This is a genomic window from Pantoea sp. UYEF8, assembly GCF_040546285.1.
Classification (GTDB): Bacteria; Pseudomonadota; Gammaproteobacteria; order Enterobacterales; family Enterobacteriaceae; genus Pantoea; species Pantoea brenneri.
On sequence record NZ_JBEPNM010000008.1, the window covers coordinates 1 to 56874 of the forward strand.

Consider the following 56874-nt stretch of genomic DNA (forward strand, 5'->3'; position numbering starts at 1 on the left):
TTTGCTTTTCAGGACGGCGAACCCGGCCTCGAAGGTTCGATGTACTCGCCACTTCCCTGTGGCTCGCCCTGCGGGTCCGCACGCCAGCGTGCGATTCAAAAATGCTCCCGGCATTTTTGTCCGGGTTCGGGCACCATCTTTAAAGAACCCGCCTCTGGCGGGTTTTTGCATTTCAGCCGCCGACTCATCCTTTCACGCGCTCTTTTTTACGCCGGTCTTGACTGAACAGATTTCACGGCGAAACTAATTTGCCGGCTCGCCTCTATGCTGTATAGCCAGGGCCGCACCGCCTGAAATCCTGTCTAGCCTGCAATTCGCCGCGACTAATCGTGTTTTATAAGCCTCTCTTTACACAATCAGCCGGACAGGCACAATAACCTCTTTTACTCCTCTGTTATGGCTATGTCAGAAGAAGCGCTGCGACTACAGATACTGACCCTGAAAAAGCATAATGCGCGACTGAAGCGTATAGCCCATGACGCCCGTAACAAGCTCAGCGCAGCCCTTGATGGTACTGGCCTCTGCCTGTGGCAACTGGATATCCCCAGCGGCAAGCTGGTGATCTTCAACCGACGCTGGGGCGCGATGCTGGGCTTTCAGCCGAAGGAAACCGACGCCAATTTCGAATCCTGGAAAGAGAGCCTGCATCCCGACGATGCCGCTGAAGTATTAAAAGCGTTTAACGATCATCTCGCCGGAAAAGCGCCCTATTATGAAGCGCTGCATCGGATGATCGCTAAAAATGGCAGTATTACCTGGGTGCTGGATCGGGGACGGGTCAGCGAATGGGATGAACAAGGCCGGCCGCTGAAGGTTACCGGCACCCATATCGACATGACCAAAGAGAAGCAGTATGAGGAACAGCTCGCGCTGCTGGCACTGCACGATCCGCTAACCCTGCTCACCAACCGCCATGCGCTGCAAAATCATTTTCGCGAACTTAAAGCTCAGGGTCCGTTATGCGTCGCGTTTATCGACTTAGATAATTTCAAACACGTTAACGATACCTTAGGTCATCGCAGCGGCGATGAAGTGTTAATCCATCTCAGCCAGCGCTTTATCGACGTCTGTCCGCCAGAGGTGATTATTGGCCGTCCGGGCGGGGATGAATTTGTGCTGCTGATACCGTTTTCGCGGGATAACCCGCAGGTCAGCCAGCTGGCGCACGCCTGTCTGGATGCGGTCCTGACGCCGTTTGATATGGCTAATGGCCATGCAATGATTGGTGCATCGATTGGCGTGGCCCAGGTGCTGAGAAAGGATGATTTTGATTCTGCTCTGGCGCGTGCGGATGAAGCGATGTATCGCATTAAGAAAAACGGTAAGCGCGGCGTGGCATTTGACCCGCTTTATCCCGATCCTGCCTGAATTTCCTTTGCTGTTGGTCAACCCCTGCCCGATCGGATCGTGCTATCCCGTCACTCTGCGGGTCGACACCTGACACCATAGTAACGCTTGCTCAAACCTGCCTTCATCCACTCTTTACTCGCCTGTTTAGTGCGCATTCACACAAAAAAACATTTTTAGTACTAATCTGAGAAAAAACGGTCCACCGTTATACAAACCATTTGTCGCGCTTCGCTTATTTAAAACGCCTTTCCGTCCCGCTTTTCTTCACTTTATTATAATATTTTTCGAATAAACCGGGCTATTTGATCATTTATTGATCAATCTGCTCAGGTTTTATCTGGTTTTAATCGTAACTGACGCTTCGCTTATTTTTTACAAAATTAAAAAGCCTTTTAAACCGCTTTCACGCTTCGCTTAGGTAAATTGATCGTTTGTTGATCATCTTCACTAACTGTTTCATATGACGACTTTATCCCACCGCTTCGCTTATATTCTTTTCAATTGGACTTTTTTTGAAAATGATCGATTAATAGAGTTCGCAATGGCTCTGGGAAGGCCTTTGATTTTCCATGGCGCCTTTTTCAGTGGTTATGAAGATTAGTTGCGCAGCTTTATCAGCCAGTAAAGCTAATCGCCATAAATTAACCAAAATCAGGCGGAGTTTTCTATTTTTCCACCTTGATAGACGACATTTTATGGCTACATTTATATTTGCTGAATCGGCCTGATGAAGCATTAACTGTGCTATTTCTATTATTAAATCCAATGAGGAACACAGAATGACTCAATATCGTGGTGGAGCGGGAAATTTTGCTGCGGACAGAGAGCGTGCGGCTGAAGCGGGACGTAAAGGGGGCCAGAAAAGCGGCGGGAACTTTAAGAATGATCCCGAGCGCGCCATTGAGGCGGGTCGGAAAGGAGGCAAGGTAAGTCGCCGGAGCTGAACGTCTTTAACTCTGCTGTAACAGCAGTTACCATCATTTTGCTGGGCAATGTTAAATCTATTTAATTCTCCCGCATGATAATTACTGCCAGCATTATGTCAGCGCTTAATCAATAGCGGTGGCAGAGCGGTCGATTAAACCGGAAGGGGTATTCCCTTCCGGTTTTTTTATTTTTTGTGCTTTTTAACGGTGAGTTTTAATAACGTGCTGTACCGATTAGCCTGCCGGTTAGATTTGTCTGAGGTTTTTTAGCTGAGCAAATTTATACAACTTAATTTTTATTTGTACAGGTTTTCTATCTTAGCGAAGCCGTAATAACAAAAAACATTAGAGCTCTAACGTATTGCTGTAAAAAGGAAAATGCATTTTACATGCCACTTCTGGCGTAAATTCGTACCGATGCGGCGTGCGATATAAAAAATCTCCGCTAGAATTTTTAAGTGGCAACGATACGACTGGCGTTGCGTTATTTCTTACTTACGCAACTTTTCAATCAATGAGGCTATCTTATGACAGTGAAAACGCTAAACGATCTCTTCATCCATGATTTGTCTGATGTGTACAGCGCTGAGAAACAGATAACCCGTGCATTGCCGAAAATGGCGCGCGCTGCCAGTGATGAAAAACTTATCGCTGCGTTTAATCAGCATCTTGAAGAGACACGTGGCCAAATCGAACGGCTGGACCAGTTAGTGGAAGCCACGCCAGAGGTTAAAATCAAACGAATGAAATGCCATGCGCTTGAAGGTCTGGTTGAAGAAGCGCAGGAAATCATTGATTCAGTAGAGAAGGGCGAAGTTCGCGATCAGGGCTTAATTGGTGCGGCACAAAAAGTTGAGCACTATGAAATTGCTACCTACGGCACCCTGCATGCGCTGGCATTGAAACTGGGTTACACCCAGGCGGCGAAACTGCTGGAACAGACCCTGAATGAAGAGAAACAGACGGATGAGAAGCTCACTTCGGTGGCGGAATCCATTACTGTGTCTTAAGGAGTAGCAAATGACTGCAATCGAAAATTATCATGACTGGCTGCGCGATGCGCACGCCATGGAAAAGCAGGCTGAAAGCATGCTGAGCAAAATGTCTGGTCGTCTGGAGCACTATCCGGCGCTGGAACAACGTCTGGCTCAGCATCTTGACGAGACTAAACATCAGCTCTCGCTGCTGGAGCGGCTGCTTGACACCCACGGCATTGACCACTCCGTGATGAAAGACGTGATGGGCAAGATGGCAGCGACCGGCCAGGCGGTAGGCGGCATGTTCAATTCAGACGAAGTAGTGAAAGGCGCAATCAGCGGCTATGTCTTCGAAAATGCGGAGATCGCCAGCTACACCAGCCTGATTGCGGCGGCTGAGCAGGTCGGTGATGCCGAAGGCGTCAGAGTGCTGACTGAAATTCGTGAGCAGGAAGTGGCGATGGCTGAGTGGCTGCTTCAGCATCTGCCTGAAGTGACGCAGCAGTTCCTGCAGCGTGCAGCACAGCCAGGCGTTGAAGCTAAGAAATAATATTCAACGCGAAAAAAAGCCGGGTAATTCCCGGCTTTTTTGTGGCTGATTGTCAGGTAAAGCGGTCAATGTCGGCTGACGCTCAACCATTCCACCCTTGCTGGCTTAATCCGCCATCAGGTGGCCATACATAGTCATCAGACGACGCGTAACGCCGTTGGTCCAGCCAAAACCGTCCTGCAACGGATATTCACCGCCACCACCAGGACGGGCACGATCGCCGCTGATGTCATATTTCTCGACCAGCTTGTGGTGCAGCTGATAGAAATTATTGACCGTATTCAGCCAGTTCACCGCGATCTCACTCGCCAGCGTCTCTTCGCCATAGTTATTCAGGCCGACAATCGCCATCCACTGCATCGGCGCCCAGCCGTTGGGCTTATCCCACTGCTCGCCGCTTTCCACCATAGAGGTCAGCAGACCGCCGTTGCTCAACAGCAGGTGACGCAGCGCAATCGCCTGCAGATGCGCCTGATGCGGCGTGGCTAAGCCGACAAACAGCGGAACCACCGAGGCGGCAGTAAACGCACCGAAGCGCTCACGACGCCAGTCATAGTCACGGAACACACCAGCCGTGCTGTCCCACAGATAGCGGGTAATTGCGCGTTTACGCGCTTCCGCTTTTTTCTGCCAGGCCAGCGCCGTCAGCTCTTCGCCTTTGGCGTGCGACAGCGTCGCAATCATCAGCTCAAGCTTGTAGAGAAACGCGTTAAGGTCGATCGGGATAAACTGGGTTGTCCGGATGCTCGACAGGCGTTTCGGGTTACGCAGCCAGCGTGACGAATAGTCCCAGCCTGATGCCGCACCGGCACGCAGATCGCGATAGACTTCGCTCGCCGGACGTTTAGACTGGCGCGCCGTTTCCACATCCTCGATCCACGACTCATCGCGTGGCGTATCACGGTCATCCCAGTAGCGGTTCAGCAGCGAACCGTTCGGCATCCGCACCACGTGACGATAGGCCTGGTTCGGCATCAGTGAGCCGGCACCGTCCATCCAGAACTGATACTCCTTCATCAGTTGTTCCTGATAACGCTTGGCACCGCGTACGCCATCCTCTTCAAACAGCTCGACCATCAGCGCAAACACCGGCGGCTGAGAACGGCTGAGATAATAGGTGCGGTTGCCGTTTGGCACATGGCCGTAGTTATCAATCAGCCAGGCGAAGTTATCCGCCATATGACGCAGCAGGTCATCACGGCCCGAGTCGGCGAGACCGAGCATGGTGAAGTAGGAGTCCCAGTAATAGGTCTCGCCAAAGCGTCCGCCCGGCACCACGTAAGGTTTCGGCAGCGGCAGCAGAGAAGAGTGCGGCATATGTTGCTGCGGCATTTTGGTCAGAACCGGCCACAGATCATCAATATGCTCGTTCAGCGTTTTATCCGGGTTGGAGACATAAAAGCTTTCATTTACGCCAGGCAGATAAAAGTGATCGGCGACAAAACGCGACAGGTCGAAATCACTGCTGCGTTTCTGACGACGATAGCGCATCAGCACATCCAGCGGATCGTATTTTGGCGAGCAGTCGGGGAAGGTTTTGCTATCCTCGAAAATGCGCGACATCTGAACGTGTTCAAACAGTTCCAGATAACGATCGGCAGGCGTGAGCGCATCCGGAGCCGGTAAGCCTTCAATCAGCTCGGGCTCCGGTTCAGAATCCTGCATGCGATCCAGTTTCAGTTCATGGGGATCGTATTGATACTCAACTTCCGCCCCGGCACGAACCTCTTCAAGTGCATTTAGTTGCTGGCGATAAGTATTAATAGCGGCCTCCTGAGCGGTCGGGGTTGCACAAAGGACAAATTATAGCCCTCTGATGCTGTGGTACAACAATGCAGAATATCTATGAACGTAATAATAATTGTCTATTAATCGGCGTTTTTGCATAAATTCCAGACAATTCAACCAAATATGCGGTTGTTCATAAAAAACGCATTTCAGATGAATCTCTTAGTCAGCAAAAGAAAAAGATTTTGTCTGAAGAAAATCGGCGTTTATTTACAATTTGTAAGAGAAGTGTGGCGCGAAATCAGGTGCAAAAGATGGCATACGCAACGCCAGAATGGCATGAAAACGCGCCTCAGCCGGATGAAAAGGGCGGGCCAAAGTGGCCCGCTCAGGGAATAACGGCTTAGCGCTTCGCCAGTGCCGCGCCAATCACATCCTGATAAGGGGTGGTCGGACGCCCAATCAGCTGGCTCAGCTGGTGGGAGTCATCAAACAGCCCGCCTTGCTCTGCGCCCGCATCTGAGTCTGCCAGCATCTCTGCCAGGCCCTCAGGTAACCCTGCCGCTTTGAGAGCTGCGGCAAACTCCTGCTGGGACAGATTGACGTAATCCACTTTCTCACCGCTCTGAGCGGCAATCTCAGCGGCAAACTGCGCCAGGGTGTAGCTGTCGTCACCGGCCAGTTCATACACTTTGCCCGCCTGATTATCCCGGGTCAGCACTTCAGCTGCCGCATCGGCATAATCCTGCCGTGCCGCCGAGGCGATCCGTCCTTCGCCTGCCGCGCCAATAAAGGCATGATGCGCCAGCGCCGGGGCGATACTGGCGGCATAGTTTTCGCTGTACCAGCCGTTACGCAGCAGGGCGAACGGTATGCCGGAAGCCTGCAGCAGCGCTTCGGTTGCGCGATGCTCAACGCCCAGTCCCAGCGGAGAGCGATCGGCGTGCAGCAGGCTGGTGTAAGCAATGAAACTCACACCGGCGGTGCGGGCCGCCTCAATCACCGCTTTATGCTGGGCTTCACGCTGGCCCACTTCACTGCCGGAAATCAGCAGCAGCTTGTCGACGCCGGCAAAAGCGGCTGCCAGCGTCTCAGGCTGGCCGTAATCGGCCTGACGAACCACGACGCCACGCGCAGCGAAATCGGCCGCTTTGGCTGGCGTACGCACGGCGGCGACGATTTCGCCCGCCGGGACTTTTTTCAGCAATGCATCAATCACTAAACGGCCGAGCTGGCCGGTGGCACCGGTTACTGCAAACATGGTATCGCTCCGATTATTTCGCTGTTGGTAAAATCAATCCTGGGCTATAAACTAACTTTTCGTAAGTACTTACAGATGAGTTAGTATGGGGTTTGCAAAGTAAATGACTGAAAAGCTAAGTGAAAAATTTATTAGGGGTGAATTGCTCAATGTGAATTGCCCCTCGCGCGAGGTGCTCAAACGAGTCACCAGCCGCTGGAGCGTCCTGATTCTGCTGGCATTGCAGGATCAGACGCTGCGCTTCAGCGCGCTACGGCGGGTTGTGGGCGGCGTAAGTGAGCGAATGCTGGCGCAGAACCTGCGTCATCTGGAAGAAGATGGTTTCGTGCAGCGCATCGCCTATGATGTGGTCCCCCCCCACGTGGAATATTCTCTGACGCCGCTTGGCCGTGAAGTGAGTGAGCAGGTGGTCGGACTGGCCGACTGGCTGGAGGTCAATCTGAGCCGGATTCTGGCGCAGCGTGAAAAAGCCCAGGCGGGCGGAGAGTAAGTCCGCGCTCAGCAGGCGCAGCGGCTCTGTTTTCCGCCGCACCTTTGCCGCCGCTGACGCCCGCCAGACGCGTGGGTCAGTGCAGATATTTTTCAAACCAGGCCAGAGTTCTTTGCCATGCCAGCTCTGCCGCCGGTTTATCGTAGCGAGGCGTCGAATCGTTGTGGAAACCGTGATTTACGCCGGGATAGAGGCAGGCCTGATAGATCTTCTGGTGTTGCTTAAGCGCCGCCTCATAGGCGGGCCAGCCAGCGTTGATGTTGTTATCCAGCGCCGCATAGTGCAGCAGCAGCGGAGCCTGTATGCGCGGCACATCTTCCGCTTTCGGCTGCCGGCCATAAAAGGGCACCGCGCAGGCCAGTTCCGGAAAAGCCACCGCCGCCGCATTGGCAACGCCGCCGCCATAACAGAAGCCGGTAATCCCCACTTTTCCGCTCGCCTCCGGATGTTCGATTAAAAACGTCAGCGCGGCAAAAAAATCGTTCATCAGCCGGGTCGGATCGACCTTCGCCTGTAAGGCGCGTCCCTCTTCATCATTACCGGGATAGCCACCGACCGAACTCAGGCCATCGGGTGCCAGCGCGATGTAACCCGCTTTAGCGACCCGGCGCGCCACATCTTCAATGTAGGGATTCAGACCGCGATTCTCATGCACCACGACCACCGCTGGCGGCTTGCCTTTGGGGTTGGCTGGCTTTACCAGATAGCCGCGTACTTCACCGTGCCCCTGCGGCGAAGGGTAGTGGATATACGCTGGTTTGATGTCGGGATCGGTAAATTCAACCTGGGTCGCCAGCGCATAGTTGGGGCTGAGCATACCGAGCAGCGTCGCTCCGGTCATACCGCCAATCGCCAGTTTCCCGGCCATCGCAATAAACTCTCGTTTACTGATGCGGCCATGGGCGTAGTAATCGTAAAGCTCAAGCAGTTCCTGCGGAAAATCCTGTGCGGTCAGACGTGCCATAGCAACTCCTTAACCCGGATAAGAGGATGTGTGCCACCTTAACAAAGCACAGCCTGAGCGCGCAGGCAACCTGCGTACAGCTGCCGATTAAAACGGCGGTAACGAAACGGCAGAGGGAAATAACTCACTCAGCCCGCTCACCCTGATTGCCGCTTATTAAACCGCTTCTGCTGCGGTGGGGAACAGAATAACCGTCGGGGATGCGCTGGCTGTTAATTAGGATTAAGGATCCATTCCAATTTATTAACATATGCGCAGCCGGCAAATTGCCCGATTTATGCGGCTTCGCCTGCAATTATAATTGCGCTAATAGACAATCTCAGGCAAAAAAGCAAACAAAGCGGCAGGCAAAAATATCTGTCATTCTAACCCATTAAAAAGTAAGTCTATTTCCCTGGGTTATTGTCAAATTTGACCTTTCCCGGTACAGGGTTTATAAAATAATAACACCGAAAAACAGCAGCTTGAGGGCTATTTTTGGGTAAGGGGGGCCATAGCTGCCGGCTCATTTTGAACTGACAAATACCATAACATTCATGTCACATAACTACGCTGTAATTAACCTTTGCACCTTATTTTTAAATAAGTAATTCCCATGAAAAACAATGATCATAATCAAAAAAGACTGTTATAGTTTTCATTAACCCGATTGTTTCTGTTTCCTCGCTGCGAATAGTTTTAAATTTGCGGCGGGAATTACATTAAGCGCAACGAAATTAGTGCGTCAGGCTTAAGTTGTTAATTATAAGTAAATATGTGGTGTTCTATGTGGCAAAGAGGTAAGCAATGTTCGGATTAGATGCCTTTCATCTGGCGAGGATTCAGTTTGCATTTACTGTTTCCTTCCATATTATCTTTCCCGCCATCACCATCGGCCTCGCCAGTTTCCTGGCAGTGCTTGAAGGGATGTGGCTGAAAACCCGCGATCATACCTATCGCGATCTCTACCATTTCTGGTCGAAAATCTTCGCCGTTAACTTCGGTATGGGCGTGGTATCGGGTCTGGTAATGGCGTATCAGTTCGGCACCAACTGGAGCGGCTTCTCGCAGTTCGCCGGCAGTATCACCGGCCCGCTGCTGACGTACGAGGTCCTGACCGCTTTCTTCCTTGAAGCGGGCTTCCTTGGCGTCATGCTGTTCGGCTGGAATCGCGTCGGTCCCGGACTGCACTTCTTTGCGACCTGCATGGTGGCGCTGGGCACACTGATCTCTACCTTCTGGATCCTCGCCTCGAACAGCTGGATGCACACACCACAGGGTTACATCATTGAGAACGGTATCGTGGTACCGCAGGACTGGTTTAAGATCGTCTTTAACCCGTCGTTCCCGTACCGGCTGTTCCATATGTCCGTGGCGGCCTTCCTCGCCAGCGCCTTCTTTGTTGGATCGTCAGCAGCCTGGCATTTGCTGAAAGGCAAAAACAACCCGGCAATTCGCAAAATGTTCTCAATGGCGTTGTGGATGGCGCTGATTGTCGCGCCGATTCAGGCGATGATCGGTGATGCGCACGGTCTCAACACCCTGGAACACCAGCCAGCGAAGATTGCGGCGATTGAAGGACACTGGGAAAACCCGCCAGGCGAAGCTACCCCGCTGATTCTGTTTGGTATCCCGGATATGGAGCAGGAGCGCACCAAATATGCGCTGGAAGTGCCTTACCTCGGCAGCCTGATTCTGACCCACAGCCTGGATAAGCAGGTCCCGGCGCTGAAGAGTTTCCCGAAAGAGGACCGGCCGAATTCCACCGTGATCTTCTGGTCATTCCGCGTAATGGTGGCGATGGGGCTGCTGATGATTACTCTCGGCGTGCTTAGTCTGTGGCTGCGTTTCAAAGGGCGTCTGTATGAGTCTCGTCCTTTCCTGTGGTTTGCACTGCTGATGGGTCCTTCAGGTCTGATTGCGATTCTAGCGGGATGGTTTACCACAGAAATCGGCCGTCAGCCGTGGGTGGTGTATGGCGTACAGCGCACCATTGATGCAGTCTCGGCGCATGGCGATCTGCACATGAGCATCAGCCTGCTGGCCTTTATTCTGGTCTACAGCTCGGTGTTCGGCATCGGTTATCACTACATGATGCGTCTGATTAAGCAGGGACCTGAAACCGGCGAAGGACACATTACTGAGCAGGGTGGTCCGGGCCAGAAGAAAACGCCGGCGCGTCCACTTTCGGCTGCCACATTTAAGGATGGAGACCACTAAGATGATCGATTTTTCAATTATCTGGTTCGCGATTATCGTCTTCGCCACCCTGATGTATATCGTGATGGATGGTTTCGATCTCGGCATCGGCCTGCTGTTCCCGTTCAATAAGGACGCGGGTGAACGCGACATGATGGTGAATACCGTCGCGCCCGTCTGGGATGGTAACGAAACCTGGCTGGTGCTGGGTGGGGCAGGGCTGTATGGCGCGTTCCCGCTGGCCTACTCGGTGATTGCCGATGCGCTGTCGATTCCGCTGACGGCGATGCTGATTGGCCTGATTTTCCGTGGCGTCGCCTTTGAGTTCCGTTTCAAAGCGGTAGAAGGGCACCGGGCATTCTGGGACAAGTCGTTCATTGCCGGTTCGATCATCGCGACCTTCAGCCAGGGTGTGGCCGTGGGCGCAATGCTGGACGGTATCCCGGTCGAAGGACGTCACTTTGCCGGTTCCGCGATGGACTGGCTGGCACCTTTCCCGCTGTTCTGCGGCGTCGGTCTGGTGGTGGCGTATGCGCTGCTGGGCTGTACCTGGCTGATCATGAAAACCGAAGATGAACTGCATCGCAAAATGTCAGCGCTGGCGACGCCGCTGGTGATTGCGCTGCTGGTGATTGTCGGCATCATCAGTCTGTGGACACCGTTTGCACACGCAGATATCGCGCAACGCTGGTTCAGCAAGCCTAACCTGTTCTGGTTCCTGCCGGTTCCGGTGCTGGTACTGCTTTGCTCGTGGGGTATCGTGCGGGCGATTAAACGTCAGGCGCACTATTCGCCGTTCCTGCTGACGCTGGCGCTGATTTTCCTCGGCTTCTCCGGCCTCGGGATCAGTATCTGGCCTAACATCATTCCGCCGTCCGTCACCATCTGGGCCGCCGCGTCACCGCCGCAGAGTCAGGCCTTTATGCTGGTCGGTAGCCTGCTGATCATTCCGATGATCCTTGGCTACACCTTCTGGAGCTACTACGTGTTCCGTGGAAAAATCAAAGCAGACGCAGGATATCATTGATATGAAAACCGAGCTCAGCAGCATGAAAGATCACAATGAGTCCAGGGCTCCGTGGTGGAAACGCGTGATGTGGCTGGTGGTTATCTACGCCGCAAGCGTGCTGGCACTGGGCGTTGTCGCTTCACTGTTCCGCATGATGATGACCGCCGCTGGGATGCGCAGTCACTGATTGTTACAGACTGTCGCCATCTTTACGGCGACGGTGCGCAGGTAAGGCTGACTTCGGTCAGCCTTTTTTAATTAGTCACCTAAGCAATTAATGCGAAATCGTCGCCAGGAGACCGCTCCGGTCAGGCCTTTCCTTACAGACGGTCACATTTTTTGTTATCCTTTTGTGACAAATATCACCCTTCAATCCGCGTCGTAAATCGCCATCATGCTCAGTCAGGCCCTTAAGAAACAGCACATTAACGCTCTGGTAGAGTGGATAGAAGCCCATCTGACCGACGACATCAACATCGATCTGATCACCCTCAAATCGGGCTATTCCAAATGGCACATGCAGCGCATGTTCAAGGAGATGACCGGGCAAACGCTGGCCGCTTACACCCGTAAACGACGCCTGACGATGGCGGCGATGGCGCTGCGGTTGACACGAATGCCGCTGATCGACATCGCGGTACGCTTTGGCTTTGATAACCAGCAGAACTTTACCCGGGTGTTTAAAAGCCATTTCTCCCTGACGCCCGGCGCGTTTCGGCGCATTCCTCATCTGCCGGTGAAAAACTTCCATGGCCGGATTCCGGTGCGTTCGCCAATTGAACGCGCAGCGCTGGTTGAGCGGGATGATGATCTGCTTCTGTGTGGCGAGACGCTGGAGTGGGAGTGCCAGTTTGGCGAGTATATTGCCGATCATCAGCATCGGGTGGCCGAGCAGGCGCGGCGGCTGGTGGCGCTGGCCGGCAGTCAGGCCCGGCACGGCTGGCTGGGTTTTCAGTATGGTCCCGGCCACTCATCGGCTGAGCAGCAGAATATCAGCCTGTTTCAGGCGCTGGAGCCGCAGCATGCGGCGCTGCTGGAAGGGCACCGTGAAACCTGGAGCGAGACGCGTGGATTGTATGCGCGGATTGACTGGAGTGGCACGCCCGAGCAACTGACCCGGTTCATTGCGGATATCTACTATCTGCACCTGCCGACGCTGGGCGTGGCGCGTCGCCAGGGCAAAGATCTGCTGCAGCTGGATTTTGCGCTCTGTAAACCCGACTGGCTGAGCGGTGTTTTTTCGATTCCGGTGACTCCAGCCTGAGAGTCAGCACGCTGCGTTAGCCCGATTCGGGCGGCATCAAAGCGACAAATGCATATTCCGTGCGGTAAACCGTGACAAACCGCACGATTTTATAAAATAACTTACCATTCTGGCGTAAAATCCTTCACCGAAACCCTGCTGTGCTCCATTCATCGTGCTTTCCTGGCGGGGCTGAAACAATCATCTGCATTTCTGGCCATTCCTGGCTAAAAACGATAAACGAAGAAAATTATGCGACGCTCAATGTTGTTCCTTATTTCAATGCTTTCGGCATTGCCTATGCTGGCTGCGGCTCAACTGGCAGAACCGTTCTCGCCACCCGCCGGGCTGCACCCGCATTCACAGATCTCTCAGCACGAAATTCTGGGCGACGGCCAGCTGCCGCAGCATAGCCAGAATAATCCTGCCGCATCCGGATTTAACGACACGCTGTAACCGTTCTGCCGGTAATCGAGTGACCGCCCGTTCACAGGCGCGGCGGGCATTACCGGCAGGATAACCCGCCTGTCACCTGCTGTGACGGTGATAGCGCGTCCCGTCGACCTCGCTCCTGTCTATAGCGCCACCAGCCGGTTATCAATTCGGTTTGCTTCTCCTGCCATCGCTGATCTGCACCTGATACTGACTCTCCGCTCTCGCCCGTCATCTGACGGCTGACCAGCCTTTTCGATCCTGACATGGTTGCCTGAAGGCGATTCAGATGCGCAGCCCGGGCGTAAAATATATCTTAATCCCGGTCGATCGCATTTTTCGTCATTGTGTTGAAGATATATCATAGCTAACCTGAGCCACACAGATGAGAATGATTTTGATTCCATAATTTAGCTGATGCCCTGACGTGACGGGCATTCACCCCGTTTCAGGAGAGATCTTTTGCCAAACCCTAACTCTGATCGCCTTCCTCAGCGCGTCCGTAACGAACTGCGCTTTCGTCATATTCAGGTAGCGAGTAAAACCAACATTGCCGGTAACTTCTGGCGCATCGAATTCAGCGGCAGCGATCTGGCGGGCTTTACTTCGCCGGGCTTTGACGACCACATTAAGGTCTTCTTTCCTGCCACCGCCGGTGAAACGCCGGTACTGCCGCAGATTACTGACCAGGGGATTGTCTGGCCAGACGGTTTGCGTCCGGCGGCCCGTGATTACACGCCGCTGGCCTTTGATGGCGTCTCATCGCTGACGCTCGATTTCTATATTCATCAGCATGGCGTCGCCAGCGACTGGGCGAGCCAGGCGCAGATCGGTGACAGTCTGATCGTCGGTGGCCCGCGCGGCTCGCTGATTGTACCGACCGATTACGCGTTCCAGCTCTATGTCTGCGACGAAACCGGCCTGCCTGCTTTTGCGCGTCGTAAGCAGGATGCCCGCGCCCAACAGTTGCACCTGTTTGCCTATGCCGATCAGGCCACCGGCCGTGATTATTTAACCGATACGGCGGGGGTTAATCTGAACTGGCTCGGCAGCGGCCAGATGCAACTGGCGCAGCTCAGCCAGCTGACCGCCAGGCTGGATCAACTGGCGATACCGTCGGAAGATTACTTCATCTGGCTTACCGGCGAAGGCGAATTTGTTAAGGCGCTGAGCGATTACTTCACCACTCAGCGCGGCGTAAACAGCGACTACGTGCGGGCCGTGGCGTACTGGCACCAGAAGTAAGCGGGTCCGCCGCCTGTGTTGAATTTTGCCAGGTGGCGGACTACCATCAATCTCCTTTTCTTCTCTCCGGGCAGGCAATGAAAGACCATTCAGCATCTTCATCTGGCGATCAACCCACGCGCGCAGGCGGTTGCGGCAGCCGGCGTAAGCGGCGGGAAAAAATGCTGGAGGCGAGTGATATTCGTCTGCTGATGCTCCATTTTCTGGCGCAGAATGCCGCGCACGGCTATGAGCTGATCAAGTCGGTAGAGGAGTTGTCGAAAGGGGAGTATACGCCCAGTCCGGGCATCATTTACCCCAATCTGACGCTGCTGGAAGAGATGGAGGCGATTGAGGTGGTGGATGCGCAGGCCACCCGTAAAGCGTACCGGCTGACTGAGGCTGGTGAGGCGCTGCTGGCGGCCAACCGCGACCCTATTGCCAGCCTGATCGCGCGTTTATCGTCGCTGGCCATTCTGGTCAACAACCGCAGCATTCCGGCGGTAGAACAGGCAATTCACGACCTGAAAATGGCGCTCAATACGCGACTGGCGCAGCAGGATATCTCTGAGGCCGCGCTGCAGACGCTGATCGCGGCGCTGCAGGACGCGGCAGAAAAAATCACCCGCAGCTGAACGTTCTCCCTGGCGGGTTGCCAGCGGGCAACTTAGCTCACTTCAGACTTGTGCTTATCAATGTGACCCAGCGTACGATCCGGGAAACAGATGTCACGCACCCGCTGCTTCAGGCTGGTGGCGTCAGGGAAGCCGCCATCCCGTTTACGCTCCCACAGCAGATGTTCATCAAGGGTAATCTCAAAGATGCCGCCGGTGCCCGGCCTGAGCGTCACTTCCGCCAGATCGTCAGCGAAGGTGTGCAGCAGTTCCTGTGCCATCCACGCTGAACGCATCAGCCAGTTGCATTGCATACAGTAGTGGATAACGACCACAGGTTTTTGTGCCATAACTCTATTCCTTTAACGTATTGATAAATTACCGGTTAATTGTAGTTAACAAACTGTGCGCTGCAAGATAGAGTTAAATGTAAATAAGATTGATAATGATTAGCAATTGCATTAAATTCCGGATCATAATTTATAGTCAGAAATAAGTCCGATTTTACGGCTTTTGTGCCAGGCCGTTTTGATGATGCCAGTAAGCAAGTGAGCGAATACTAACAATTAATCAGGTAATTCGCGCCCATGTCACTACTTTTTCAGGGATTGACGCAACAGCGTCTGTTTAAACTGGCATTACTTGCCTCTGCCATCCACGCCACCTGCAGTTATGCCGCGCAGAGTGAATCTGCTCTGCTGGCGCGCACCGATAACAGCCAAAGCCCGTCCGAAACGGTGATGACGGTTACGGCGCCCGAAATTAAAAAACAGGCGGGCAGCAAAACCAGCCTGTCGGCGGCCGATCTGCAACAGCGTGGGGCCACCGATTTTGGCTCAATCATGCGTTATGAGCCGCTGATCAGCGCCACCGGCTCGCAGGGCGGATCGTCTGCCGGCAAGAGCGGCTTTGATCGCGCGGGCTATACCGGCTACAACATTCGCGGACTGGAAAGTAACCGGGTCGGGCTGGATGTGGATGGCATCCCGTTACCCCAGGCTACCGGTCGCAGTTACGTCGGACGTGCCGGGCTGGACAGTTTTGGCATTGGCCGGGACTACATCGACCCTTATCTGTTTGGCCGCATCGACATTGAAAAGGGCGCTACTGCGGTGGATCAGCCCAACACCTCGATTGGCGGCAATGTCTCGTTCCGCAACAAATCCCCCGACGATTACCTGCGTCCCGGCAAATCGACCTATTTTGGCTACCAGAGCGACTACGATTCCGCCAGCCGCAGCTGGCATAACGGCCTTACCGCCGCGGCAGGCGACGATGAGCTGCGCGGTATCTTTGTCTACAGCCGCCGCGACGGCCAGCAAACCCGCAATAACAGCGGCACGCTGGATGCGTATCCTGCTAACTGGCACTCCGACGCCTTTATGAGTTCCGGTATCTGGCAGCCCAACGATGCGCATCAGCTGAGCGCCACCCTCGACTACTACCACAAAACCAATCACAGCCATTACGACAGCTGGGATACCTCAGGCAATACGATCTGGGGTACCGCACAGCAGCAGAGCGATACGCGGCGCTGGGGCATCAGCCTTGCTGATGAATACACCCCTTACAATGAGATCATCGACAGCCTGACCAGCCGTATTTACTGGCAACAAACTGAGGCGCACGACAATACCCTGATGCCGTCGAGCGCCACCGCCTGGCAAAACGTCTATTCCGATTACAACAGTGACACCTACGGAATCGATACCCGGGCGACCAAAACCCTGGGACGTCATGAGCTGAGTGGCGGACTGAATGCGCGGCAGGTGGATACCGAGCGGCCGTTCCGTCAGTCGCCGGCCCCCAGTGTTTATAGTGTCATCATGCAGCCGCAGGCCAACAGTCGCAGCTATACGCTGGGCGGCTACCTGCAGGACAAAATCAATTTTGATGCTGACGGACATAAAGCGGCGCTGATCCCCGGGGTGCGGGTGGCATACCAGAACACCAAACCGCGTGATGTCGGAACGCTGACCACCAACAGCAGCGTACTCGATGCCAGTGAAGTCTCCGCGCTGTACGGTTCGGCCAACACCGATACTCAGGTGTTACCGTCGATCGCCTTCCAGTACGATCTCACGCCTGGCCTGATGACCTATCTGCAATATACCCGCGGGGCGCAGTTCCCCAATGATACCCAGCTGTATGGCTCATGGAACCTCGGCTCCAGCTATGCTGGTACCGCGCAGTACGCGCTGATTGGTAACCCGGATTTAAAAACCGAGACCAGCAATAACTATGAGTGGGGCGTGAAAGGCCAGCTGACCGACGGTATTACGATTAATGCCGCGGCGTTTTATAACGACTACAAAAACTTTATCGCCTTTACCCGCTACAGCCGCGCGGCAAATCCGGGTAAGTTCGTTAATGTCCCCAGCAACATCTACACCACTTACCAGGCGGAGAACCGCGATAAAGCCTATATCTACGGCGCGGAAATCAGCAGCAAAGTGAACTTCGGCAGCTGGTTCCAGCAGGTGGATGGCCTGAGCGCCAGGCTGGCGTTTGGCTACACCCAGGGGGCGGCAAAGTCGAGCTACCTCGGCGACCGCTATATCGACCTGGAGAGTGTGGCCCCGATGAAAGCGATTGTCGGACTGGCCTGGGATGATGATGCGCGCGGCTACGGCGCGGCCGTCACCGCCACCTTCGTCAAAGGCAAACAGGCCAGCGCCACCAACCGTAACAGCTATGCCAATAGCGGCGGCAGCCTGACCGGATCCAGCACCGACTACATGCGGGTACCCGGTTACGGCATGGTGGACATGACGGCTTACTGGCGGATGACGCCACAGGTCAGGCTGAGCGGCGGGCTATATAACATCACCGATCGTAAATACCGGGATTACCTCAGCAGCCGTGAACTGACCAGTGCCACCCAGCAGGAACGCAACGATCAGGCGCTGGCGGTGATGCCGGGCCGTACTTTCCAGTTGGGCGTTAACGTCGATTTCTGATCACTGATGCCCGGTGCTGACGCCGGGCATCATCATGGGAGCACATCATTATGAATTCTGTTTATCAGCACTATCTCGCCCTGAAAGGCGAACAACCGAAAAAATATGCCCGTGACCTGGCGGCGTTGATCGGTATCAGCGAAGCGGCGCTGTGCGAGGCGCGAATCGGGATGGATGCCCGGCGGCTGAAGTGCGACTTTCCGGCACTGCTGAAAGCGCTGGAGTCGGTCGGCCAGACCAAAAGCATTACCCGTAACGCCTATGCCGTCCATGAACAGCTCGGCGAGTACAAAAACCTGCAGCTCGGTGCCCATGCTGGGCTGGTGCTGAACCCGCGTGCACTGGATCAGCGTCTGTTTGTCGCCCAGTGGCGAAGCGCGTTTGCCCTGCAGGAGCAAACCGCACAGGGCGAACGGCACAGTATTCAGATTTTCGATCGCCACGGTGATGCGGTACTGAAGATCTATGCGACCGATCAGACCGACCAGGCGGCGTGGCAGGCGTTGATCGCCACGTTTACCGAAGCCAGTGCGGCACCGCTGCAGGTGGAACCGGTCGCTACCGTCGCTCTTAACCCTGCGATCGATGCCGCTGCCGTCGATCGCGAATGGCGCGCCATGACCGATGTACATCAGTTTTTCAGCCTGCTCAGGCGGCATAACCTGTCGCGCCAGCAGGCGTTCCGCGCCGCCGGTGACGATCTGGCCTGGCAGACCAGCAACGATGCGCTGGCGCGTCTGTTGCAGATGGCGCAGCAGGCAGGTAACGAAATTATGATTTTTGTCGGTAACCGGGGCTGCACCCAGATTTTCACCGGCGCGATCGACAGGCTGGTGCCGATGGAAAACTGGCTCAACGTCTTTAATCCTCACTTCACCCTGCATCTGATGGCGGACCAGATCAGCGAAAGCTGGATCACCCGCAAACCGAGTGGCGATGGTTTTGTCACCAGCCTGGAACTGTTTGCTGCCGACGGCACGCAGATCGCCCAGTTGTACGGGCAGCGTAGTGAAGGCACGCCGGAACAGAAACGCTGGCGCGAGCAGATCGAGGCCCTGCGCGCGGCGGGAGCAATGGCATGAAATGGCTGACTCTGCTGGGCCTGCTGCTGGTGCTGCCTTCGCTGGCGGCGGAGCGGGTAGTATCGATTGGCGGTGACGTTACCCAGATTATCTATGCGCTGGATGCCCAGCCGCAGCTGGTGGCGCGCGACAGCACCAGTCTGCGCCCGGCGCTGGCCACCCGGCTGCCGGATGTCGGCTACATGCGCCAGCTCAATGCCGAAGGGATTCTGGCGCTTAAACCGACGCTGGTGATCGCCAGTGCGCAGGCTAAGCCGTCGCTGGTATTGCAACAGATTGCCCAGGCCGGGGTACGGGTTGTCACGGTCAGCGGCGAGAACAGCCTGCAGGCGATCCCGCAAAAAATTATCACTATCGGCCAGGCTCTCGGCCATCAGACCGAGGCGCAGGCGCTGGCACAGCAGGTAACGCAGCAAATCAGCCAGCTGCCACAGCAGACGCTGCCGGTGAAGGTGCTCTACATTATGGCCAACAGCGGCATGAAATCGATGGCGGCGGGTAAGCAGACCGCTGCTGATAGCGCCATCCGCAGCGCCGGGCTGGAGAATGCGATGGGCAGCGTGCCGCACTATCAGGCGCTGTCGCAGGAAGGGGTGATCGCTGCCGCGCCGGACCTGGTGGTGGTGGGTGAAGAGGGGTTGCAAACCATTGGCGGCGAACAGCGTTTGTGGCAGCTGCCCGGCCTGGCGCTGACGCCAGCCGGTCAGCAGCATCATTTACTGGTGATCGATACCCAGGCGCTGCTGGGCTTTGGTCTGGATACGCCGCGGGCCATCGTCCGGTTACGTCAGGCTGCGGAATCTCTGATGCATGAACGGTAATACGCTGCGCGGGCTGGCGCTGATGACCATTATGCTGCTGGTATCCATGGTGCTGGCGGCCAACCTTGGCGCGATGTCCCTGTCGCTGCGCGCCCTGTGGCAGGCACCGCTCAGCGATATGATCTGGCAAATCTGGCTGAATATCCGCCTGCCGCGCGTACTGCTGGCGGTGCTGATCGGCATGGCGCTGGCGGTGTCGGGCGCAGTGATGCAGGGCGTGTTTCGTAATCCGCTGGCCGATCCGGGTCTGCTCGGCATCAGCAGCGGTGCCGGTCTGGCGGTGGCGGTGGCAATCATTGTCCCGCAGGCCCTGCCGCCGTCGCTGGCGCTGTGGCTGCCGATGATCGCCGCGTTTATCGGCAGCCTGCTGGTGACGCTACTGATCTTCAGTTTCAGCCGGCTGGCGCGCGGCAACCTGTCGCGGCTGCTGCTGGTGGGCATCGCCATTAATGCGCTGTGTGGGGCGGCGGTCGGCGTGCTGTCGTGGCTGAGCAACGATCAGCAACTGCGCCAGCTGTCGCTGTGGGGAATGGGCAGCCTGAGCCAGGCGCAATGGCCGGCGCTGCTGATTTGCGCGGTGCTGATTTTACCGGCGCTGCTGCTGTTACAGACCGGGGCGCGCCAGCTGAATCTGCTGCAGGCGGGGGAAGAAGATGCCCATTACATGGGCGTTGATGTGAAACGCACTCAGCACCAGTTACTGATCCTCAGCGCGCTGCTGGTCGGCACCGCGGTTTCGGTCAGCGGGGTGATCGGCTTTGTCGGCTTAGTGGTGCCACACGTGATGCGTTTTTGTCTTGGCAGCGATCATCGCTGGCTGCTGCCCGGTTCGGCGCTGGCCGGGGCGATCCTGCTGCTGCTGGCCGATACCCTGGCGCGCACGGTGGTGGTGCCGGCGGAGATGCCGGTCGGCCTGCTCACCAGCCTGATTGGCGGGCCGTGGTTTCTCTGGCTGATCCTGCGTCAACAGCGAGGCATCGAATGAACGAGTTACTGCAGGCCACGGATCTCTGTTTATTCCGCGACGGCAAGGCGATTATCGATCGGCTCGACGTGACGCTGACGGCCGGTGAGATGGTGGCGCTGATAGGCCCTAACGGTGCCGGTAAATCGACATTGCTGCGCCTGCTGACAGGCTTTCTGCCGCCCGATCGGGGGGAATGTCGTCTGGGTGCGGCCCGGCTGGCGGACTGGTCACGCCATCAGCTGGCACGCCGCCGGGCAGTGATGCGTCAGCAAACCCAACTGACCTTTTCTCAGTCCGCCGAATCGGTGGTGGCGATGGGACGCGCGCCCTGGCCGGATACCGGCAGTCGACAGATTGTGGCTGAGGTCATGCAGCTGACCGGCTGTGATTCGCTGGCACAGCGCGACTACCGCCAGCTTTCCGGCGGCGAGCAGCAGCGGGTGCAACTGGCGCGGGTGCTGGCACAGCTATGGCAGGATGGCGCGCCGCGCGGCTGGCTGTTTCTGGATGAACCGACCTCGGCGCTGGATCTCTTCTGGCAGCAGCAGACGCTGCGTTTATTGCGACAGCTCACCCGTGGCGGTGAGCTTAGCGTCTGCGCCGTGCTACACGATCTGAACCAGGCGGCGTTATGGGCCGATCGCATCCTGCTGCTGCACGCCGGCAGGCTGGTGGCGCAGGGTACGCCGCAGGCGGTGATGACGGAAGCGACGCTGACCCGCTGGTATCAGGCCGAGTTGCAGGTCACGCAGGGGGCGGGCGGGCAGCCGCATATTCAGCTGCGGGTTTAGGCCGTTTCGCTTTTAAAACATTGTGTTGCGAAGTTATGTCTTGCCAGTTTTGCGCCATACTTGTGTTCCTGGGTGAGTTATTAAGGAGACAATAATGGCGCAATCATTAGACCAAACCGCTAAACAACTGGGTGAAATTTTACTCTCTTCCGGACTTCATCTTGCCACTGCCGAATCCTGTACCGCCGGATTGATCAGCATGACGCTGGCGGCGGTGGAGAACAGCGGCAACTTTTATACCAGTGGCTTTGTCACCTATAGCGAGAATGCCAAAATCCGCCTGCTGGGTGTCCGCCCCTCGACGCTGGAGCAGCACACGGCGGTCAGTGAACAGACGGTGCGGGAGATGGCGCAGGGTGCTTGTGCGCGCTCCGGCGAGCCGGTCGGGCTGTCGATCAGCGGCTATGCCGGGCCTGATGGCGGAGAAGATGGTACGCCGGCGGGCACCATCTGGTTTGGCTGGGTATTGCCGAACGGCCGCGACTACGCCGAGTGCCATCAGTTCAGTGGCGATCCCAAATCGGTGATGGAGCAGGGTGCGCAGTTCGCGCTGGAAGGCCTGATTAAACGGCTTCAGCTGCCGGTGGAATAAAGGCGCAATGCTGCGCCTTATCCGGCAGGGGTAATTGCCTTAGCGACAGTCGACGATCAGACGGCCACGAACTTTGCCATCCAGCAGGTCCTGAGCCCCCTGGCGGGCTTCGCTTAAGGGGATCACCTGCGTCAGCTGGCTCAGCAGATCGCTATCGAGCAATTCCCCGAGCCGTTGCCAGGCTTGCTGGCGCTGCGGGATCGGACACATCACACTGTCCACGCCAGCCAGCGTGACGCCGCGTAAGATAAACGGTGCAACGCTGGTCGGCAGATCCAGTCCCTGCGCCATTCCACAGGCGGCGACCGCACCGTCACGCTGGGTCGCGGCCAGCACGTTGGCCAGGGTGTGGCTGCCGACGCTGTCTACCGCTGCCGCCCAGCGCTCTTTCATTAACGGCTTACCGGGCTGGGAGAGTTCGTTGCGGTCAATAACCGAAGCTGCACCCAGCGTATCAAGCAGATAAGCGTGGTCGCTGGCGCGCCCACTGGAGGCCACCACCTGATAGCCGAGGCGGGCCAGCAGGCTGACGCTAAAGCTACCGACGCCGCCGCTGGCACCGGTCACCAGCACCGGACCGCGATCTGGCGTAATGCCCTGTTTTTCCAGCGCCATCACACACAGCATCGCGGTCAGGCCTGCGGTGCCAATCGCCATGGTTTGCAGCGGGCTGAGCGTGGCGGGCACTTCCACCAGCCAGTCGCCGGTCACACTGGCTTTCTGCGCCAGGCCACCCCACTGTTTTTCGCCCACGCCCCAGCCGGTGAGCAGGGCGACGTCGTCCTGTTGCCAGTCGGGATGGCGGCTGGCGGTAACCCGTCCAACAAAGTCGATACCCGGAACCATCGGAAACTGACGCACGATCGGACCTTTATTGCAGATCGCCAGCGCATCTTTATAGTTCAGGGATGAGTAACTGACGTCGAGAGTGACATCGTGGTCGGGCAGTTGAGATTCGGGAAGATCTTTCAGCAGAGAACGGTAACCCTGTTCGTCATTTTCAATGACCAGTGCCTTGAACATGCAGCCTCCGGCAAAATAGGAAAGAGGGGAATAAGTTTACGCCTGGTGGCGTGATTACGGTAGGGACTGGGTCGCTAACGGCTGGCCGCGCCGCTCTCCCCGCCTGCAACGTCGAACTGATTAGCGAAAGAGGTATGCATAAATCAGCATATAATTCAGTTAATTAGTCGAATATTTCAGGTTTATTATTATTTAAGTCAATTAAAACAGTGGCTTGCGATTTTAATGGTTTGACTAATTAATTGCTTTCTGCGGCTTGTTCGCGCCAAAAAAAGATGACATCATGACCGCCACTTTTTTGCACCCGCTTATCGCTTTCAGAGGACGTTGCCATGTCCGGTTCACCGCGCACTCGCTCTGGTTACCGTTCGTTTTTTCCGGCTTACGCCCGATTATTCTCCGCTCCGCCGATCACGTTCTGCATCACCATGCGGTGAGGCCAGTCTGGCGCTGGCTGCCGGCTATCGGTAAAGATGACGTATTACCGATCACCGGTGGCTGAAAGCGGCCGCATGCCCCTGTTTGACATTATCCGCCGGGGAGATCTCCCCATTGCTGTGCCTCTGGCACTCACGCCCTGACGTTAGGGATTTGCCTTATGACTCCACTGAAAATTGCTGCCAGCGCCGCGGTGGCGCCCAATCTGACTCTTAACACTGCGCGCGACGTAGTGACGCTGGATAACACTGACTTTACCGATGTGGCGGCGGTGGTCGTCTCACTGGCAGATACCCGCAGTGGCGTACTCGCCCTGTTGCGCCACACCGGCTTTAATCTGCCGGTATTTGTGGCTAACGCGTTTGAAGAAGAGGTGATGCATCTGCCTGGCGTCAGCGGTGAACTGAACGGTGAACCGCAGGACTGGATCGCATTGGAAGCCGCCGCGCAGGCGTATGAAGCGGCTCTGCTGCCGCCGTTTTTCGAGACGCTGACCCGCTATGTGGATATGCAGAACAGTACCTTTGCCTGTCCGGGGCATCAGGGCGGGGCATTCTTCAAAAAGCATCCGGCGGGCAAACAGTTCTATGATTTTTATGGCGAGAACCTTTTCCGTTCTGATATGTGCAATGCCGACGTCAAACTGGGCGACCTGCTGATTCACGAAGGATCGGCTAAAGATGCGCAGAAGTTCGCGGCAAAGGTATTTAACGCCGATAAAACCTACTTCGTGCTTAACGGCACCTCCAGCGCCAATAAAGTGGTGACCAACGCGCTGCTGACGCGCGGCGATCTGGTGCTGTTTGACCGCAATAATCACAAATCGAATCATCACGGTGCACTGATTCAGGCGGGTGCTACGCCGGTTTATCTTGAAGCCGCGCGTAATCCTTTCGGCTTTATCGGCGGCATTGACGCGCACTGCTTCGATGAGGCTTATCTACGCGAGCAGATTGGCAAGGTGGCCCCGCAGCGTGCCGCGGAAGCGCGTCCTTTCCGACTGGCGATTATCCAGTTGGGCACCTATGACGGCACGGTTTATAACGCGCGTCAGGTGGTGGATCGCATCGGGCATCTGTGTGATTACATCCTGTTCGATTCCGCCTGGCTCGGCTATGAGCAGTTTATTCCGCTGATGGAAGGGTGTTCGCCGCTGACCCTGACGCTGACTGAAAACGATCCCGGCATTTTTGTCACCCAGTCAGTGCATAAGCAGCTGGCGGGCTTTTCGCAGACGTCGCAAATCCATAAAAAAGATAACCACATCCGCGGTCAGCGACGCTTTTGCCCGCATAAACGCCTGAATAACGCCTTTATGCTGCACGCCTCAACCAGTCCGTTCTATCCGCTGTTCGCCGCGCTGGACATCAACGCCCGCATGCATCAGGGCGAGGCGGGACGGAGGATGTGGGATGAGTGCGTTACGCTGGGGATCGAGGCGCGAAAAGCGATCCTTGAGCGGTGTGAGATGATCCTGCCGTTTGTGCCGGAAACGGTCGATGGGCAACCCTGGCAGGCGGCCCCGACTGAGACGATCGCCCGCGATCTGCGCTATTTCAGCTTTGAACCGCAGGCCAACTGGCACGGTTTTGCGGGTTATGCCCGCGATCAGTATCGCGTTGATCCCTGCAAGCTGCTGCTGACCACGCCGGGCATTGATGCGGCGAGCGGTGACTATGCCGGATTCGGGATCCCCGCCACCATTCTGGCGAACTATCTGCGTGAGAACGGGATCGTGCCGGAGAAGTGCGATCTTAATTCGATTCTGTTCCTGCTGACGCCGGCCGAAAGCCCGGAGAAAATGGCCAATCTGGTGGCGATGCTGGCGCAGTTCGAACAGCACGTTAAAGAGGATGCGCCGCTGGCTGAAGTGCTGCCGACGATTTACCGCAAAAATGCTCAACGTTATGCCGGCTATACCCTGCGTCGGCTGTGTCAGGAGATGCACGATCTTTATGTCAGCCATGATGTGAAGAGCCTGCAACGAATGATGTTCCGCGAAGCGGGTCTGCCGCCGGTGGCGGTGAATCCTCAGGATGCACATCAGGCGTATATTCGTGGCGAGGTTGAACTGGTGCCGATCGCTGAAGCCGAAGGGCGTGTCGCTGCGGAAGGCGCATTGCCTTATCCACCGGGCGTGCTCTGCGTGGTGCCGGGTGAAGTGTGGGGCGGGGCGGTGCAGCGCTACTTCCTGGCGCTGGAAGAGGGCGTTAATTTACTGCCAGGCTTCTCGCCGGAACTGCAGGGCGTTTATACCGAGGAGGACGCCGCGGGGCGCAAGTATCTGGTGGCTAATATGATGGTGGGCCGCTGATCTGAGCGTGGGCAGAGGCGGGTAGCGGCCCGCCGGGCCTTTTGTCCGCTGTGCGAACGGGCTATGAGAGGTTTTCGCCTGGCGGCGGTGTACGCTTTGCAGCGAGCTGACACTTAATGGATTTTCGCCCGCCGGGCCCTGGGTTCGCTGCGCGGGGCTATGAGAGGTTTTCGTTCGCCGGCTGGCTGCGGCAGTTTCAGTTTCGCCGCTGCCGGCGACCGACAAGGGGGCGCCAGTCGCCGCGCCCCCTTGACCCCGGGCTCCGGCCTGCTTCACCGCCGCTTCGCGGTCCCTTCGCCTCTTCCGGATTTCTCACGGACCGGCGGGACGCGCCATCCCTGGCACGAACCCGCCTCTTCGCGACCTCCCTGTCGCTCATCCTGAAATCCCTCATCGGCTCAGCGGTTCTGACGGCCTCCTAACTTCTCGCTGTTATCTCTTTTTTTCTTTGTTTGGTGCTTCGTCGCTGTGATGAGTGAGTAACATTACTTTCAGCGTTTTTCTGCGTTCAGGACCGTTAGCCGTCAGAAACGGAAAGTATCCATTAGCGCCGCCAGGCGTAATCCCTGCCCTCAGCCATCGGGCATCAGCCACCAGGCTACATCAGGCCATATACAAGTCAGAGAGATTACAGACGGGGGTTTACCAGAGGCGTCCGCAGCGCTGAGGAATGAGCGGAGGCCAGGATGAGCCGACAGGAGGTCGGCGAAAGGACGGATCGCGCCACGGATGGCGCGTCCGGCCGGTCCGTCGGCCGCAGGGCGTGACGAAGGAACCGCGCGCAGCGTGGCGCGCAGGCAGCCGGACGCCGGGATTGTGAAGGGGCGGGCGGCCGCCCCTTGACGCGTCCGCCTGCTCAGGCAATCTGAAACTCCCCACCGCCCGGCGGGCGTAACCTCACTCAATGTCAGACCGCAGCAGGTCTAACTAACCCACCAGCCACCAGGCAAAACCAGTCCATATACAAGTCAGAGAGATTACAGACGAGGGGTTTACCAGAGCGTCCGCAGCGCTGAGGAACAACCGGAGGCCAGGAGAGCCGACAGGAGGTCGGCGAAAGGACGGCTCGCGCCAGGGATGGCGCGTCCGGCCGGTCCGTCGGCCGCAGGGAGTGACGAAGGGACCGCGCGAAGCGTGGCGCGCAGGTAGCCGGACGCCAGGATTGTTAAGGGGCGGGCGGCCGCCCCTTGACGCGTCCGCCTGCCCGGGCAGGCTGAAACTCCCCACCGCCTGGCGGGCGAAACCCGCTCAATGCCAGCCCGCCGCCGGGCGAAACCCGCTCAATGCCAGCCCGCCGCCAGGCGAACCCACCCGCTATCAGAACCCACGATAACTACGCTGTGCGGTACTCACCTTATACAGATAGCGACGTGACTCCGCCGAAGGATGCTGGCTGGTCAGGGTCTGGTAAACCTTGTTCGGTGACATGTTGTTGATTATCGAAAACGCGCGATCTTTATCACTGGAGAAGACCCGCAACACGCTGCCCGCGCCGCCATTGTAGGCGGTGATCACCGCATAACGGCGTGATACCGGGTCCTGAATGCCGCCCAGATAACTGCGTTGCAGCAGCGACAGATAGGCAGTACCGGCATCAATATTATTCTCCGGATCCAGCAGATAGCTGCGACTCGGTTTACCCCATTTCCCTTTCATGCGGAACACATCGACCCCAGCGGTATGCTGCACCACCTGCATCAGACCCAGCGCATCGGCGTGGCTGACGGCGTAGGGGTTAAAGCTCGACTCGGTCTGCATGATTGCCAGAATCAGCGAGGCGTCGACGCCATACTGTTCCGACGCTTTGCGCACCATCGGCAGATATTTGTGCGCACGTTTATCCAGATGGTTAGGCACCATCGGAATTGAGACCGAGTAGATCACATGCAGACCCGAGGTGCGGCGCTGCAATTTATTCTGGATCAGATAATCAGCAAAGGCTTCGGCACGACCCTGCCAGCGGATCGGCTGACCGGTATTGTCGAGCACCTGACCGTAAAGCAGCGGCTCTTTACTGATCACAATGTCATTGGCGTCGGAATAGAGATCGACGTTGCCCGGATCTTCGCCAATCAAAAGGGTGGTCACAATCGCCTGGCGCAGGCTGGCCATCGGATCGGTGCCCGCGATGGTCTCAATCGTCAGCTTACCGCTTTCGAAGTTGATGTGGCTGCGGGTGTAATAGTTGTCGCTATATTTGACGTAGTCTTTCGGTCCGGCGATCAGGACCTCATTAATACCCCAGATATTCTCAATGTTGTGGGCAAACTGACCCATCAGAATATCGAAACCGTTGGTGTCTTTTACCCAATCTTCATGAAACTGCTGTTTTTTTTGTCCGGAGCAGGAAACCAAAAGTGGTGCCATCACCAGCAGGGCGATCAATTTTTTATTCATTGGGAATGCATGCCTGACCTGGATAAAGAGCCTCAACGCTGAGGCCCAAACTGTTTACGCTTCTGGCGGTGTATAGCCTTCGATATGAACTTCTTTGCCTTCAAACAGGAAATTGATCATCTCCTTTTCCAGCACCTTGCGATCTTCCGGATTCATCATGTTGAGTTTTTTCTCATTGATCAGCATGGTCTGTTTCGCCATCCACTTCTGCCAGGCTTCTTTCGAAATCTCGTTATAAATACGCTTGCCCAGGTCGCCAGGATAGAGCTGGAAATCCTGCCCTTCCGCGTCGCGTTGTAAAAAAGTACAAAAAATAGTGCGGCTCATTATTCTTCCTCATTGATCTCACAACTGTCTAAAGCCAGTTGTTGGGGATGGCGCAATTCGTGTAACAGGCGCTCAACGGGCGCGGCTAATCCCACAGATGGTGGCAGCGCTAAGTTATACCAGAGACCGCCCGCTTCATCCATCGCCGCCCCGACAGAAGGCCACGCCAGCCACATAGGCACAATGTCCAGATGGAAATGGCTGAAGGTATGACGAAAGGCGGTGAGCTGCTGCGGTCTGGCGTGGATACCGCGTGCTGCCAGCCAGTCAGTCAGCGCCTCTTCACTGGTAAACTGCGGAAAGCAGAACAGGCCGCCCCACAATCCGACCGGCGGACGCTGTTCCAGCCAGACCTGCTCACCATGCTGCATCATCAAAAACCAGCCGCTGCGCTCCGGTAACACCTGCTTCGGTTTTTTACCGGGATAGCTGGCCCAGCTGTTATGAGCATAGGCTTCGCAGCCGCTGTTCAGCGGACAGATATCGCATTTCGGTTTCGAGCGGGTACAGACGATCGCCCCCAAATCCATCATCGCCTGATTAAACTGGCTGACGCCCTCGGCGGGGGTGACGGTTTCGCTGATCTGCCATAAGCGTTTCTCTACCTCTTTTTTACCCGGCCAGCCGCCGACGGCGTAACACCGCGCCAGCACGCGTTTCACATTGCCGTCGAGAATCGGGAAGTGCTGACCCAGCGATAACGACAGGATCGCGCCAGCAGTAGATCGACCCACGCCGGGCAGGGCGGCGACGTCATTGAAATTACGCGGGAACTCGCCCTGATGGACCTCAACAATCTGCTTTGCCGCCTTATGCAGATTACGCGCCCTGGCGTAATAGCCGAGGCCGGTCCATAAATGCAGCACTTCATCCAGCGGTGCAGCCGCCAGATCGCCAACCGTGGGGAAGCGCGCCATAAAGCGTTCGAAATAGGGAATAACCGTGGCAACCTGGGTTTGCTGTAACATCACTTCGGACAGCCACACCTTATAAGGCGTCTTTTCCAGCTGCCAGGGCAGGGTTTTGCGGCCAAAGCGCTGATACCAGTCCAGCACTTGTTGCGCGAACTGCGGCGCTTGCATCATAAGAAGGAAATTTTCCGTGTTTACTCTACACTCAGGCAGGAATTCCAGCACATGCGCACCTGGGTGTAAACCGGAAGATTGCAAAGGCTTGCTTCTGCTTATGAACTTTGCATAATGCCCGTTTCCCAGAACAGGCTAACCAGCAGGCTTCGACATGATTAATGACGTCATCACCCCAGAATTTGATGAGAACGGGCGGCCATTGCGCCGGATCCGCAGTTTTGTACGCCGGCAGGGCCGCTTAACCAAAGGGCAGCAGCAGGCCGTTGACACATACTGGCCGGAGATGGGGGTGGAATATCAGCCGGAGCCGATCGATCTGCCCCAGCTGTTTGGCCGTGACGCGCCGGTCACGCTGGAAATCGGCTTTGGCATGGGCGCCTCGCTGGTCACCATGGCGCAAAATACGCCACAGCAGAATTTCCTCGGCATTGAAGTACACCTGCCGGGCGTCGGTGCCTGTCTGGCTTCTGCGAAAGAAGCGGGCGTCGACAACCTGCGCGTGATGTGTCACGACGCGGTGGAAGTGCTGGAGAAAATGATCCCGGACAACTCGCTGCGTATGGTCCAGCTGTTCTTCCCGGATCCGTGGCATAAAGCCCGTCACAACAAACGCCGTATCGTGCAGGTCCCGTTTGCCGAGCTGGTGATGCGCAAGCTGAAGCTGGGCGGCGTATTCCACATGGCAACCGACTGGGAAGCCTACGCGGAACATATGCTTGAAGTGATGAACAGCATTGATGGTTTCCGCAATCAGTCAGAACAGCAGAATTACGTGCCGCGTCCCGAGACGCGTCCACTGACCAAGTTTGAGCAGCGCGGGCAGCGTTTAGGCCATGGCGTATGGGATTTAATGTTTGAGAGGGTGAAATAATGGCCACACAACGCAGCCGCCGTTTACGTAAAAAACTGCACATTGATGAGTTTCAGGAACTGGGTTTCTCCGTCGCCTGGCGTTTCCCGGAAGGTACCAGCGAAAGCGAGATCGATGAGACGCTGAATCAGTTCATTGATGAAGCGATCGATCCTAACGGTCTGGCCTTTGATGGCAGCGGTTATCTGGTGTGGGAAGGTCTGATCTGCCTGCAGAAAACCGGCAAATGCACCGATGAGCATCGCGAACTGGTGCGTAAATGGCTGGAAGAGCGCAAGCTGCAGGACGTGCAGGTGACTGAACTGTTTGATGTCTGGTGGGACTAAGTAACACGACGCCGGGCAGGCTGACGCGGGATGAAGAGATGATCTATCACGGCGAGGCCGCCCGGCCCTTCAGGATCCGGTTCAGACAGAAGGTGAGGGAGATTCAATGATGCGTAAAGCGCTTCTTGCTGTGCTGCTGGTGGCAGCGACTCAGGCCCAGGCTGCCTATGAATGCAGCGTTAAGCCACAGGATGATGTGGTGATCACGCCGCAAAGCGTGCAGGTGGTCGGGACCAACGGCAATCTGCAAATCAGCCCACAGGGCGACGTGCAGTTCAACGGCCAGAAAGTGTCACTGGATACCGCCGATCGTCAGAAAGCGATCGACTACCAGAGCGCATTGCGGCGCGATCTGCCGTGGATTGACAGCGGGGCGACTTCGCGGCTGGAAAAAGGGCGTGCAGCGCTGGATCGGGTGATTGTTGAGAAGCTGGGCGAGAACAGTAATGTGCGTAATCGCCTGACCACCCTGAACGGCCAGCTGAAACAGCAGATGAACCGCATCATCGAACACCGGCCGGATGGCCTGGCCTTCCATCATCAGGCGATCGACAAAGTGCGTGCCGATGGCGAACAGCTGGTGCAGTCAACGCTCGGTGGCGTGATGAAGGACAGTCTGAACGAGATGGGCAGTCAGCAGGCCAGCGGCGGCAGTAATCCGTTGCAGGCCATCATGGGTAATCTGGGTGGTTTACAGCAGTCTATTCAGGCGGAATGGAGCAAGCAGGAGCAGGATTTCCAGAACTTCGGTCACGAAGTCTGTAATCGCGTCATTTCGTTAGAAGATCAGCGCAAAGGTTTGGTTGCCGGTCTGAATAAATAAACCTGTGCCTCAGCCCGCGGACTGAGGCACAGTTGTTACTCTTCTGGCAAAAACAGCTCTAACAGCGAATTCAGGAACAATTTCCCTTTCTCACTGATCTGCCACTGATCAGCGGTTTCCACCACATAACCTGCCGCAATTGCCGCATCCATCTGCGGACGAATCACCTGTTCCGCTAAACCGGTATAACTGACAAATTCACTGCGCGGCGCGGCTTCCAGCAGCCGGAAGCGGTTCATGAAGTATTCGAACGGCTTGTCGATATCGGCGACGTCGTACTGTTTCTCGCGATAATTGCCCTGCATAAAGCCACGCGGATGACGGGTCTTCACCGTGCGGACGATGCGGCCGTCGGGCTGAGTCAGCTTGCCGTGCGCACCGCAACCAATGCCGAGATAGTCCCCGAAGCGCCAGTAGTTGAGGTTATGTTCACAGCGGTAACCCGGTTTGGCGTAGGCGGAGGTTTCATACTGCTGATAACCGGCGGCGCTCAGCAGTTGGTGACCCTGCTCATAAATATCCCACAGCGCATCATCATCCGGCAGTACCGGCGGCCGTGAACCAAACAGGGTGTTGGGTTCGATGGTCAGCTGATACCAGGAGAGATGCGGCGGATTAAGCGCGATCGCCTGACGCAGATCGTCGAGCGCTTCGTCCAGCGACTGATCGGGCAGGCCGTGCATCAGGTCGAGGTTAAAGCTGCGTAAGGCTAATCCCTGCGCCAGCTTAGCGGCACGCTTCGCCTCGTCCGGACCGTGAATACGCCCCAGCCGCTGCAGTTTTTGCGGACTGAAACTCTGCACGCCAATTGAGATCCGGTTGATGCCGGCCCGCTGATAGGCGCTGAAGCGATCGGCTTCAACGGTGCCGGGATTGGCCTCCATGGTGACTTCCGCGTCTGGTGCCAGCGCCAGACGCGAACGTACGCCATCCATCAGCAGCTGCATCGCACTGCCGCTCAGCAGGCTGGGCGTCCCGCCGCCGATGAAAATGGTGCGTACTTCACGGTCAGCGATCAGCAGTAAATCCTGCTCCAGATCGCGCAGCAGGTGCTGCACATACTCAACGTGCGGCACCTCATCTTTCAGTGCGTGGGAGTTAAAATCACAGTAGGGACATTTCTGTACGCACCACGGAATGTGGATATACAGACTTAACGGCGGCAGATTAGGCATTACGCATCGCTTCCAGCAACAGCGTCAATGCTTTACCCCGGTGAGAAACTTCACCTTTTTCCGCTTTGCTCAGTTCGGCTGCGGTTTTACCCAGTGCCGGAACGTAGAAAATCGGGTCATAACCAAAGCCACCTGCGCCGGCCGCCGCACGGGTGATCTCACCCTGCCAGCTGCCGTGGAACACCAGCGGCGTCGGATCGTCGGCGTGACGCAGATAGACCAGCACGCAGTGGAACTGCGCCTGACGCTGGCCGTCTGGCACGTTTTCCAGCGCCTGCAGCAGCTTCTCCAGGTTCTGCTGATCGCTGGCCTCTTCACCGGCGTAACGCGCAGAGTAGATACCCGGCGCGCCGCCCAGCGCATCCACCGCCAGGCCGGAATCATCAGCGATCGCCGGTAAACCAGTGATCTGCGCCGCGTGACGTGCTTTGAGAAGGGCATTCTCAATAAAAGTCAGGCCGGTTTCTTCAGCCGATTCCACCCCGAGCTCGGTCTGGGCGACGATATCCAGGCCGAAGGCGGAGAGCAGATCCGCCAGTTCACGCACTTTGCCGGGATTGCCGGTTGCGAGGACAACTTTTTGCATAACAGTTCCAGTTTGGTTCATTTACAGCAGATACCAGAGACCCGGGAACAGGTCCATGCCGAGGAAATTCAGGGCATACAGTACCAGGATGACGATCATGGCGGAGAAATCGATGCCGCCCATCGCCGGCAGCACGCGGCGAATCGGTGCCATCAGCGGTTCGGTCAGCTGGATCAGCACATAATCAATCGGGCCGCGACCCTGACTGATCCAGCTCATCAGTGAACGGATAATGATGACCCAGAACACCAGATAGCCGGCGGATTTAACCAGCGACAACAAGCCGACCAGCAGGTTGGTTGGATCGACCGAGAACACCCCGACCTGAATCAGCAACAGAATCGGATATTTCAGCGTCGTCAGGACAAACGCCAGCAGCAGCGAGGCGGTATCGATCGGACCCAGCGCCGGCAGCACGCGACGCAGCGGCTTGACGATCAGCTGTGTCACTTTCACCACGAACTGTGCCAGCGGGTTATAAAAATCGCAGCGGGACCACTGCATCCAGATGCGTAACAGCAGCACCATGACGTAGAGATCGATCAGCGTTTTTACTAAAAACGTCATTGTTAACATGAAGTTCCTCTATTATTGTTGTGAATTGCGCGCATAATCGCGTGCGCCAAAAATGGCGGTGCCGATGCGCACCATCGTACTGCCTGCGGCGATTGCCGCCTCCATGTCATCGCTCATTCCCAGCGAGAGCGTGTCGATAGCCGGATAGTCCTGCTGCAACTGCCGGAAGGCCTCAGCCATCTGCTGGCACACCGCCAGTTGCCGGTCATAGTCACTTTCCGCTGCCGGTATCGCCATTAGTCCGCGCAGGCGCAACTGCGGCAGCGCAGCGATTTGCTGTGCCAGCCCGGAAACGGCATCCAGCATGATGCCAGATTTGCTGTTCTCGTCACTGATATTTACCTGAATTAACACATTAAGCGGCGGCAGCGTCACCGGACGCTGATCGTTGAGCCGCTGTGCAATGCGCTGACGGTCAATGGTGTGACACCAGGCAAAGTTTTCCGCGACCAGACGACTCTTGTTCGACTGCAGCGGGCCGATGAAGTGCCACTCCAGCTGAGGATGTGCGGTCAGTGCCTGAACCTTTTCAACCCCTTCCTGAACGTAATTTTCGCCAAAGGCGATCTGACCGGCAGCGGCAGCTTCTTCGACTGCGCTCGCAGGTTTGGTTTTACTGACTGCAAGCAGCGTAATTTCTTCTGGTGCGCGGCCGCAACGCGCGGCGGCGGCGGCGATTCGCTGCCGCACTTGCTGTAGGTTGTGCTGGATTGAGGTCATAGTCAGGAGAAATTATGAATCTGGATGAAATGGTGGAGCTTAGTGTAAAGCATAATGCCGCCGATCTGCACCTTTGCAGCGGACATTTGCCCTACTGGCGACGTCAGGGAAAGCTGGAGACGATGCCGCAGCAGGCCAGACTGTCGGCCGCGTGGATGGCGCAGTTTATTGACCACCGGCTCGATGACCCGCAGCGCCAGCAGCTGGAGCGCGACCGGCAGCTCGATTTTGCCCTGACGCTGTCAAACGGGCAGCGAATTCGTGCCAGCCTGTTTATGCAGCGTAACGGCCTGTCACTGGCGCTACGCATCATTGCCGCGCAGTGCCCGACGCTGGAAAGCCTGCGGCTGCCGCCGATAGTGCCGGCGTTGCTGGAGCAGCGCGATGGGTTGATCCTGATCACCGGCGCGACCGGCAGCGGCAAATCAACCACGCTGGCGGCGCTGGTGGATGCGCTGAACCGCCAGCAGGCGCGCCATATTATTACGCTGGAAGATCCGATTGAGTTTATCCATCACAGCCAGCAGTCACTGATTCAGCAGCGCGAAATAGGGCTGCACTGCAGCTCTTTCAGCCTCGGGGTCAAAGCAGCGCTGCGGGAAGATCCGGATGTGATTCTGCTGGGCGAACTGCGCGACAGCGAAACCATCCGTCAGGCGCTAACCGCGGCAGAAACCGGCCATCTGGTGCTGGCTACGCTGCACACCCGCGGCGCGGCACAGGCGGTCGATCGGCTGGTTGATGTGTTTCCGGCAGAAGAGAAACCGCTGGTGCGCAGCCAGCTGGCGGGCAGCCTGAAAGCGGTGATTGCCCAGCGGCTGGTGCCGTCGACCGATGAGAAACGCATCGGCCTGTTTGAGGTGCTGGTGGCGACGCCCGCCATCGCTAACCTGATCCGTGAAGGCAAGATGCACCAGATCCCGGCGCTGTTGCAGACCGGCGCACAGGCCGGTATGCAGACCTTTGAGCAGAGCCGGCTGGCCCGCCAGGCAGAAGGGTGGCTTCAGTAATGGTTCTCGAACCAGTCCTGCAGAATGATGGCGGCAGATTGTGAGTCGACCGAACCTTTGTTTAACGCGCGATAGCCGCCGCGTTCGAACAGTCCGGCCCGCGCTTCGACCGTGCTGAGACGCTCATCCTGCAGCTCGACCTGGATACCGAAGCGGCCGTGCAACCGGTTAGCGAATTTGCGTGCCCTGGCAGTCAGCGGCTGCTCGGTGCCATCCATATTCAGCGGTAAACCCACTACCACAAAATCGGGTTGCCACTCTTTCAGCAGCTTTTCGATTTGCAGCCAGTCCGGCACGCCGTCCTGCGCTTTGAGGGCCGTCAGCGGACGAGCGGTACCGGTCAGTTGCTGACCTACCGCGACACCAATACTTTTGGTGCCGAAGTCGAAACCTAACAGAGTTTGTGTTGACATCAGGCGTGTCCGGCGTCACTGGCCATGTTGTGAATATCGACGCCAATACTGCGCGCCGCTTCGCGCCAGCGCTCTGAAATCGGCGTCTGGAACAGAATGTTGCTGTTGGCCGGCGTGGTCAGCCAGGCATTTTCCATCAGCTCATTCTCCAGCTGATCTTTTTCCCAGGCGCAGTAACCCAGCGCCACCAGCACGTTGCTCGGCTGAGAGGCGGTGCCAATCGACTCCAGTACGTCGCGGGAGGTAGTGATCACCGTATTGTCTGAAATACGGATGCTGGAGGTAAACGTGCGTTGAGCCGAATGCAGGATAAAGCCGCGATCTTCCGCCAGCGGGCCACCGGTAAATACCGGCTTATCCAGTTTGATCGTTGGATCGCGATCCTCGGCAGAGATTTTAAGCTTCTTCAGAATGCCTTCAACCGTCAGGTTTTCCATCGGTTTGTTGATGATCAGACCCATTGCGCCTTCTTCGTTATGTTCGCAGAGATAGACCACGGAACGTTTGAAGAAAGGGTCCTGCAGTGAAGGCATGGCAATCAAAAAGTGATGCTGTAAATTCATTCTCACACGATGTACCAAAAAAATAACCGGCACGCGACGGCCGCACCGGTATTGGGTTGATCTCGGAGCATGGCCCCGGCGTCATGCTCAGCCCAGGCGCTTCTCAATGGCATCCATCAACATGCCGGTGATGGAGATGGGGAAGGCTGCCTCAATTTCACGCACGCAGGTCGGGCTGGTCACGTTAACTTCTGTCAGTTTATCACCGATGATGTCCAGTCCGACAAAAATCAGCCCTTTTGCTTTCAGGGTCGGGCCGACGCGACGGGCGATTTCCCAGTCACTCTCACTCAGCGGACGGGCTTCACCGCGGCCACCTGCTGCCAGGTTACCCCGGGTTTCACCGCCCTGCGGAATACGGGCCAGGCAGTAAGGCACCGGTTCGCCATCCACCACCAGCACGCGTTTGTCGCCTTCTTTGATCGCCGGAATATAGTTCTGCGCCATGCAAAACAGGCTTTCATGCTCGGTCAGGGTTTCGGTGATGACGCCAAAGTTCGGATCGTCTTTCTTCACGCGGAAAATAGAGGCGCCACCCATGCCGTCCAGCGGCTTCATGATGATGTCGCCATGCTCCTGCCAGAAGGCACGCAGTTTCTCTTTGCTGCGGGTCACCAGCGTGTCCGGCGTGAACTCTGCAAACCAGGCGGTATAAAGCTTTTCGTTACAGTCGCGCAGGCTCTGCGGTTTGTTCACGATCAGCGTGCCCAGCTCTTCTGCGCGCTCCAGAATGTAGGTCGCGTAGATGAATTCGGTATCGAATGGCGGATCTTTACGCATCAGTACTACGTTCAGGTCGGCGAGGGGGATCTCCTGCTCGCTGCCAAACTGATACCAGCTATCCGGATTCTGCTCAACGCTTAACAGACGGGTGCGGGCAAACGCCACACCACCGCGCAGGGAGAGATCGCGCATCTCCATGTAGTGAATTTCATAACCACGGCGCTGTGCTTCCAGCAACATGGCGAAGCTGGTGTCTTTTTTAATATTGATGGACGAAATGGGGTCCATCACGATGCCAAGTTTAATCATTATTATCTCCTCAGGGAGGCGGCGGTTACCGTCTCGTCTCGTTCGGTCAGCAGTGGGCCGTTCAGTCAGCACGTCAGAGAACTGGCGTCTGTGACTGCCCGCTGGCAGTATCGCTTAACCCAGGTCGCCAAACCTCACCTGAAGTGCCGTAATGGCGGTCAGCGCGGTGGTTTCGGTACGCAAAACCCGTGGGCCAAGCAGGATGTCAGTAAATTCGTGCTGCGCCGTCATGGCGATTTCGTCAGCGGAAAGCCCGCCTTCAGGACCAATCAGCAACCGCACCCGTTCAACCGGCTGCGGCAGCGTATTGATACTGTGGCTGGCGCGCGGATGCAGATTAAGCTTCAATCCGCTCTCCGCTTCAGCGCACCAGGCTTCCAGCGTCATCGCCGGACGGATTTCCGGCACGCGATTACGGCCGCACTGCTCGCAGGCGGCAATAGCAATCTTCTGCCACTGCTGAATCTTTTTAGCCAGGCGTTCAGCGTCCAGCTTCACGCCACAGCGCTCGGAAAATAGCGGCGTAATGACGTTCACTCCCAGCTCAATTGATTTCTGGATAGTGAACTCCATTTTTTCACCGCGCGACATCACCTGACCCAAATGCAGGTGCAACGGCGACTCGCGATCGTCCGGCTGGCTCTCTGTGACCGATACTTTTACACGCTTTTTATCAACATGCGTGATCTCTGCTGCAAAAGTCAGATTAGTGCCATCAAAGAGTTCCAGATGCTGTCCCGGCGACATGCGAAGCACCCGGCCGACGTGATTGGATGCATCTTCATCCAGCGTAATGTCACTGCCAACGCTCAACGGCCCGGCGTGATAGATGCGAGGTATGCGCATAAGGTTCCTGGAACTAAGCGCCGTGTGGAATGACACGGCGTCATCGGGAAAAGAGCTAGTTTAGGGCAGGCTTTTTAGCGCTGGCAAGCCTGCTGCACATAAGGATTGTGATTGCCTTGTACCCGCGCGATACGCTGGTCACGTTCACACTCCCATTTCGTCACCGGATAGAGCTTATCCCAGGCGGTAAACAGCTGGGTTTGCTGGCGCGAAATTCGCAGATGATACTGGTCACGCATATAGAAGTAGGTGCGGGCAATGGCGCCGCGTGCGCGCGCCGGTGGCTCTGCCTGCTTAAGTTTAAAATCCACCTTCATCTCACACTGACCATACTGCTTTTCACTGCCGTTCCATTGACTGTAGGCGAAGTTACCGCGGTCGCCATTCACTTCGCCGATAGCCGGTTGCAGGTTGTGCAGATCGGTTTCGATGCGACGATAGTCCGGATCTTTACTGCAATTTTTACGGCCGCCGTTTTGCCAGCATTGACGCTGATGACCAAATTCCCACGCCGGCATAACGTGTTCCCACTCAATGCGCGCCGCACGATTGGCGTTTTTACGCGCCTGATAGCCACAGCTGTTCAGGTCCGGCACGCCTTTTTTTCCCTGCCAGTTAATTTTACAGCCGCAGTAAAAGGATCCCGGCGCATCGGCGTTGATTTCAGCGGCAAAGACTTTGGCCTGCTGGAAATTGTTTTGATGGTAATTATTCAGGTTCAGGGCGTCAGCCGCAAAAGGAACCCATAACAGCGCAACGGCCAGACTAATTATGCGAGACATATTCCAGATTTCTACTCATTGCTCTAAAAAGGGCGGCAGGGTAACAGAATGCGGAATAACGCGGAATGGGAAATCGGCTCAGGCGGGCACAAACTCACCGGCTTTCAGCAGGCTGCCGCAGTGAACGCAGCGATATTCGCTCTCGCCGCGAAGTATCCGATTGTGACGGCGTACCGTGAGCTGATGCTGCTGGCACTGGCAGCGATAAGCAAAGGTGCGGCTACGGACGGACTGCACCTCGAACTGATGGGTACGTCGCGCCGGTACGCCCAGCACCTGCTCCATCATCCACTTCCACTCTTTGCCATGCGGCGCCACGCGACCGAATTTCTTCCACACCAGCAGATGCGCCAGTTCGTGCGGAATCACCTCCTCAATGAACGCCTGCTGGTTTTCCAGCAGCAGGATCGGATTAAGGCGGATTTCCCACGGCTCCAGCCAGGCGGTGCCCGCAGCGGTGCCGCGCTGCTGATAGAGCAACGTCGGTTCAGGATAGTTCGTTTTCAGTGCCAGATTGGCGCGCTCCAGCGCCTGACGCAGCGCGCGCATCACGGCCTGTTGCAGAGCAATGGGGAGACGAGGTGTTTTCATGGCGCTCAGAATAATCGGCGTCACGCGGGAACTCAACCGGGCAGAACAGATCGCCGCTTACCGATGCCGTTTATGCGCCGGCGGCCGGTAGACGGATGCTGCTTCGTCAGGCCTGTGCGCACCGCGACGGCCGGGCTGAAACCGGCGCTACCGCCCGCATCGGCTGTCAGGTGATAATTTTGGTTTAAATATTGTTATGCTCTTTTTTAGAATATCCTATGGTTAAAATTCGCCGCAGGGTGGATGGAGGTCAGGTGAAAGGCACAGGGCACGGATAAAGCGATGAAAGATAATAATAACCTAAAGAAACAACGGATTGTGCTGGTCACTGATTTGATGGCGGGACGCGGTGGGATGGAGAACGTGACCGGTCAGCTGATTACGGCACTGAATGCCGACGCGGAATGCGAAGCCGGGCTGTTTATCATCAACAGCGGCGAAGAAAGTCATTCACGCGCCTGGACCGCTAATGCGGTGTTACAGGAAAGCGTCTGCACCCTGCGTAATAAAAAAATAAAGAACTTCATTCATACGCTGCGAATGGCGGCTTTTTTTCGTCGCTACCAGCCCGATCACGTCATTACCTTAAACACCATTCCCTGCCTGATGACGCGCCGGGCGATTACCCTCTCCGGCCGCAAAATCGTGCTGTCGAGCTGGATGCACCTGCCGCCGCGTGAGCGTTATCGTCCTCACTATCTGTTGCGCGCCGATCACCATTTTGCCATCAGTCAGCAGATCCGGCAGCAGCTGGTCGAGCTGGGTGCCAGCGCGGCGGATATTGACGTGATTTATAACCCGGTAAAACGCAACGACAGCGTGATCGGCAGGCCGGCGGAACTGAAATTTTTATATATCGGCCGGGTCCATTTCGAGCGTCAGAAGCAGCTTAAAGATCTGTTTGATGCGCTCAGCCTGCTTGAGGTGCCGTGGACGCTGGAGATTGTCGGCGACGGAGAGGATCTGGCGCGTTGCCAGGCGTATGTGGCGCAGCGGGGAATTCAGGATCGCATCACCTGGCATGGCTGGCAGGAGAATGCCTGGGATTACGTGATCCGCGAGATTAAACAGGTCACCTGCCTGGTGATGACCTCCAACTTTGAAGGCTTCCCGCTGATCCTGCTGGAAGCGATGTCACGCGGCGTTTACTGCGTCTCCTCTGACTGCGTCAGTGGACCGGCGGAAATCATTAAGCCAGGCATCAACGGTCAACTGTACCAAAAAAATGACAGCGTAGCGCTGGCTGCCATTCTCAGTGCCCTGAGCGGGGAGGTTCACTTTCCCGATCACCAGCTTATTAAACAGAGCATTACCGGTTTTTATGAGGAGAATTATATGAAGCATCTGAAGGACGTGCTTAACCGCCTCTCAGAGGTTAAGCATGACGAATAAGACCGAACTCAACGGATTGTCCTTAGCGGTGAATTTTTCTGTCATCGCGCTCTGCCTGGCGCTGGCGCTGAATATGTTCGTCACCGGCCTGCCACAAAAAATCTTCTACATTGTCTCTTACCTGTCCGTGGCGTCGATAGCCTATGGCCTGGTGCGCCGGAAAATCGCTTTTCAGCCAAACCGCTTTTTTATCGCCCTGTTTATCGTGCTGATTATCTTTTCACTGATTCGCCTGGTCTGGGCGATTCAGGTCAAAGCGATTGAGACAGCCCCTTCGGGCGACAGTATCACCAACATCAGCAACTATCTGCTGGGCGCTAAGCGCCTGCTGCTTGGCGCATTTGTCCTGTTGAGCCTGGCGATTTACGGCCAGCAGGTGTCGCTCAATACGCTGCGGGCAGGGAAAGTTTTGATCCTGCTGGGATTGCTGATCTCCCTGGGCTTCGGCATTCATGAGCATCTCTATACCGCCAACGTGCGGATTAAGCTCACCACCGAAGCGGCGTCAATGTCCTCCTACATGATTCTGTTTATCTACTGCGCCTGGCTCTGGCTGAGTCGCTTTGAGACCCAGGCTTACTGGAAGATTGCTGACGTGGCCGCCTTACTCGTCACCTTTGCGTTGCTCTATCTGTGCGGCACCCGGGTCACCATTATCGCCCTGGTGGCGGTTGGCCTGCTGTTCCTGTTACAGACCTATCGTCTGTCGATGCTGAAAAACTGGCGCATCAGCGTGCTGGTGGTGGGTTTGCTGGCTGTTCTGGTGCTGATGACCAGCAATCGCTGGGTGGAAGGGGTGCAGGATATTGAGAACTACGGTTCCAATAGTTCAACGTCGCTGGGCGCGCGGGTCGCGATCTGGGGCGGGGCAGTTAACTTTATTCAGCATCATTCCGGTTTTGCGACCCCGGATGAGCGGACTACTCAGGCGCGTCAGTTTATTACCGCGCACTACCCGAATAACCTTGAAGGCTACACCAACGTTAAATACAACATGCACAACGAGTTCCTGGAAGTTACCACCTTGCAGGGATGGCTCGGGACCGCGTCGCTGGCGTTGCTGTATCTGGTGGCACTGGCGGGGGGAATGAAGCGCTGCGATCTGCGTGGGGTGGCGCTGCCGCTGCTGGCGCTGTTTGTCGCCGGACTGACCGATTCGGTGCTGCCCTATAACCAGACCGCCACCATTTTCATTATGGCGCTGGCGCTCTGCTGTATACGGCTACCGGTAGCACCATCGCGGATCTAGCGTGAGGCGAGGGATAAAATAAAAACGGCGGGGTTTCCAGAGAAACCCCGCCGTTTTTTTTACGCTTGATGATTAATTCTGTGAACCGATGTCGCGCAGTTTTTTACCGGCCATCAGGTTACGTTCGATGTGCTCCAGCGAGACGTTTTTGGTCTCAGGAATCAGCATCACCGTCAGCAGAATGAAGAACAGGTTCAGCAGCGCGTAGACCCAGAAGGTATTGGCGTTGCCCAGCGTGTTCAGCATTGTCAGGAAGGTCGCACCGACAATCATGTTAGCGATCCAGTTGGTGGTGGTGGAAACGGTGATACCGAAGTCGCGGCCTTTCAGCGGCTGAATTTCGGAACACAGCACCCAAATCAACGGACCGGCTGACATCGCAAAACCAATGATAAACATCAGCAGCATACCCACGGCGAAGTACTGCGCGCCCGGTGAATGGATGCCGAAATGCAACATGGTACCCAGCACGCCCATACCGGCTGCCATCACCATAAAGCCGAGGATCAGGGTTGGTTTACGACCCCAGCGATCGACCAGACCGATAGCGATAAAGGTTGCCAGTACGTTGATCAGACCAACAATTACCGTGCCCCACATCTGCTCAGTGGTATTGGTAAAGCCGGCGATTTCGAAGATTTTCGGTGCGTAATACATGATGACGTTCATGCCGGTAAACTGCTGCATGACCTGCAACAGAATGCCGAGGTAGACCGCACGACGGAAGTGGCTGCTGCTGGTAAACAGACCCCAGCCAGACTGCTTAATCTTCAGGCTTTCACGAATCTCGTCCAGTTCACGCTTCGCCTGTTCGCTGGTGTCACGCAGACGATCCAGCACCCGTTGCGCATCGCGGAAATTGCCTTTCGCCGCCAGCCAGCGTGGGCTGTTTGGCAGGAAGAAGACGCCAACCAGCAGCAGCAGAGCAGGAATGGTGATGATGCCCAGCATCCAGCGCCAGTTGCCGGTAAAGCTGAATGCGGTATCGGACAGGTAAGCGCCCAGGATACCGATAGTGATCATCAGCTGATAAAGCGAAATCATACTGCCGCGAATTTTTTCTGGTGCAATTTCAGAAAGGTAAAGCGGGGCGGTGTAAGACGCGATACCGACAGCCAGACCCAGCAGGACGCGGGCGCTGATCAGCATTTCCGGGTTAGGTGACATTGCCGACCAGAGTGAACCAATCACGAACAGAATCGCACCGGCCATCAGGCTTTTTTTACGGCCCAGGCGGGAGGACATCCAGCCGCTGCCGATAGCACCCACCGCGGCACCAAACATCATGGAACTGACGATCCACTCCTGCTGATGGGCGGTAACGTTAAAGTCTTTTGCGATAAACGGCAGTGCACCGGCAATCACGCCGATATCCAGACCGAACAGCAGACCCGCAAGGGCCGCCAGAAAGCAGACAAATAAGGTCATCGCCTTATTTGATGTTCTGCTCTTGTGTGTATTGCCAGGCATTTTAGCCTCCAGGTTTATCCATCATTGTTTTTATCAATGTTAAAAAAATCTTTGCGCGAAAAAAGTGAGTCCGATCACATCAGTGTAATCGTTTACACACGCTGAAACCCTGAAATTCAGCATTTTTTGCCCGGAAAGGTTAATTAACCAGTGAGGTATAGCACTCATTAAGTTTCTGACAAGGCTCTATTTATTGGCTATCAGACGACGCTGAAAATAACGCATTTTCAGCAGAATAACTACGTAGAGTAAATCCTAAATAGCAGATAAACAAAGCGTTTCAAATTGTAATCGTTAACATTTTGTTGTCAGAAAAGGCGAAAAGAAGTGTAGCTGAGATCAGAAAATTTGCTGCAGACAGGGCGCGTAACAGTGGATTTGAGGCTGACTGAACGGCATCAGGCATAAAAAAACCCTGCCACGGCGGCAGGGTTTTGATCATTCCGGCTTAAATCAGAGGCCAGCGGCTTCGCGCAGCTGTGCCGCTTTGTCGGTTTTTTCCCATGGGAAATGTTCACGACCAAAGTGACCGTAAGCAGCGGTCTCTTTGTAGATTGGGTGCAGCAGGTCGAGCATCTGAATCAGACCATACGGACGCAGATCGAAGAATTCACGCACCAGCAGCGTCAGCTGCTCAGTTGAAACTTTCTCAGTGCCGAAGGTTTCAACCATGATGGAAGTAGGTTCCGCCACGCCAATCGCGTAAGAGACCTGGATTTCACAACGATCTGCCAGACCGGCCGCCACGATGTTCTTCGCGACGTAACGGGCTGCGTAGGCTGCTGAACGGTCCACTTTTGACGGGTCTTTGCCTGAGAACGCGCCGCCGCCGTGACGTGCCATGCCGCCGTAGGTATCAACGATGATTTTACGACCAGTCAGGCCGCAATCGCCCATCGGGCCACCGATAACAAAACGGCCAGTCGGGTTGATGTGATATTTGGTCGAGGCGCTCAGCCATTCTGCAGGCAGAACCGGCTTGATGATCTCTTCCATCACCGCTTCCTGCAGATCTTTCTGGCTGATGGATTCGGCGTGCTGAGTCGAAAGCACCACCGCATCGATGCCCACAATTTTGCCGTCGTCATACTGGAAAGTGACCTGGCTCTTAGCATCCGGACGCAGCCACGGCAGGGTGCCGTTTTTACGCACTTCAGCCTGACGCTGCACCAGACGGTGCGCATAGGTCACCGGCGCAGGCATCAGCACGTCGGTTTCATTGGTGGCGTAACCGAACATCAGACCCTGGTCACCGGCGCCTTGCTCCAGCGGATCGCTGCGGTCGACGCCCTGGTTGATATCCTGAGACTGTTTACCAATCGCGCTTAATACTGCGCAGGAGTTGGCATCAAAGCCCATATCGGAATGAACATAGCCGATTTCACGTACGGTGTTACGGGTGATCTCTTCGATATCGACCCAGGCGCTGGTGGTGATTTCACCGCCAACCAGAACCATACCGGTTTTAACGTAAGTTTCGCAGGCCACGCGTGCTTTAGGATCCTGTTCGAGGATCGCATCCAGCACCGCATCGGAGATTTGGTCGGCGATTTTATCAGGATGTCCTTCTGATACGGACTCAGACGTAAAAAGGTGTTTAGCCATTCTGTTCTTTACCTTACAAATGGTTTGAATTCGACTGCATAGCGCAAGTGAGTATCATCTGACTTAACGCCCCTTCAGGCAAAGCCGCGAGCAGTGAGGTTGTGTCAGCACAGCAGGCCAACACCGCCTGGATATTAACCTGTTTAGATGGAAAACCATCTGGACGGCTATTTTAGGTTACAGGATGAGCGAATTACCAGCCCTTTTTCTGTTTCAGCATTTTACCTGTTGGGCCTATCGGCATAATTTCCTGACACTCCACGCATTTCCCCGATAATCTTTTTGCTTTTTGCAGCTGTAAACTGTATAAAACGCCGCTGCTTTGGTAGCAGCAATCAGGATGACGCCACAGATCGCGTCGCGCCCGTCAGACTCGCGTCTGGCTTTCACCCAGTTGTGTTCCATGTGCCGCTGGCATGTGTGGAGGTGATACGAGTAATGAACCACGTTTTCTCTTCTTGCGGTTCTGCGCGCTGCGGCGCTGCGCTGGCTGTCTCCTGCCTCCCATCTCTTTCTCTGTCCTGCCGACAATATGTTCGATGCGGTAATTTTACCGACACGAGCGCCGGTTAATCTGTACCACTATCCTTACGGTTTTGTCTCTTCTCTGCGCGTGCGCAGCTGAACGACGCACGTTATCCGTGGTCCTCTTATACAAATCTGTTAAATGCGTTCGGTTTCAACGGATATGGCCAGGGTGTTTTACACTTAACTCTCATGCGTGAATCGCGCTGACGGCAACGTCAGGTGAACAGGACATTGCGTTTAATGTGGCAACGAATTTCCAGATTAGCGGCCAGAAAGCCGGTTAACAGTTTCATCTTTCAACGGAAAATTGAGGTTCGCGATGTCTGACGACATAAAGAATATCAAGGGTTCGTCAGCTGGCGAACAGGGTGCACTCCGCTCAATGCAGGAGGTAGCAATGAACGATCAGGATGCGAGCAAAATGTTGCGTACCTACAACATTGCCTGGTGGGGCAACAACTATTACGACGTCAACGAACTGGGTCACATCAGTGTCTGCCCCGATCCGGATCGCCCGGACGTGCGCGTCGATTTAGCCAGGCTGGTCAAAGAGCGCGAAGCGCAGGGCCAGCGTCTGCCTGCACTGTTTTGTTTCCCGCAGATCCTGCAACACCGTCTGCGCTCAATTAACGCCGCGTTTAAGCGTGCGCGTGAATCCTACGGCTACACCGGTGATTACTTCCTGGTTTATCCGATCAAGGTGAACCAGCACAAACGCGTGATCGAATCGCTGATCCACTCTGGCGAACCGCTGGGACTGGAAGCAGGCTCGAAAGCTGAGCTGATGGCGGTACTGGCGCACGCTGGTCAGACCCGTACCGTGATCGTCTGTAACGGCTATAAAGATCGCGAGTACATTCGTCTGGCGCTGATCGGCGAGAAGATGGGCCACAAGGTCTATCTGGTGCTGGAAAAAATGACCGAAGTCCGGCTGGTGCTGGAAGAGGCGGAGCGTCTGAACGTGGTGCCGCGTCTTGGCATCCGCGCCCGTCTGGCCTCTCAGGGCTCGGGTAAATGGCAGTCGAGCGGCGGCGAAAAGTCGAAATTCGGCCTGTCGGCGACCCAGGTACTGAAGCTGGTAGAGATTATGCGTGAAGCGGGCCGCATCGACAGCCTGCAGCTGCTGCACTTCCATCTCGGTTCGCAGATGGCCAACATTCGCGACATCGCCACAGGCGTGCGTGAGTCGGCGCGCTTCTACGTTGAGCTGGCGAAGCTCGGCGTTAACATCAAGTGTTTCGACGTGGGCGGCGGTCTCGGCGTGGATTACGAAGGAACGCGCTCGCAGTCTGACTGCTCAGTCAACTACGGCCTGAACGAGTATGCCAACAACGTCATCTGGGCGATTGGTGATGCCTGTGATGAGCACGGCCTGGAGCATCCTACGGTGATCACCGAGTCGGGACGTGCGGTAACCGCGCACCACACGGTTCTGGTTTCTAACATCATCGGTGTTGAGCGTAACGAGTTCAGTAACCCGGAAACGCCGGATGCTGATGCACCGCGCCCGATTGTCAGCATGTGGGAAACCTGGCAGGAGATGCACGAGCCGAACACCCGTCGTTCGCTGCGTGAATGGCTGCACGACAGCCAGATGGATCTGTTTGATATCCATACCGGTTATTCGTCCGGCACCTACGATCTGAAACAGCGCGCCTGGGCTGAGCAGCTCTATCTGAGCATCTGCCACTACATTCAGCAGCATCTTGATCCGAGCAACCGCGCGCACCGTCCGATCATCGACGAACTGCAGGAACGGATGGCGGATAAGATCTACGTTAACTTCTCGCTGTTCCAGTCGATGCCGGATGCCTGGGGTATCGATCAGCTGTTCCCGGTACTGCCGCTGGAAGGGCTGAACAAGAAGCCGGAGCGCCGCGCCGTGCTGCTCGACATCACCTGTGATTCCGATGGCACCATCGATCACTACGTTGATGGTGACGGCATCGCCACCACCATGCCGATGCCAGAATATGACGTGGATAATCCGCCGATGCTGGGCTTCTTTATGGTCGGCGCTTACCAGGAAATTCTGGGCAACATGCACAATCTGTTCGGTGATACCGAAGCGGTGGATGTCTATGCCCGTGAGAATGGCGACGTCGAAGTTCAGCTGTCGGACGAAGGCGACACCGTGGCGGATATGCTGCGCTACGTGCAGCTCGATCCGAACGAACTGATGGCACTGTTCCGTCATCAGGTGCAGGCCTCCGATCTGGATGACGAGTTGCGTGCGCAGTTCCTCGAAGAATTCGAGAGCGGCCTGTACGGTTACACCTATCTGGAAGACGAGTAATCGGTTCAGATCGCCGGCAATCTCATATTGCAGTTGCCGGTGAAATGTCGATAATCTGACGCATACAATCCCTTCCTCGTCGGGCCTAACGACGCGGAGGGGATTTTTTTCATCTATAGCTTAATGGCTCGCGGGCCTGGCCCGACTGATGCCAATAGAGAGGACGATCTATGTACAATACCCTCGGCAACCAGTACGACAACTCCCTGGTCTCAAACGCCTTTGGTTTCATGCGCTTCCCGCTCAACTTCCAGCCTTACGACAGCGATGCAGAGTGGGTGATCACCGGCGTTCCATTTGACGCCGCCACATCGGGCCGTCCAGGCAGCCGTCTGGGCCCGGGCGCTATCCGTCAGATCTCAACCAACCTTGCGTGGGAAGGCTGCCGCTGGCCGTGGGATTTCGATCTACGTCAGCGCCTGAAGGTGGTTGACTGTGGCGATCTGGTCTATGCCTTTGGTGACTCGCAGGATCTTTCTGACAAACTGCAGGCGCATGCCGAAAAACTGCTGGCGAACGGCAAACGCATGATGACCTTTGGCGGCGACCACTACGTGACACTGCCGCTGCTGCGCGCACATGCGAAGCACTTCGGTAAGATGGCGCTGGTTCACTTTGATGCGCATACCGATACCTATTCCAACGGCCCGACCTTTGACCACGGCACCATGTTCTTCACCGCGCCGAAAGAAGGTCTGATCGATCCACAACACTCAGTTCAGATCGGTATCCGTACCGAGTTTGATAAGAGCCTTGGCTTCAACGTGCTGGATGCGGCGCAGGTTAACGATCGCAGTGTCGATGACATTCTGGCCGAAGTGAAACGCACCGTGGGCGATCTGCCGGTCTATCTGACCTTCGATATCGACTGCCTCGATCCGGCACACGCGCCGGGCACCGGTACGCCGGTCATTGGCGGACTGACCACCGATAAAGCCACCAAGCTGATTCGCGGTCTGCAGGGCATGAACATTGTCGGTATGGATCTGGTGGAAGTGGCGCCAGGCTACGATCACGCCGACCTGACTGCGCTGGCCGCGGCCACTCTGGCACTGGATATGCTGCACGTGCAGGCGGTAAATAAAGGCTGATGCGCCACGCTGGCCGGACTGCGTAAGCCCGGCCAGCTTGTCAGCACTGAAAGCGGCGTTCTGCCTGTCGGGTGGACGCCGCTTTGATCGTCACCACACGTCACGCCCTCTGCACCATCCCCTGCTTTAAACCCCGATTATCTCCTTCAGGTCCGCCAGGCGCGAACCGCTATCTGCAACTAAACTTACAGCGTAAAAATCGCAGAGTGGAGATGACCATGGGCTTTCTTGATGAACTGGCAGGCGCACTGGACGGCGGTCAGAGTGAAGGGCACCCGCCCGGGCAGTTGCAGGCGGTCTGGCACTGGGTGCAGGAGCAGGGCGGTATTGAGGTACTGCTGCATAAGTTCCAGCAGGGGGGATTAGGCGAGATATTCAGCTCGTGGATCGGCACCGGCGATAATCATCCGGTGGGCCACAGCGAGATTCAGTCGGCCTTTGGTCAGGAGGAACTGCAGTCACTGGCGGATAAGCTTGGCACCGACGTCAAAGGCGCATCGGGCACGCTGGCGGCGCTGCTGCCACAGTTGATCGATAAAATGTCGCCGCAGGGACGGATGGATGAGCAGGCGCTGCACGACAATAAGCTGGATTTAGGCTCGATGGTGGATCAGATATTCAAGCGTTAGCGATCTGCCTGACTCAGCGGGCGAAAGCGCGCACCGGGTACGCGCTCCGCAGGTGAAGATTATTTGCTGTCTGCTGCAATGCGCTCGCGGATGTGCTGGGCGCGCGCCTCAGACGCCGGGTGCGAATCAAACATCGAGCTCTGGCGTCCCTGCTCAAGTTTTGCCAGCTTCTCGAAACTGGTCGCCAGACCCATTGGATCGATGTTGCGCTTCTTCATCAGATCGTAAGAGTAATCATCAGCCTGGCTTTCCTGCGTCTGTGAGAATTGGGCATTGACCAGTTTTTCGCCCAGTTCGCCGAGCTGCGACTGCGACAGCGAACCGATCACACCACCGACAGAGGCCGCAGCCGTGCGGGCGGCGGTGGTGGCATACGCCAGCTGCATCGCTTTGCGGGTATGGCCCAGCGCCACGTGGCCCATCTCATGGCCCAGCACGCCTTCCACTTCATTATCATCCATCATATCCATCAGGCCGCTATAGACGCGAATACAGCCATTGGCCATCGCCCAGGCGTTAACGTCTTTGGTCTGATAAACCTTGTAGTTAGCCGGCACGCCATTGATGTTATCGCCCAGCGCGGCGGCAATTTTATTCAGACGCTGCTGATATTCACTGTTGGCGGGTGCAACCTGATTCTCTTTGTCCATCTGCTCACAGGATTGATCGCTCAGCTGCTTCACCTGATCATCGCTCAGGGTGTAGGCCTGATAGGCCTGGGCGCCCGACTGCATCAACGCGTTATTATCTAAACCCTGACAGCCACTCAGCAGCGTTGCCAGCCCAAGAGCTACTACCGTTTTTTGGATTTTCATTCCGTATCCCATTCATAACAAGGTAAGAAAAACAAACACCTGAAACACTGCCAGGTGATTAAACCCTTCGGTTATAGCGCGCCACTCAGCGCTTTGCTAGCAGACATCGCCGGAAAAGCCAGACGAAGCGGGCACATTTAGCGTTTTACAGCATGTACTTTTGCCATGTTTTTCATGTACATTGATCTGCAACTTTTTCCTTGTTTTGCCCGATAACTGATTAATAACAATAAGTTAAGGCGCGAAGCATTAATCCGACCTGGAGTAGAAAATGCCCTCTCGTAAAGAGCTTGCCAACGCCATTCGCGCGTTAAGTATGGATGCAGTACAGAAAGCTAAATCGGGACATCCGGGTGCCCCGATGGGCATGGCGGACATCGCTGAAGTTCTGTGGCGCGGCTACCTGAATCACAACCCAACTAATCCGCTGTGGGCCGACCGCGACCGCTTCGTGCTCTCCAACGGTCACGGCTCCATGCTGATTTATAGCCTGCTGCACCTCACCGGCTACGATCTGCCGATCAGCGAGCTGGAAAACTTCCGTCAGCTGCACTCAAAAACTCCAGGTCATCCAGAATATGGCTACACCGCAGGCGTTGAAACTACCACCGGTCCGCTGGGGCAGGGCATCGCTAACGCGGTCGGTTTCGCCATTGCTGAGCGCACGCTGGCGGCACAGTTCAACCGTCCGGGCCATGACATCGTAGACCACAATACCTATGTCTTCATGGGTGATGGCTGCATGATGGAAGGTATTTCACACGAAGTCTGCTCACTGGCCGGTACCCTTAAACTGGGCAAACTGGTGGCGTTTTATGATGACAACGGTATCTCTATCGACGGTCATATTGATGGCTGGTTCACTGATGACACGGCAAAACGCTTTGAAGCCTACGGCTGGCACGTGGTGCGTGGCGTAGATGGTCATGATGCTGATGCGATTGCTAAAGCGATCGACGAAGCGAAAAGCGTCAGCGATAAGCCGTCGCTGCTGATGTGCAAAACCGTTATTGGTTTCGGTTCACCGAACAAAGCGGGCACCCATGACTCGCACGGTGCCCCGCTGGGCGATGATGAAGTGGCACTGACCCGCAAACAGCTGGGCTGGGAACATGCTCCTTTCGTTATTCCCTCTGATATCTACGCCGAGTGGGACGCTAAAGAAGCGGGCCAGGCAAAAGAAGCGGCCTGGGATAAGAAATTCGCCGCTTACGCTCAGGCACACCCTGAGCTGGCCGCCGAGTTCAAACGTCGCGTCAGCAATGAGCTGCCGGCTAACTGGCAGCAGGAGTCGCAGAAGTTTATCGAACAACTGCAGGCTAACCCGGCTAAAATCGCCAGCCGTAAAGCGTCACAGAATGCCATCGAAGCCTTTGGTAAAATTCTGCCAGAATATCTGGGTGGATCAGCCGATCTGGCGCCAAGCAACCTGACCATCTGGTCTGGCTCTAAGCCGATCAACGAAGACGCCGCGGGTAACTACATCCACTACGGCGTGCGTGAATTCGGTATGACCGCGATTGCTAACGGTCTGGCGCTGCACGGCGGTTTCCTGCCGTACACCGCTACTTTCCTGATGTTCGTTGAATATGCGCGTAACGCGGCGCGTATGGCGGCACTGATGAAGATCCGTCAGATCATGGTTTACACCCACGACTCAATCGGTCTGGGCGAAGATGGCCCGACTCACCAGCCGGTAGAGCAGATGGCCAGCCTGCGCACCACGCCGAACATGAGCCTGTGGCGTCCGTGTGACCAGGTTGAATCGGCGGTGGCATGGAAATATGCCATTGAGCGTAAAGATGGCCCGACAGCGCTGATCTTCTCGCGTCAGAATCTGGCGCAGCAGGAGCGCAGCACTGAGCAACTGGCTAACGTGGCGCGCGGTGGCTACGTACTGAAAGATTGCGACGCGACGCCTGAACTGATCCTGATCGCTACCGGTTCAGAAGTTGAACTGGCGGTCGGTGCCTGGGATAAACTCACCAGCGAAGGTCGTCAGGTGCGCGTGGTCTCTATGCCATCAACCGATGCGTTCGACAAGCAGAGCGATGCTTACCGTGAATCTGTGCTGCCGAAAGCGGTCAGCGCACGCGTAGCTATCGAAGCGGGTATCGCTGATTACTGGTTCAAATATACCGGTCTGAACGGCGCTATCGTCGGCATGACCAGCTTCGGCGAATCAGCACCGGCCGATCAGCTGTTCGAAATGTTCGGCTTCACCGTCGATAACGTTGTCGCCAAAGCGAAAGCGCTGCTGGCGTAACATCAGTCAGGCGGGTTCACACCCGCCTGATTCAAATCAGGGGATGCCTCAAGCGTCCCTTTCGTTTTTATTCCTGTAGTAATAACTATCTTTTGCGTCGTTTTGTGACACAGATCCAAATATACGCAGTCCGATTGATCACAATCATTCCTGTTATTCCTCCCATCCTTTATTGTGGCTGAACCGTTTCAGTTGCCGGGCAGATCGCCCCGGTTTCAGACAATGCCGGGTAAGAATCTCCTGTACAAACTACAGCGAAGCGCTCAGGCTAACGGCACGTTTTTTCCGTCTGACGTGGCAGGAGAGAGATGACCATACGGGTAGCAATAAATGGTTTTGGCCGTATTGGACGCAACGTATTGCGTGCGCTGTATGAAACCGGCCGTCGTGCTGAGATCACCGTCGTTGCCATCAATGAGCTGGCCGAAGCGACCGGTATGGCGCATCTGCTGAAATATGACACCAGCCACGGCCGTTTTGCCTTTGATGTGCGGCAGGAACGCGACGTGATGTGGGTCGGCGGCGATACCCTGCGCATTTTACACCGTGCTGAGATTGCCGATCTGCCGTGGCGCGAACTCGACGTCGACGTGGTGCTGGATTGTACTGGTGTCTACGGTTCGCGCGCCGATGGCGAAGCGCATCTGCAGGCGGGCGCGAAGAAAGTGCTGTTCTCGCATCCGGGCGGCAACGATCTCGATGCCACGGTGGTGTATGGCGTTAACCAGCAGTGGCTGAAAGCGACTGACTGCATCGTCTCGAACGCCTCCTGCACCACCAACTGTATTATTCCGGTGATCAAACTGCTGGATGACGCGTTTGGCATTGAGTCCGGCACCGTGACTACCATCCATTCAGCGATGCACGATCAGCAGGTGATCGATGCCTATCACAGCGATCTGCGTCGTACCCGGGCTGCCAGCCAATCGATCATTCCGGTGGATACCCGTCTGGCGGCCGGCATTACCCGTATTTTTCCGAAATTCAACGATCGCTTTGAGGCGATTGCCGTGCGCGTGCCAACGATTAACGTGACGGCGATTGATCTCAGCGTTTCTGTACGCCAGTCGGTCAGGGCGTGCGAAGTTAACGCCTTGTTGCAAAGCGCGGCAGAAGGGGCATTTCGTGGTATAGTTGACTATACGGAATTACCGTTAGTCTCAGTCGATTTTAACCATGATCCGCACAGTGCCATTGTGGACGGCACCCAAACGCGGGTCAGTGGTCAACACCTGATCAAGACCCTGGTCTGGTGTGATAACGAATGGGGCTTTGCTAACCGAATGCTCGACACGACGTTAGCAATGGCCGCAAGCGGTTTCAGGTAGGGCGCGGTTTGCGCCTGGCAAAACTTATGAGAATCAACGAGAGGGTTCACCATGTCTGTAATTAAGATGACCGATCTGGATCTTGCTGGCAAACGCGTTCTGATCCGCGCCGATCTCAACGTACCAGTGAAAGAAGGGAAAGTGACGTCAGATGCACGTATCCGTGCTTCTCTGCCTACCATCGAAGCGGCGTTGAAACAGGGCGCGAAAGTGATGGTTACCTCTCACCTGGGTCGTCCGACCGAAGGTGAATACACTGAAGAGTTCTCGCTGCTGCCGGTAGTTAACTACCTGAAAGAGAAGCTGAGCGGCACCAATGTGACCCTGGCAAAAGATTACCTCGACGGCGTTGAAGTCGGCGCTGGCGAACTGGTGGTGCTGGAAAACGTTCGCTTTAACAAAGGCGAAAAGAAAGATGACGAAGCGCTGTCTAAAAAATACGCAGCCCTGTGCGACGTGTTCGTGATGGATGCGTTCGGTACCGCACACCGTGCGCAGGCTTCTACCCACGGCGTCGGCAAATTTGCCCCAATCGCCTGTGCCGGTCCGCTGCTGTCTGCAGAACTGGAAGCACTGGGTAAAGTGATGAGCAACCCGGAGCGTCCGCTGGTCGCTGTAGTGGGCGGTTCTAAAGTGTCGACTAAATTCGACGTACTGCAGTCGCTGGTGAAAATTGCTGACACCGTCATCGTCGGTGGCGGCATCGCTAACACCTTCGTGGCTATCGACAACAACGTCGGTAAATCGCTGTATGAGCCAGACTTCGTTGAAGCGGCTAAAGGCCTGCGTGACCAGTACGGCATCCCGGTTCCAACCGATTCACGCGTTGGCACGGAATTCTCTGAAACTGCCCCGGCAACCGTGAAAAAGGTTTCGGAAGTGGCGGATAACGAAGAGATTATGGACTTCGGTGATGAAACCGCTCAGGCAATGGCCGCCATTCTGAAGGAGGCAAAAACCATCCTGTGGAACGGTCCGGTTGGCGTCTTTGAGTTCCCGAACTTCCGTAAAGGCACCGAAATCGTGGCGAACGCGATTGCCGACAGCGAAGCGTTCTCTGTCGCAGGCGGCGGTGACACCTTAGCGGCCATCGACCTGTTCGGTATCGAAGATAAAATTTCCTACATCTCGACCGGCGGCGGCGCGTTCCTCGAGTTCGTGGAAGGCAAAAAACTGCCAGCCGTTGCCATGCTGGAAGAGCGTGCGAAGCAGTAATCCTTTGGGGGCGATGCCGGGTGGCATCGCCTGAAGTCTTGCCCGTCAGGGCGTTTAAATCGAGGTCCCCACAGGGGATCAACGGTCACGAAACAGGACACAATCATGTCTAAAATTTTTGATTTCGTAAAACCCGGCGTTGTCACTGGTGATGACGTACAGAAGATCTTCAAAGTTGCGAAAGAGAACAAATTCGCACTGCCAGCGGTAAACTGCGTCGGTAGCGACTCAATCAATGCGGCACTGGAAGCAGCGGCGAAAGTGAAAGCGCCGATCATCATCCAGTTCTCTAACGGCGGTGCCGCGTTTATCGCCGGTAAAGGTTTCAAAACCGACAAGCCACAGGGCGCAGCCATTTTCGGTGCTATCGCTGGCGCACACCACGTGCATCTGATGGCAGAACAGTACGGCGTGCCGGTTATCCTGCATACTGACCACTGTGCCAAGAAACTGCTGCCGTGGATCGACGGTCTGCTGGACGCAGGCGAAGAGCACTTCAAGAAAACCGGTAAGCCACTGTTCTCTTCTCACATGATCGACCTGTCTGAAGAATCACTGGAAGAAAACATCGAAATCAGCAGCAAGTACCTGGCGCGCATGGCGAAAATCGACATGACGCTGGAAATCGAACTGGGCTGCACCGGTGGCGAAGAAGATGGCGTCGACAACAGCCACATGGACGCGTCTGCACTTTACACCCAGCCAGAAGATGTTAACTACGCCTACGAAAAACTGAATGCCATCAGCCCGCGCTTCACCATCGCGGCATCATTCGGTAACGTGCACGGCGTTTACAAGCCAGGCAACGTGAAACTGACCCCAACCATTCTGCGCGATTCGCAGAAATACGTGTGTGAAAAACACGGTCTGCCGCACAACGCGCTGGACTTCGTTTTCCACGGTGGTTCAGGTTCTTCTGCTGCAGAAATC

The 56874-nt window shown here is 56.0% G+C and carries 55 protein-coding genes (1 of these 55 only partly in view); 34 read left to right on the top strand and 21 right to left on the bottom strand.

Going from position 1 to position 56874, the window contains the following annotated elements:
* The 5 genes from ABIB18_RS15235 to ABIB18_RS15255 form a co-directional block, all read left to right on the top strand.
* The coding region (locus ABIB18_RS15235) for a hypothetical protein (protein ID WP_354474703.1) at nucleotides 1–225 on the top strand (225 nt) is incomplete at its 5' end.
* Between the two features lie 177 nt (nucleotides 226–402).
* Nucleotides 403–1368, top strand: a complete 966-nt coding sequence (locus tag ABIB18_RS15240) for a sensor domain-containing diguanylate cyclase (RefSeq protein ID WP_031377081.1) — start codon at nucleotides 403–405, stop codon at nucleotides 1366–1368.
* A gap of 761 nt (nucleotides 1369–2129) precedes the next feature.
* Complete coding sequence (locus ABIB18_RS15245) at nucleotides 2130–2294, top strand: con-10 family general stress protein (RefSeq protein WP_031377082.1); 165 nt, start codon at nucleotides 2130–2132, stop codon at nucleotides 2292–2294.
* 509 nt (nucleotides 2295–2803) lie between these two features.
* Nucleotides 2804–3286 (top strand): YciE/YciF ferroxidase family protein, encoded by a 483-nt coding sequence (locus ABIB18_RS15250; RefSeq protein WP_031377083.1) that lies wholly within the window; start codon nucleotides 2804–2806, stop codon nucleotides 3284–3286.
* A 10-nt stretch (nucleotides 3287–3296) separates the two neighbouring features.
* Nucleotides 3297–3803 (top strand): ferritin-like domain-containing protein, encoded by a 507-nt coding sequence (locus tag ABIB18_RS15255; RefSeq protein ID WP_031377084.1) that lies wholly within the window; start codon nucleotides 3297–3299, stop codon nucleotides 3801–3803.
* A gap of 105 nt (nucleotides 3804–3908) precedes the next feature.
* On the opposite strand, the gene ABIB18_RS15260 is transcribed toward ABIB18_RS15255, so the two are convergent.
* Nucleotides 3909–5567: an alpha,alpha-trehalase gene (locus tag ABIB18_RS15260; RefSeq protein WP_046289239.1), complete on the bottom strand. Its 1659-nt coding sequence runs from the start codon at nucleotides 5565–5567 to the stop codon at nucleotides 3909–3911.
* A gap of 367 nt (nucleotides 5568–5934) precedes the next feature.
* A complete protein-coding gene (locus ABIB18_RS15265) occupies nucleotides 5935–6792 on the bottom strand; it encodes an SDR family oxidoreductase (RefSeq protein WP_031377806.1) in 858 nt (285 codons plus the stop codon).
* 103 nt (nucleotides 6793–6895) lie between these two features.
* Here ABIB18_RS15265 and ABIB18_RS15270 point away from each other — a divergent pair, with 103 nt between their 5' ends.
* Nucleotides 6896–7282, top strand: coding sequence for a winged helix-turn-helix transcriptional regulator (locus tag ABIB18_RS15270; RefSeq protein WP_094106353.1), 387 nt, complete (start codon nucleotides 6896–6898; stop codon nucleotides 7280–7282).
* A 76-nt stretch (nucleotides 7283–7358) separates the two neighbouring features.
* Here the strand turns inward: ABIB18_RS15270 and yghX are convergent, their stop codons facing one another.
* On the bottom strand, nucleotides 7359–8246 hold the full coding sequence (gene yghX / locus ABIB18_RS15275) for a YghX family hydrolase (RefSeq protein WP_031377808.1): 888 nt from the start codon (nucleotides 8244–8246) through the stop codon (nucleotides 7359–7361).
* Between the two features lie 786 nt (nucleotides 8247–9032).
* On the opposite strand from yghX, the gene ABIB18_RS15280 reads away from it, so the two are divergent.
* The 7 genes from ABIB18_RS15280 (at nucleotide 9033) to ABIB18_RS15310 (ending at nucleotide 14967) form a co-directional block, all read left to right on the top strand.
* Entirely contained in the window at nucleotides 9033–10445 is a 1413-nt protein-coding gene (locus ABIB18_RS15280) for a cytochrome ubiquinol oxidase subunit I (protein WP_354474707.1), read from the top strand.
* A 1-nt stretch (nucleotide 10446) separates the two neighbouring features.
* Nucleotides 10447–11451, top strand: a complete 1005-nt coding sequence (gene cydB, locus ABIB18_RS15285) for a cytochrome d ubiquinol oxidase subunit II (RefSeq protein ID WP_031377810.1) — start codon at nucleotides 10447–10449, stop codon at nucleotides 11449–11451.
* Between the two features lies 1 nt (nucleotide 11452).
* Entirely contained in the window at nucleotides 11453–11620 is a 168-nt protein-coding gene (locus tag ABIB18_RS15290) for a DUF2474 domain-containing protein (protein ID WP_069728837.1), read from the top strand.
* 207 nt (nucleotides 11621–11827) lie between these two features.
* The gene (locus ABIB18_RS15295; protein ID WP_046289238.1) at nucleotides 11828–12697 is read left to right on the top strand and encodes a helix-turn-helix domain-containing protein; all 870 of its coding nucleotides are present in this window, start codon (nucleotides 11828–11830) and stop codon (nucleotides 12695–12697) included.
* A gap of 231 nt (nucleotides 12698–12928) precedes the next feature.
* Nucleotides 12929–13132: a hypothetical protein gene (locus ABIB18_RS15300; protein ID WP_031377275.1), complete on the top strand. Its 204-nt coding sequence runs from the start codon at nucleotides 12929–12931 to the stop codon at nucleotides 13130–13132.
* A 438-nt stretch (nucleotides 13133–13570) separates the two neighbouring features.
* Complete coding sequence (locus ABIB18_RS15305) at nucleotides 13571–14353, top strand: siderophore-interacting protein (RefSeq protein WP_031377276.1); 783 nt, start codon at nucleotides 13571–13573, stop codon at nucleotides 14351–14353.
* Between the two features lie 77 nt (nucleotides 14354–14430).
* Nucleotides 14431–14967 (top strand): PadR family transcriptional regulator, encoded by a 537-nt coding sequence (locus ABIB18_RS15310; protein ID WP_031377277.1) that lies wholly within the window; start codon nucleotides 14431–14433, stop codon nucleotides 14965–14967.
* 32 nt (nucleotides 14968–14999) lie between these two features.
* Here the strand turns inward: ABIB18_RS15310 and ABIB18_RS15315 are convergent, their stop codons facing one another.
* Nucleotides 15000–15296, bottom strand: coding sequence for an Rdx family protein (locus tag ABIB18_RS15315; RefSeq protein ID WP_031377278.1), 297 nt, complete (start codon nucleotides 15294–15296; stop codon nucleotides 15000–15002).
* A gap of 237 nt (nucleotides 15297–15533) precedes the next feature.
* Here ABIB18_RS15315 and ABIB18_RS15320 point away from each other — a divergent pair, with 237 nt between their 5' ends.
* The 6 genes from ABIB18_RS15320 (at nucleotide 15534) to ABIB18_RS15345 (ending at nucleotide 22159) form a co-directional block, all read left to right on the top strand.
* Entirely contained in the window at nucleotides 15534–17906 is a 2373-nt protein-coding gene (locus tag ABIB18_RS15320; RefSeq protein WP_069728838.1) for a TonB-dependent receptor domain-containing protein, read from the top strand.
* Between the two features lie 50 nt (nucleotides 17907–17956).
* Complete coding sequence (locus ABIB18_RS15325; RefSeq protein ID WP_031377280.1) at nucleotides 17957–18988, top strand: hemin-degrading factor; 1032 nt, start codon at nucleotides 17957–17959, stop codon at nucleotides 18986–18988.
* Nucleotides 18985–19809 (top strand): heme/hemin ABC transporter substrate-binding protein, encoded by an 825-nt coding sequence (locus ABIB18_RS15330; RefSeq protein WP_354474711.1) that lies wholly within the window; start codon nucleotides 18985–18987, stop codon nucleotides 19807–19809. Before ABIB18_RS15325 ends, ABIB18_RS15330 begins: the two co-directional genes overlap by 4 nt.
* Entirely contained in the window at nucleotides 19799–20794 is a 996-nt protein-coding gene (locus ABIB18_RS15335) for a FecCD family ABC transporter permease (RefSeq protein ID WP_354474713.1), read from the top strand. The genes ABIB18_RS15330 and ABIB18_RS15335 overlap by 11 nt, the downstream gene beginning before the upstream one ends.
* Entirely contained in the window at nucleotides 20791–21567 is a 777-nt protein-coding gene (locus ABIB18_RS15340) for a heme ABC transporter ATP-binding protein (protein WP_046289236.1), read from the top strand. Before ABIB18_RS15335 ends, ABIB18_RS15340 begins: the two co-directional genes overlap by 4 nt.
* A 94-nt stretch (nucleotides 21568–21661) precedes the next feature.
* Nucleotides 21662–22159, top strand: a complete 498-nt coding sequence (locus ABIB18_RS15345; protein ID WP_046289235.1) for a CinA family protein — start codon at nucleotides 21662–21664, stop codon at nucleotides 22157–22159.
* A gap of 39 nt (nucleotides 22160–22198) precedes the next feature.
* On the opposite strand, the gene acuI is transcribed toward ABIB18_RS15345, so the two are convergent.
* Nucleotides 22199–23182 (bottom strand): acrylyl-CoA reductase (NADPH), encoded by a 984-nt coding sequence (acuI, locus tag ABIB18_RS15350; protein ID WP_031378043.1) that lies wholly within the window; start codon nucleotides 23180–23182, stop codon nucleotides 22199–22201.
* Between the two features lie 283 nt (nucleotides 23183–23465).
* Between acuI and ABIB18_RS15355 the strand changes: the two genes are divergently transcribed.
* Complete coding sequence (locus ABIB18_RS15355) at nucleotides 23466–23684, top strand: hypothetical protein (RefSeq protein WP_316554414.1); 219 nt, start codon at nucleotides 23466–23468, stop codon at nucleotides 23682–23684.
* A 96-nt stretch (nucleotides 23685–23780) separates the two neighbouring features.
* Nucleotides 23781–25934, top strand: coding sequence for an ornithine decarboxylase (locus ABIB18_RS15360; RefSeq protein ID WP_159223244.1), 2154 nt, complete (start codon nucleotides 23781–23783; stop codon nucleotides 25932–25934).
* A gap of 1317 nt (nucleotides 25935–27251) precedes the next feature.
* Here the strand turns inward: ABIB18_RS15360 and mltC are convergent.
* Genes mltC through mutY form a run of 3 tightly spaced genes read right to left on the bottom strand, consistent with a single transcriptional unit; the run spans nucleotide 27252 to nucleotide 29743 of the window.
* Nucleotides 27252–28331 (bottom strand): membrane-bound lytic murein transglycosylase MltC, encoded by a 1080-nt coding sequence (gene mltC / locus ABIB18_RS15365; RefSeq protein ID WP_031375789.1) that lies wholly within the window; start codon nucleotides 28329–28331, stop codon nucleotides 27252–27254.
* A 54-nt stretch (nucleotides 28332–28385) separates the two neighbouring features.
* Nucleotides 28386–28658, bottom strand: a complete 273-nt coding sequence (locus ABIB18_RS15370) for an oxidative damage protection protein (protein WP_031375788.1) — start codon at nucleotides 28656–28658, stop codon at nucleotides 28386–28388.
* Nucleotides 28658–29743, bottom strand: coding sequence for an A/G-specific adenine glycosylase (mutY, locus tag ABIB18_RS15375; RefSeq protein ID WP_354474717.1), 1086 nt, complete (start codon nucleotides 29741–29743; stop codon nucleotides 28658–28660). Before mutY ends, ABIB18_RS15370 begins: the two co-directional genes overlap by 1 nt.
* A gap of 154 nt (nucleotides 29744–29897) precedes the next feature.
* On the opposite strand from mutY, the gene trmB reads away from it, so the two are divergent.
* The 3 genes from trmB (at nucleotide 29898) to ABIB18_RS15390 (ending at nucleotide 31766) form a co-directional block, all read left to right on the top strand.
* A complete protein-coding gene (gene trmB / locus ABIB18_RS15380; protein WP_031375787.1) occupies nucleotides 29898–30617 on the top strand; it encodes a tRNA (guanosine(46)-N7)-methyltransferase TrmB in 720 nt (239 codons plus the stop codon).
* Nucleotides 30617–30943 (top strand): YggL family protein, encoded by a 327-nt coding sequence (locus ABIB18_RS15385; protein WP_031375786.1) that lies wholly within the window; start codon nucleotides 30617–30619, stop codon nucleotides 30941–30943. Before trmB ends, ABIB18_RS15385 begins: the two co-directional genes overlap by 1 nt.
* A 106-nt stretch (nucleotides 30944–31049) precedes the next feature.
* On the top strand, nucleotides 31050–31766 hold the full coding sequence (locus tag ABIB18_RS15390; RefSeq protein WP_354474720.1) for a YggN family protein: 717 nt from the start codon (nucleotides 31050–31052) through the stop codon (nucleotides 31764–31766).
* Nucleotides 31767–31801: 35 nt separating this feature from the next.
* Here the strand turns inward: ABIB18_RS15390 and hemW are convergent, their stop codons facing one another.
* Genes hemW through ABIB18_RS15410 form a run of 4 tightly spaced genes read right to left on the bottom strand, consistent with a single transcriptional unit; the run spans nucleotide 31802 to nucleotide 34823 of the window.
* Entirely contained in the window at nucleotides 31802–32941 is a 1140-nt protein-coding gene (gene hemW, locus ABIB18_RS15395) for a radical SAM family heme chaperone HemW (protein ID WP_354474722.1), read from the bottom strand.
* A complete protein-coding gene (locus tag ABIB18_RS15400; protein ID WP_069728846.1) occupies nucleotides 32934–33527 on the bottom strand; it encodes an XTP/dITP diphosphatase in 594 nt (197 codons plus the stop codon). The genes hemW and ABIB18_RS15400 overlap by 8 nt, the downstream gene beginning before the upstream one ends.
* Before the next feature lie 21 nt (nucleotides 33528–33548).
* Complete coding sequence (locus ABIB18_RS15405; RefSeq protein WP_354474724.1) at nucleotides 33549–34103, bottom strand: YggT family protein; 555 nt, start codon at nucleotides 34101–34103, stop codon at nucleotides 33549–33551.
* 12 nt (nucleotides 34104–34115) lie between these two features.
* A complete protein-coding gene (locus ABIB18_RS15410) occupies nucleotides 34116–34823 on the bottom strand; it encodes a YggS family pyridoxal phosphate-dependent enzyme (RefSeq protein WP_031375782.1) in 708 nt (235 codons plus the stop codon).
* Between the two features lie 14 nt (nucleotides 34824–34837).
* On the opposite strand from ABIB18_RS15410, the gene ABIB18_RS15415 reads away from it, so the two are divergent.
* A complete protein-coding gene (locus ABIB18_RS15415; RefSeq protein WP_031375781.1) occupies nucleotides 34838–35833 on the top strand; it encodes a type IV pilus twitching motility protein PilT in 996 nt (331 codons plus the stop codon).
* Here ABIB18_RS15415 and ruvX read toward each other — a convergent pair.
* From ruvX to ABIB18_RS15445, 6 genes are all read right to left on the bottom strand, one after another.
* A complete protein-coding gene (ruvX, locus tag ABIB18_RS15420; RefSeq protein WP_031375780.1) occupies nucleotides 35827–36246 on the bottom strand; it encodes a Holliday junction resolvase RuvX in 420 nt (139 codons plus the stop codon). The two genes, ABIB18_RS15415 and ruvX, sit on opposite strands and share 7 nt — an antisense overlap.
* Nucleotides 36246–36809 (bottom strand): YqgE/AlgH family protein, encoded by a 564-nt coding sequence (locus ABIB18_RS15425; RefSeq protein ID WP_069728847.1) that lies wholly within the window; start codon nucleotides 36807–36809, stop codon nucleotides 36246–36248. Before ABIB18_RS15425 ends, ruvX begins: the two co-directional genes overlap by 1 nt.
* A gap of 87 nt (nucleotides 36810–36896) precedes the next feature.
* Nucleotides 36897–37841 (bottom strand): glutathione synthase, encoded by a 945-nt coding sequence (gshB, locus tag ABIB18_RS15430; RefSeq protein WP_031375778.1) that lies wholly within the window; start codon nucleotides 37839–37841, stop codon nucleotides 36897–36899.
* A 114-nt stretch (nucleotides 37842–37955) separates the two neighbouring features.
* Entirely contained in the window at nucleotides 37956–38687 is a 732-nt protein-coding gene (gene rsmE / locus ABIB18_RS15435; RefSeq protein ID WP_069728848.1) for a 16S rRNA (uracil(1498)-N(3))-methyltransferase, read from the bottom strand.
* Between the two features lie 74 nt (nucleotides 38688–38761).
* Nucleotides 38762–39469: a deoxyribonuclease I gene (gene endA / locus ABIB18_RS15440; RefSeq protein ID WP_354474728.1), complete on the bottom strand. Its 708-nt coding sequence runs from the start codon at nucleotides 39467–39469 to the stop codon at nucleotides 38762–38764.
* Nucleotides 39470–39547: 78 nt separating this feature from the next.
* On the bottom strand, nucleotides 39548–40060 hold the full coding sequence (locus ABIB18_RS15445; protein ID WP_082097610.1) for a SprT family zinc-dependent metalloprotease: 513 nt from the start codon (nucleotides 40058–40060) through the stop codon (nucleotides 39548–39550).
* Nucleotides 40061–40342: 282 nt separating this feature from the next.
* Here ABIB18_RS15445 and ABIB18_RS15450 point away from each other — a divergent pair, with 282 nt between their 5' ends.
* Both ABIB18_RS15450 and ABIB18_RS15455 read left to right on the top strand, forming a co-directional pair.
* Entirely contained in the window at nucleotides 40343–41452 is a 1110-nt protein-coding gene (locus ABIB18_RS15450) for a glycosyltransferase (RefSeq protein ID WP_031375775.1), read from the top strand.
* On the top strand, nucleotides 41442–42701 hold the full coding sequence (locus ABIB18_RS15455; protein WP_279810346.1) for an O-antigen ligase family protein: 1260 nt from the start codon (nucleotides 41442–41444) through the stop codon (nucleotides 42699–42701). The genes ABIB18_RS15450 and ABIB18_RS15455 overlap by 11 nt, the downstream gene beginning before the upstream one ends.
* Before the next feature lie 72 nt (nucleotides 42702–42773).
* Here ABIB18_RS15455 and ABIB18_RS15460 read toward each other — a convergent pair whose 3' ends face one another.
* Nucleotides 42774–44171 (bottom strand): sugar porter family MFS transporter, encoded by a 1398-nt coding sequence (locus ABIB18_RS15460; protein WP_072051015.1) that lies wholly within the window; start codon nucleotides 44169–44171, stop codon nucleotides 42774–42776.
* Nucleotides 44172–44624: 453 nt separating this feature from the next.
* Entirely contained in the window at nucleotides 44625–45776 is a 1152-nt protein-coding gene (metK, locus tag ABIB18_RS15465) for a methionine adenosyltransferase (RefSeq protein ID WP_069728849.1), read from the bottom strand.
* 847 nt (nucleotides 45777–46623) lie between these two features.
* Between metK and speA the strand changes: the two genes are divergently transcribed.
* The 3 genes from speA (at nucleotide 46624) to ABIB18_RS15480 (ending at nucleotide 50320) form a co-directional block, all read left to right on the top strand.
* The gene (gene speA / locus ABIB18_RS15470) at nucleotides 46624–48600 is read left to right on the top strand and encodes a biosynthetic arginine decarboxylase (protein ID WP_072051014.1); all 1977 of its coding nucleotides are present in this window, start codon (nucleotides 46624–46626) and stop codon (nucleotides 48598–48600) included.
* Between the two features lie 170 nt (nucleotides 48601–48770).
* A complete protein-coding gene (gene speB, locus ABIB18_RS15475) occupies nucleotides 48771–49691 on the top strand; it encodes an agmatinase (RefSeq protein WP_031375771.1) in 921 nt (306 codons plus the stop codon).
* Between the two features lie 218 nt (nucleotides 49692–49909).
* Nucleotides 49910–50320 carry a YidB family protein gene (locus ABIB18_RS15480; RefSeq protein WP_031375770.1) on the top strand — a complete coding sequence of 137 codons (411 nt, stop codon included), beginning with the start codon at nucleotides 49910–49912 and terminating at the stop codon, nucleotides 50318–50320.
* Between the two features lie 59 nt (nucleotides 50321–50379).
* Here the strand turns inward: ABIB18_RS15480 and loiP are convergent, their stop codons facing one another.
* Nucleotides 50380–51135, bottom strand: a complete 756-nt coding sequence (gene loiP, locus ABIB18_RS15485) for a metalloprotease LoiP (protein ID WP_031375769.1) — start codon at nucleotides 51133–51135, stop codon at nucleotides 50380–50382.
* Between the two features lie 271 nt (nucleotides 51136–51406).
* On the opposite strand from loiP, the gene tkt reads away from it, so the two are divergent.
* The 4 genes from tkt to fbaA all read left to right on the top strand — a co-directional run.
* On the top strand, nucleotides 51407–53401 hold the full coding sequence (gene tkt / locus ABIB18_RS15490; protein WP_069728851.1) for a transketolase: 1995 nt from the start codon (nucleotides 51407–51409) through the stop codon (nucleotides 53399–53401).
* A 308-nt stretch (nucleotides 53402–53709) separates the two neighbouring features.
* Complete coding sequence (epd, locus tag ABIB18_RS15495; protein WP_031375767.1) at nucleotides 53710–54729, top strand: erythrose-4-phosphate dehydrogenase; 1020 nt, start codon at nucleotides 53710–53712, stop codon at nucleotides 54727–54729.
* Between the two features lie 51 nt (nucleotides 54730–54780).
* Nucleotides 54781–55944 carry a phosphoglycerate kinase gene (pgk, locus tag ABIB18_RS15500; protein WP_031375766.1) on the top strand — a complete coding sequence of 388 codons (1164 nt, stop codon included), beginning with the start codon at nucleotides 54781–54783 and terminating at the stop codon, nucleotides 55942–55944.
* Nucleotides 55945–56049: 105 nt separating this feature from the next.
* Nucleotides 56050–56874, top strand: partial view of a class II fructose-bisphosphate aldolase gene (gene fbaA / locus ABIB18_RS15505; protein WP_031375765.1) — the 5' portion only. 255 nt of this gene lie beyond the right edge of the window; the window shows 825 of its 1080 coding nt (coding positions 1–825); it begins with the start codon at nucleotides 56050–56052; its stop codon lies off the right edge, out of view.

Bases quoted from the DNA above. Each gene is read 5' to 3' on its own strand.
- ABIB18_RS15240 (WP_031377081.1), top strand. From the start codon at position 403: ATGTCAGAAGAAGCGCTGCGACTACAGATACTGACCCTGAAAAAGCAT.
- ABIB18_RS15245 (WP_031377082.1), top strand. From the start codon at position 2,130: ATGACTCAATATCGTGGTGGAGCGGGAAATTTTGCTGCGGACAGAGAG.
- ABIB18_RS15250 (WP_031377083.1), top strand. From the start codon at position 2,804: ATGACAGTGAAAACGCTAAACGATCTCTTCATCCATGATTTGTCTGAT.
- ABIB18_RS15255 (WP_031377084.1), top strand. From the start codon at position 3,297: ATGACTGCAATCGAAAATTATCATGACTGGCTGCGCGATGCGCACGCC.
- ABIB18_RS15265 (WP_031377806.1), bottom strand. From the start codon at position 6,792: ATGTTTGCAGTAACCGGTGCCACCGGCCAGCTCGGCCGTTTAGTGATT.
- ABIB18_RS15270 (WP_094106353.1), top strand. From the start codon at position 6,896: ATGACTGAAAAGCTAAGTGAAAAATTTATTAGGGGTGAATTGCTCAAT.
- yghX (WP_031377808.1), bottom strand. From the start codon at position 8,246: ATGGCACGTCTGACCGCACAGGATTTTCCGCAGGAACTGCTTGAGCTT.
- ABIB18_RS15280 (WP_354474707.1), top strand. From the start codon at position 9,033: ATGTTCGGATTAGATGCCTTTCATCTGGCGAGGATTCAGTTTGCATTT.
- cydB (WP_031377810.1), top strand. From the start codon at position 10,447: ATGATCGATTTTTCAATTATCTGGTTCGCGATTATCGTCTTCGCCACC.
- ABIB18_RS15290 (WP_069728837.1), top strand. From the start codon at position 11,453: ATGAAAACCGAGCTCAGCAGCATGAAAGATCACAATGAGTCCAGGGCT.
- ABIB18_RS15295 (WP_046289238.1), top strand. From the start codon at position 11,828: ATGCTCAGTCAGGCCCTTAAGAAACAGCACATTAACGCTCTGGTAGAG.
- ABIB18_RS15300 (WP_031377275.1), top strand. From the start codon at position 12,929: ATGCGACGCTCAATGTTGTTCCTTATTTCAATGCTTTCGGCATTGCCT.
- ABIB18_RS15310 (WP_031377277.1), top strand. From the start codon at position 14,431: ATGAAAGACCATTCAGCATCTTCATCTGGCGATCAACCCACGCGCGCA.
- ABIB18_RS15315 (WP_031377278.1), bottom strand. From the start codon at position 15,296: ATGGCACAAAAACCTGTGGTCGTTATCCACTACTGTATGCAATGCAAC.
- ABIB18_RS15320 (WP_069728838.1), top strand. From the start codon at position 15,534: ATGTCACTACTTTTTCAGGGATTGACGCAACAGCGTCTGTTTAAACTG.
- ABIB18_RS15325 (WP_031377280.1), top strand. From the start codon at position 17,957: ATGAATTCTGTTTATCAGCACTATCTCGCCCTGAAAGGCGAACAACCG.
- ABIB18_RS15330 (WP_354474711.1), top strand. From the start codon at position 18,985: ATGAAATGGCTGACTCTGCTGGGCCTGCTGCTGGTGCTGCCTTCGCTG.
- ABIB18_RS15335 (WP_354474713.1), top strand. From the start codon at position 19,799: ATGAACGGTAATACGCTGCGCGGGCTGGCGCTGATGACCATTATGCTG.
- ABIB18_RS15340 (WP_046289236.1), top strand. From the start codon at position 20,791: ATGAACGAGTTACTGCAGGCCACGGATCTCTGTTTATTCCGCGACGGC.
- ABIB18_RS15345 (WP_046289235.1), top strand. From the start codon at position 21,662: ATGGCGCAATCATTAGACCAAACCGCTAAACAACTGGGTGAAATTTTA.
- acuI (WP_031378043.1), bottom strand. From the start codon at position 23,182: ATGTTCAAGGCACTGGTCATTGAAAATGACGAACAGGGTTACCGTTCT.
- ABIB18_RS15355 (WP_316554414.1), top strand. From the start codon at position 23,466: ATGACCGCCACTTTTTTGCACCCGCTTATCGCTTTCAGAGGACGTTGC.
- ABIB18_RS15360 (WP_159223244.1), top strand. From the start codon at position 23,781: ATGACTCCACTGAAAATTGCTGCCAGCGCCGCGGTGGCGCCCAATCTG.
- mltC (WP_031375789.1), bottom strand. From the start codon at position 28,331: ATGAATAAAAAATTGATCGCCCTGCTGGTGATGGCACCACTTTTGGTT.
- ABIB18_RS15370 (WP_031375788.1), bottom strand. From the start codon at position 28,658: ATGAGCCGCACTATTTTTTGTACTTTTTTACAACGCGACGCGGAAGGG.
- mutY (WP_354474717.1), bottom strand. From the start codon at position 29,743: ATGATGCAAGCGCCGCAGTTCGCGCAACAAGTGCTGGACTGGTATCAG.
- trmB (WP_031375787.1), top strand. From the start codon at position 29,898: ATGATTAATGACGTCATCACCCCAGAATTTGATGAGAACGGGCGGCCA.
- ABIB18_RS15385 (WP_031375786.1), top strand. From the start codon at position 30,617: ATGGCCACACAACGCAGCCGCCGTTTACGTAAAAAACTGCACATTGAT.
- ABIB18_RS15390 (WP_354474720.1), top strand. From the start codon at position 31,050: ATGATGCGTAAAGCGCTTCTTGCTGTGCTGCTGGTGGCAGCGACTCAG.
- hemW (WP_354474722.1), bottom strand. From the start codon at position 32,941: ATGCCTAATCTGCCGCCGTTAAGTCTGTATATCCACATTCCGTGGTGC.
- ABIB18_RS15400 (WP_069728846.1), bottom strand. From the start codon at position 33,527: ATGCAAAAAGTTGTCCTCGCAACCGGCAATCCCGGCAAAGTGCGTGAA.
- ABIB18_RS15405 (WP_354474724.1), bottom strand. From the start codon at position 34,103: ATGTTAACAATGACGTTTTTAGTAAAAACGCTGATCGATCTCTACGTC.
- ABIB18_RS15410 (WP_031375782.1), bottom strand. From the start codon at position 34,823: ATGACCTCAATCCAGCACAACCTACAGCAAGTGCGGCAGCGAATCGCC.
- ABIB18_RS15415 (WP_031375781.1), top strand. From the start codon at position 34,838: ATGAATCTGGATGAAATGGTGGAGCTTAGTGTAAAGCATAATGCCGCC.
- ruvX (WP_031375780.1), bottom strand. From the start codon at position 36,246: ATGTCAACACAAACTCTGTTAGGTTTCGACTTCGGCACCAAAAGTATT.
- ABIB18_RS15425 (WP_069728847.1), bottom strand. From the start codon at position 36,809: ATGAATTTACAGCATCACTTTTTGATTGCCATGCCTTCACTGCAGGAC.
- gshB (WP_031375778.1), bottom strand. From the start codon at position 37,841: ATGATTAAACTTGGCATCGTGATGGACCCCATTTCGTCCATCAATATT.
- rsmE (WP_069728848.1), bottom strand. From the start codon at position 38,687: ATGCGCATACCTCGCATCTATCACGCCGGGCCGTTGAGCGTTGGCAGT.
- endA (WP_354474728.1), bottom strand. From the start codon at position 39,469: ATGTCTCGCATAATTAGTCTGGCCGTTGCGCTGTTATGGGTTCCTTTT.
- ABIB18_RS15445 (WP_082097610.1), bottom strand. From the start codon at position 40,060: ATGAAAACACCTCGTCTCCCCATTGCTCTGCAACAGGCCGTGATGCGC.
- ABIB18_RS15450 (WP_031375775.1), top strand. From the start codon at position 40,343: ATGAAAGATAATAATAACCTAAAGAAACAACGGATTGTGCTGGTCACT.
- ABIB18_RS15455 (WP_279810346.1), top strand. From the start codon at position 41,442: ATGACGAATAAGACCGAACTCAACGGATTGTCCTTAGCGGTGAATTTT.
- ABIB18_RS15460 (WP_072051015.1), bottom strand. From the start codon at position 44,171: ATGCCTGGCAATACACACAAGAGCAGAACATCAAATAAGGCGATGACC.
- metK (WP_069728849.1), bottom strand. From the start codon at position 45,776: ATGGCTAAACACCTTTTTACGTCTGAGTCCGTATCAGAAGGACATCCT.
- speA (WP_072051014.1), top strand. From the start codon at position 46,624: ATGTCTGACGACATAAAGAATATCAAGGGTTCGTCAGCTGGCGAACAG.
- speB (WP_031375771.1), top strand. From the start codon at position 48,771: ATGTACAATACCCTCGGCAACCAGTACGACAACTCCCTGGTCTCAAAC.
- ABIB18_RS15480 (WP_031375770.1), top strand. From the start codon at position 49,910: ATGGGCTTTCTTGATGAACTGGCAGGCGCACTGGACGGCGGTCAGAGT.
- loiP (WP_031375769.1), bottom strand. From the start codon at position 51,135: ATGAAAATCCAAAAAACGGTAGTAGCTCTTGGGCTGGCAACGCTGCTG.
- tkt (WP_069728851.1), top strand. From the start codon at position 51,407: ATGCCCTCTCGTAAAGAGCTTGCCAACGCCATTCGCGCGTTAAGTATG.
- epd (WP_031375767.1), top strand. From the start codon at position 53,710: ATGACCATACGGGTAGCAATAAATGGTTTTGGCCGTATTGGACGCAAC.
- pgk (WP_031375766.1), top strand. From the start codon at position 54,781: ATGTCTGTAATTAAGATGACCGATCTGGATCTTGCTGGCAAACGCGTT.